Here is a 43,891-nt window from a genome sequence, read left to right as displayed (position 1 = left end):
CGGCTCACCGCCGTACGCCGGCACATCGAGCAGGGCCGGCCCGCGCAGGCCGAGGATCCGGCCGGCCAGCAGCCGGACCCGGGGCAGGTGCCAGGAATGGGTCACCAGACCCAGCGGGTGGACTCAGCGGTGCAGAAAGCCGGGGAGCCAGCGGTTCCGCGCCGAGCGCGCCTTCGCCGCTCGACGGCCGAGGAGCACCGCGGTTACGGCGCCGGCCACCGTCAGAACGCCCACCGCGGCCGGCACCGGCCGGTTGCGGACGGCCTGCTGGGCCTGCCGCGCCCGCTGCGGAGCCTGCACCCGGACGCGGGAGACGCCGGCGATGGTCCTCGCCCTCAGGTCCGACACGGCACCGCGCATTCGCGTACGCGGATCGACCTTGCCGGTGAGCGTCGTGATGGTGTCGCCGAGGTCCGCACGGGTCTGTTCGATGTCCGCCAGGATGTGCTCCGGAGCACCGGGAGCGCTCTGCGAACTCGCCATGCCACCGTTGCTGTAGCTGGTGGTCATGTCAGTCTCCTCACCGTCGAGCTGGGCCTGTTGTGGCAGTGGTTGCGTACTTGCCCACCCGGCGAACACCGCTAACGTGGGTCCGGCGTTCATCACACCGTCGTGTCGGCGTCGCGGTTCGGGCCAGTTCGAGGACCACCTTGATGTCGTCTCGCCGCACGTGCACCTCCAGCCCGCGCTGGACCCCCAGCAGGGCGGCGAGCAGCCCACGCCACCGCGCTCCGACGAAGCAGAACCACGCGGCCGAAACGGACAAAGAACCCGCGGCCATAGACGTTCTGGGGAAGGGCGCGCTCCGCACCCCGCCCGGTCACCCCTTCAGGCCACGGCCTGCGAGCGGCTCGCTCAGAACGAGTAGATCGTCCGGCTGTCGCCGCTGTAAACAGCGGCCACGGCTCCACCGCTGGTTTCGCTGATCAGGTCATCCGCGGCCCGAGATTGGCGTGAAATGCGTATCGTCTCCGGTCAGTCTGCCCATGACATTTATCCTGTCGTTCGCACGACAACAGGCCGATGAGGACTGAATTTCAGATGCGATCGTGAAAGGCGTGACTATGACGGCGGACGTGGTACGCCTACGGCCCCCGATGCATCGGGTCAGCCCCCGCGCCAGGTGGTACTGGACGGCCAAGGCCGCGGTGCTGTGGATCGTGCTGCTCGTGCCCCAGGTGATCTGGTGGTTCGCGGACGACGGCGGGGACCTCCCCCACGTGGTCGTGGGTGTGGCATGGCTGGTGTTGGCCGCCGTGCACCTGGCGGTGATGCCACAGTGGCGCTATCGGGTGCACCGCTGGGAAGCCACCGACACCGCGGTGTACACCCAGACCGGATGGCTCAGCCGGCAACGAAGGATCGCACCGATTTCTCGGGTACAGACTGTGGACAGCGAACGCGGGCCGATCGAGCAGCTGTTCAGGCTGGCGAACGTGACCGTGACCACCGCGTCGGCGGCCGGCCCCATCAAGATCGACGGCTTGGCCGCGAAGGACGCCGACCAACTGGTCGCCGACCTGACCACCCGGGTCGGCCACACCATCGGGGACGCGACGTGACCACTGCGGTCGGCGCAGGCGAGGAGACGGTGGTCGACGCCGGTGACGGCTGGCGACGGCTGAGCCCCCGGATGCTGGCCGTGCACCCGGTGATGGAGCTGCGGCGGCTTATCTTCCCGCTGGTCGCGGTGCTGATCGGGGTGCGCAGGGGCGACGGCGGGAACGGCGGCTGGTGGGCGCTGGGCATTGGCGGTATCGGTATCGCACTCGGTTTCCTGCGCTACTTCACCACCTCGTTCCGGATCACCCCGACCCACGTGCAGGTGCGCCGGGGCCTGTTCCGCCGACGGACGCTGACCGTGCCGCGGGATCGAATCCGCACCGTCGACGTCACGTCGCCCCTGCTGCACCGGATCTTCGGCCTGGCCCGGGTCACTGTCGGCACCGGCCAGACCGACAGAAAGAACAACGGCGTGATGCTGGACGGGCTGAGCGCCGCCAGCGCCGAGAACCTGCATCGCGAGCTGCTGCATCGCCCGACGGCCACGCCGATCCCCGGCGTCGATTCGGCGACACGGTCGCAGCCCGCCGACGCCGCGTCCGAGACCGTGCTGATGGCACTGCACCCCTCCTGGGTCAGGTACGGACCGTTCACGTTGTCCGGCCTGGTCGCGGTCGGTGTGCTGTTCGGTATCGGCTCCCGCCTGGTGAATGAGAGCCACGTCGACCTCGCGAAGATCGGCTTCGTCCACGACTCGATCAACTACCTGCGGGACAGACCGCTACCGGTGGCGATTCTCCTGGTGGCCGCCGTGGTGGTCGTATTCACCGCGATCGCGTCGACCGTCGGATACATTCTGTCGTTCTGGAACTTCCGGCTGAGTCGGCACAGCAGCGGCACCCTGCACGTACGACGCGGGCTGCTCACCACCCGCAGTACCACGATCGAGGAACGCCGACTGCGCGGTGTGGAGCTGAGTGAACCCTTGCTGCTGCGAGCGGTGCGCGGCGCCCGGGTCCTGGCCATCGCCACCGGCCTGCGGGTCGGCCGAGGCGCCGACCGTGGCGGCTCGGTCCTACTGCCACCCGCGCCCCGCGCCGTCGCGGTGGACCTGGCCGGCACGGTCATCGGCGACGCGGACCCGCTCACCGCGGCACTGACCCGGCACGGCCCACGAGCGGACCTGCGCCGGTTCACCCGCGCCGGCACGGTCAGCACGATCCTGATCCTCGGCGTTCTGGCGTTCGTGCTCCTCACCGGCGCACCCTGGTGGGCGTTCTGGACAGCGCTGTCGCTGCTGCCGCTCGGCGTGTTCCTGGCCTCGGACCGGGCCGCGAACCTGGGCCATGCTCTTACCGACGAGTGGCTGGTCAGCCGGTATGGCAGCCTGGTGCGACGCCGCTATGTGCTGCACACCGACGCGGTGATCGGCTGGAACATGACCAACTCCCTGTTCCAGCGCCGGGTAGGCCTGACCACATTGGTCGCCACCACGGCCGGCGGCCGGCAGCAGTACGCCATCCCCGACGTCCCCGACGCGGAAGCGATCAGGGTAGCCCGCACTGCCGTCCCTGGCCTGCTGGAACAGTTCCTCGCCGACTAACGCACCCGGGCTGGCGACAGCCCGTCTCCCGCACATGCGGCAGGGCGGGGTCCAGGCCTGACGGGCGGAGATTCGGCTGAACGGGTGTACCGCCTGCGGCCAGAACGTTCCCTATCCCGGGTTCGGCCATCATGCCGGCTTCATTGCCTGCACCGTCGTCATTGTCGGCCTCGCCGGCGGCATCTACGTCTACCTCCGCCGCAACAATTGGCTATAGCTGTCGGCACGCGCTGGTCCCCTTGCCCGCAGCGACACGTTCTTCGAACTCAAGCGCGGCCACCCCCGAAGTCCCGGGTTTGCCGGCGCGACATGGTTGGGTAACAGCGTCGCGCCATCACCGGGTACAACAGGGAGCACAAATGGTCGAGCCGCACATCACCCTGGACACCGCGTCCCTCAGCCCGGTCGAGGAAAAACTGCGCGGCCCGCTGGAGGAGCAGCTCACCTCGGCCCTCCAGGCCGCAACAGACAAGATCACCCACGAGTACGCGGACGAGCCGGTCGACACGGTCATCGTACGGCTGCTGGAGCAGACCCGAGCGGGGCTGCACCCCGACATCGCGGCAGGCTTCGAACCAGACCAGAGCGAACTACGCCGCGTCGCCGAAGCAATCGTGCGCACCGCCTGACCATTCAGCGCCCACCCCGGCGCAGCGCTTCCAGGATCCGATGGCGGTTCGAGGCCGCTGACATCCGGTAAATATCAGCCTGGCTCGAGAACGCGGGTGACACGCCCCGGCCGCACCGTGAACGTGAGTCGGTCTACGGCGGTTCCGGCGCCGTAGCGCTTGGTCAGCCCAGTCGCCTCGATCATGCCCTCAGCGTGCCAACCGGACCCCGTCCGTCGCGTCAGACCGTGGTGTGATTCCGACCCGGAGCAGCAGCCGCATCGGGGAACGGCCCGGCAGACCGGTACGGGCCGGGTATATCACCGCAAGCGGGCGGTGCGCGCCCGATTCGCCGAACCGATGCGGCTCCTGCACACTGGCGGCCGTGACAGGAACCCGCTCTGCCGTCGTCGTGAACCCCACCAAGGTCCCAGACCTCGACCTGCTGCGCCGAACCATCGTCGAGGGGCTGGCCTCCGCCGGCTGGCCCGAGCCGTCGTGGTTCGAGACCACCCCCGAGGACTCCGGCCGTGGCCAGGCCGCTGAGGCCGTCGGGGACGGCGCCGAGCTCGTCTTCGTCTGCGGCGGGGACGGCACCGTGATGGCCGTGGTGGACGCGCTGGCCGGCACCGACGTCGCGCTGGCCGTGCTGCCCGCCGGCACGGGCAACCTGCTGGCCACGAATCTCGGCCTCACCACCGACGCGGCCGTCGGAGTCGAGGTCGCGCTCGAGGGCGGGCGGCGCCGCATCGACGTCGGCACGGTCGGCGACCGCTGCTTCGCCGTGATGGCCGGGATGGGCTTCGACGCCGAGATGCTCGAGGGCACCAACGAGACCGCCAAGCGGCGTCTGGGCTGGTTGGCGTACGTCGGTGGCGCGGCCAAGGCGCTGCGCCGGCCGTCCATGGCGGTGCTCATCTCGATGGACGGCAAGCCGGCCCTGCGCCGGCGTCCGCGCACGGTCATCGTCGGCAACGTGGGCCGGTTGCAGGGCGGCGTCCGCCTGCTCAGCGAGGCCGACCCGGCCGACGGGAGGCTCGACGTGGCCATTCTCAGCCCGCGCACCCTGGCCAACTGGGCCGCGCTGGGCTGGGCCGTGGTGCGTCGCAAGGACCGGGTGCCACGGATGGAGACGTACACGGCGGAGCGCATCGAGATCCGCGCCGCCAGGCCGCAGCCGCGGCAGCTCGACGGCGACCTTATCGAGCCGGGTAGGAGCATGTCGATCGGAATCCGGGCGAAGGCGCTGCTGCTCTGCGTGCCGCAGCCCGAGGGCGACCCCGACCTGGCCTACGACAGCGGCGCCGCGGAGCAGGCCGCCGAGGACGTACGGGCCGCGGCGGAGGAGGCCGGGTGAACGGCGCGCTGACCGGCTAGCCTCGCGCCTTCAGTGAGGGTGGCTGGTGGCGAGGAGCCGGATCTGGCATTGCTCGGTGTCAAGATCCTGTCGGCAGGCGGTCTCGAAGAGCAGGCGCAGGATCAACAGGTCGAGTTCGGGGTCGTTGCCGGTTCGGAGGTGACCTTGACGATGTCTGCGATGGCTTGTTCGGGTAGTGCCTCGCGCAGGCTTGGCTGTCGGCGGGGTTGTCGCCGGCACCGAGGAGCCGGTCGTTGATCGCGTGCTGATAGATGCAGCGCAGAGCGGCGATGAGGTGTTCGGCGGCTGAGCCGCCGCCATGGGAGTTACGGCGGGTGACTGCGTTCTCGCGGGCTTGCCGGGCGAGTTCCTTGATCTCGGTGGGCGTGGGTTCGTTGAGGCGCCAGACCCGGGGCGTCCATCCACTGTCCCGTCGGAGATAACCAGATATTGATGTTCGGCGATAGATTTGCCCCTAGAGTGGCCCGCATGAACAGGTTTCTTCGCTGTGCCGCCTCGGTCGCGACCGCCACCGCGGTCGCGGTCGGCGCCCCCGCTACCGCGTACGCCACCACTACCGCCGCGCAGGACGGTTCCGGCCGCGCTGCCGCGAGCCTCGCGTTGCCGCCCTACCAGACCTGGCTCGACGACGTCGCTGCCGTGGCAGGCCCAGCGGAGTCCTATCTGGACGAACGACTGCCCGACTCGTCGGTGCGCGCCGCGATCGTGTTGGACATCGACAACACGTCGCTGCAGACGGGATACCGGCCCGGCCTCACGTCGCCCGCGACACCGGCGGTCCTGGAGGTAGCGCGGCAGGCCGCGGAGGCAGGCGCGGCGGTGTTCTTCGTGACGGCGCGGCCTCAGGTCCTGGGATGGCAGTCCGAGGCGAATTTGCGCTCGGCGGGATACCCCTTCACCGGCATCTACCTGCGCCCGTGGTTCGACACGCAGCCGGATCAGGCGCTGAAGACCGCCGCCCGCACGGCAATCGAGAGGCGCGGCTACACGATCGTGGCGAACATCGGTAATAGCGTGAGCGACCTGGCCAGCGGGCACGCGGAGCGCGCGTTCAAGCTCCCGGACTACGACGGCCAGCTCGCCTGACGCAAGAGCAATCCCGTATATCTCAGGCCCTGATAGAGGGTTCTGGTGATCTCCATACCGGTATATATCGATGAGGGTGTCGGCTGGTCCGGCGTTGCGGCGTGACATGAGGAAGCGCCTTCGAACAAGTCATGATCATCATCATGACCCGTCGCCTCGCCGACGCCAACACACCCGAAACCCTTATTTACCAAGGCCCAAGGGTAGTCAGAGGCCCCGGATGGCGTGGCTGGAGATATCCGATGAGTGACCACTACGATGTCGGTGAGCCGCCCGGCGCTCGCGTTGACCAGCTGCGGGACGGTGCGCCGTTGCAGCCTTTCTCGTAGCCCTCGGGGCTGACCGGCACCACATCCGGTACGGGCATACTGTCGCCGTGACGCATCCCGAACCGGACTCCTCGTCGAGCGCCGAACGCCTCGTCTTCTTCACCGACGCGATCGCCGCGATCGCGCTCACACTCCTGATCCTGCCCCTGCTGGAGCTCGTCACCGGCGCGAGTGACGAGCACCTCACGCTCGAGCAGTTGATTCGCGATCATCTCGGCGAGTTCGGCTCGTTCGTGCTCAGCTTCGCGGTGATCTTCCGGCTGTGGTGGGCCCATCACCGAATATTCCGACACGTCGAGACGCTCAAGCCGGCCCTCGTACGCGCAAACGTGATCTGGACGTTCGCCATCGTGATGCTGCCGATCTCGACCGCGGTGATCATCGCCTTCCCGCCGTCAGCGGGCAGCGTCGTGCTCTACGGCGGCACGCTGATTCTGGCCAGCGGGGCGATGACCGCGCTGTCACTGATCGTCTATCGGCGGCCGGGGCTCGACGGGGGCCGTCCGCCGGGCACCCGCGAGGAGGTGCTGGGCAGCGTGACCGTCTTCTGTGTGCAACTGCTGAGCACCGTGATCGGCGCGGTGTTCTACGACCGCGTCAATTACTGGGCGTTCCTCCTGATGTTCCTGACCGGCCCGGCCGAGAGGCTGATCAAGGCCCGCTGGGACAGGACGCCGGCCGCCTAGCGGGATCCGGATGCTGGGTCAGCGGGAGCTCGGGGCCGGCGACCGGCGTTCTTGTGAAAGTCGCAACACTCAAGCAGGCCAGCTCGCGCGGTTACGCAGACCATTGCCGGGGTTGACGTGCCTGGTCACTGAGTGCACTGGTGAGGCAGGCGATGCCGAACTCATATGCTTGATCGCTGTCGCCACTACGGGTAGCGGTCACGGATCCGATGGCCGCGGTGCGGCAGTTCCTGGCAGCGGCTTCCGAGGCCAGGGAGAAGCCGTGATGCCGTACCAGCGTCAGGGCGCAACGCCGGGGCCGCGCAGGCCGACGACGGTCCGGCGGGCGTCGGGCAGCCGGCGGGTGCTCCCGGTTCGGTCCAGGAGTTCCATCAGCGGGACGATGACCCGGCGGCTGGTGTCCAGGGCGCTTCTCGCCTCGCTCAGCGTGAACGGCTGCGGCAGCGCGGCCAGTACCCGGACCGCCACCTGTGGCGCGCCAGCGCGCAGGATCACGTTCTCCGCGAGCCGCACCACCAGGCCGGCGTGGACGGCGGCGCCGATCTGCCGGCCGCCCAGCCCCAGCTCGGCCAGCCGATATGCCTCCGGAGCCGCGAACGGCCGTGCGGACAGGTCCGCGAACGCCCGGTCGACCGAGGCCACCAGCTCGCCGGGCGGCGCGGTCGACCCGGTCGAGACACGTCCGCCGCGAACGACCAGCGGAGCCCCGGCCAGCGCCTCGACGAGCGCCCGCGCCGGCAGCCCCAGCCGGTGCCGCAGGGCGTCGACCGGGGCGCCGGGCTCCAGCGGGTGCTCCCGGGCGTGACGGGCGACCTCGTCGACGAGGCGGGCACGCAGAGCCGCCCAGTGCCCGGGGTCGGCAAGCCACTCCCCCGTCACCGGATTCGTGCCGGCGGCGACACCCATCCGGGCCAGCTCGTCGCGGCGGACCAACCCGCGCCGGCGCAGCTCGCCGGCCGGGTCTGGCCTGCCGTCCATGGTTGCCAGTTCGGCCGCGCGGGCCGCGGCCGCGCCGCGGCGGCTCAGCCCCGGCGGTGCGACGTCGAGCACCGTCACCCCACCGGCCACGTGATGGCGTCCCGGGTCGCGTAGCAGCGCCCGGTCACCGATCCGCAGCGGCAGCGGCGACCCCAGCCGCAGCCGGGCCGTGTCGGCGCCGAGCGGGCGCACCCGCACCGGCACCGCGGCCGATCCGGTGTGCAGGGTGAGCGAGGCCGGCAGACCGGCGACCGGATCACCGTTCACCCGCACGTCTATCAGGTCGGTGAGCAGGAACCGGCCCGGGCTCAGCAGTGCCCGGCCCCGGCCGGCCGCGGCCTTGGTGACCCCGCGGAGGTTGACCGCGACCCGGGACGTGCCGCCGACCTGATCGACGGGTGCGCCGAGGCTCTGCAGGCCGCGTACCCGCACCGGCCGGGCGGCGCCGGTCAGCTCCAGTTCGTCGCCCTGGCGCAGCCTGCCCGCGCCGAGGGTGCCGGTGACGACCGTTCCCGCGCCCCTGACCGTGAACGACCGGTCTATCCAGAGCCGGACCGCCTCCTCCGGGTCGGCCGGCGGCAGCGCCGCCACCAGTCTGTCCAGGGCGGCACGCAGCTCGTCGAGGCCGGCGCCGGTGACCGGGCTGACGCCGACCGCCGCCACCGCGCCCAGCGACGTCGCGGCGATCTCCCGCAGCGCGCGTTCCGTCGCCGGGGCCGGGTCGGCCAGGTCGGCCCGGGTGACGACGAGCAGTCCGTGCCGCACGCCCAGGGCGTCGAGGGCGGCGAGGTGCTCAGCCGACTGGGGCATCCAGCCCTCGTCGGCCGCCACGACGATCATCGCGGCCGGCACCGGGCCGATCCCGGCCAGCATGTTGGGCACGAAGCGCTCGTGGCCGGGCACGTCGACGAAGGCGACTGTTTCGCCGGACGGCAATCTGGTCCAGGCGAAGCCGAGGTCGATGGTCATGCCGCGGCGGCGTTCCTCCGCCCACCGGTCCGGTTCCATCCCGGTCAGCGCGCGCACCAGCGTGGACTTGCCGTGATCGACGTGTCCGGCGGTGGCCACGACGTGCATGTCAGGCGCTCGCCGCGGCGGTGACGGCGGCGGCCACCGCGGTATCGCTGTCGGCGGGTACGCAGCGCAGGTCGAGCAGCAGCCGCCCGCGCTCGATGCGCCCGACGACCGGGGTGTGCCCGGTGCGCAGCGGGGCGGCGTACGCCTGCGGCAGGGCGAGCGCCCACGATGGGAGCTCGAGTTCGGGGGCGCCCCCGCCGCCGACCACCGCGACCGAGGCGACCACCTCGGCGGCGACGCCGGCGGCCGCGAGTTCGGCCCGGAGTCGTTCGGTGCGCGACCGCAGCGCCTGCGGCGCGGCGCGCAGCGCCTGCGAGGTCGGCGTCGGCGGCCCGGTGACCGTCGCCCGCAGCGCGGCCAGGGTGAGCTTGTCGACCCGCAGCGCCCGGGCCAGCGGATGCCGGCGCAGGCACTCCACCAGGTCGTCGCGGCCGAACAGCAGCCCGGCCTGGGGGCCGCCGAGCAGCTTGTCCGCGCTCGCGATGACCAGATCGGCGCCGGCCCGCAGCGACGAGGCGGCGTCCGGCTCGCCGGGCAGCAGCGGGTCGGGGGCCAGCAGCCCGGAGCCGATGTCGGCGACCACCGGCGGCCCGAGAACGGCCAGCTCGGCCAGGCCGGCCGCGCTGGTGAAGCCGCGGACGACGAAGTTCGAGGGGTGGACCTTGAGGATGAGCCCGGTGTCCGGCCCGAGCGCGGCGGCGTAGTCGGCCGGCGAGGTGCGGTTGGTGGTGCCCACCTCGCGCAGCCGGGCCCCGGTCGAGGTGAGCAGGTCGGGCAGGCGGAAACCGTCGCCGATCTCGACCAGTTCGCCGCGGCTGACGATGATCTCCTTCCCGGCGGCCAGCGCGGTCGCGGTCAGCACCAGGGCCGCGGCGCCGTTGTTGACCACATGGACCGCCTCGGCGCCGGGCACGGCGTCGGCCAGCGCGGCCAGGGCGTCGCGGCCCCGCCGGGCCCGGCGGCCGGTGACCAGGTCGAGCTCGATGTCGCAGGGTCCGCCGGCGGCGGCCACGGCGGCCAGGGCGGCCGGGGACAGGGCGGCACGGCCCAGGTTGGTGTGCAGCACGACGCCTGTCGCGTTCAGGACCGGTCGCAGCCCGCCCGCGGTCGCGGGCAGCGCGGCAAGGGCCGCCGCGACGACCTGGCCGGGGTCGAGTTCACCGGCGCGGACGCGCTGCTGGGCCGCGACCACCGCGGCCTTGACGGTGCCCGGGCCGAGGCGGTCGGCGGCGGCTCGCAGCCGGGCATCGGCGAGGACCGCGTCGGTACGCGGGACCAGCCGCCGCGGGTCCGCCGTCGCGTGGCCCACGCGTCACCTCCTACGCCGCCGTGCACAGCCGACAGGTGCCCCGGCGGCACGCCGTCGGTCCACGTCAGAAGCGGAGGCGGACGGGAATCGAACCCGCCCGGCCCGGATGCCGGGCCACACCGGTTTTGAAGACCGGGAGGGGCACCAGCCACCTGAACGCCTCCGCCGATCACCTTAATGCCGGTCGGGCGTCCCCGCCGGTTTCGGACGGGCGCCGCGGCCCGGGGCGTGGGAGGGTTCGAGCATGGCGATGGCTATGGCGATGGCGGGCGGTCGGCGGCTTACCCAGTACGCGCATGGCGGCGGTTGCGCGTGCAAGATCCCGCCGGGTGAGCTGGAGTCCATGGTCGCCGCCCTGATCGGTGAGCAGGTTCCGCAGGGTCCGGGTGAGCTGTTGGTGGGGCTGGACGACGGAGACGACGCGGCGGTCGTGCGGATCGCCGCGGGGACCGCGGTCGTCGCCACCGCCGACTTCTTCACCCCGGTGGTGGACGACGCCTACGACTGGGGACGGATCGCCGCCGCCAACGCCCTGTCCGACGTGTACGCGATGGGCGGTGTCCCGGTGGTCGGTGTCAACCTGCTGGCCTGGCCGCGCGACCTGCTGCCGATGGAGCTGGCGGCCGAGGTGTTGCGCGGTGGCCTGGCGGTGGCCCGCGAGGCCGGTTGTCATCTGGCCGGCGGGCACAGCGTCGACGACCCGGAGCCGAAGTACGGGATGGCGGTGACCGGCGTCGCCGACCCGCGGCGGCTGATGCGCAACGACGCCGGGGTTGCCGGCCTGCCGCTGAGCCTGACCAAGCCGCTCGGCATCGGCGTCCTGAACAGCCGGCACAAGCACACCGGGGAGGTGTTCGCGCAGGCGGTTGCCGCGATGACCGGGCTCAACCGGGACGCGAGCGCGGCGGCGCTGGCCGCCGGGGCGGCCTGCGCGACCGACGTGACCGGGTTCGGCCTGCTGGGGCATCTGCACAAGCTGGCCCGGGCCAGCGGGGTGACCGCGCGGGTCGACGCCGCCGCGGTGCCGTATCTCGACGGGGCTCGCGACGCGCTGGCGGCCGGTTACGTCAGCGGCGGCACGCGCCGCAACCTCGACTGGGTGCGCCCGCACACCGACAGCGCGGGGGTGCACCAGGACGAGTTGCTGCTGCTCGCCGACGCGCAGACCTCGGGCGGTTTGCTGGTGGCGGGCGAGGTGCCCGGGTACCCGGTGGTGGGCGAGCTGGTGCCCGCCCGGGGCGACGGCATCACGCTGGTGGTCCGCTGACCGGGCCGGCCCGCATGCGGCGGGCCACCGGCTCACTCGGCGACCGAGGCGCCCGGGCCGTCGGCAGGCGGCGTGCGCGCGAGCCGCTCCCGTTGCGGGACGACGGTGTACTTCGGGTCCCGGGCGGAGGCGATGCCGCCGTCGAAGATGCCGAGCCGGGTGGCCAGCGAGCCGGCCAGCAGCGAAAGGCCGGACAGCGCGGACACCGTCCGGCTGCGGCGCCCGAGCAGCGCACCGGCGGCTCCCGCCGCGGTCAGCAGGCGGGCCGCCCGTAGCAGCCGGCCCGGCCGGCCTTCCCGGTACGGCTCGCTGAGCAGTCCCATCCCGCTCTCCACCCGATGTCCGCTGTAGAGCTCCAGCGTCGCACCGATGGCCGCCAGCCGGCGGGCCGGCCCGGCCTGACCGGCCGGGGCCGCGATGAGTCCCACGCCGGCCCCGCTGGCCAGTGCGCTGCCCGCGAAGACGAACGGCAGTTCCGGGTACGCCGCGTGCCAGCTCGGCGTCGCGGTGTCGGACAGCAGCACCGCCGTGTACGTCGCCAGGGCCGGTGCGGCGGCGGCGGCGCCCCACTGTCCGGCGGCGCCGACCGGGCCGAGGGCCCTGCGGGCGAGCCCGAGCACACCCGAGTCCGGCAGCAGCGGGGCCGCCTCGGCGACCGCCCCGGCGCCGGCGGCCACGCCGAAGCCGCTGAGGATCCAGGTGCCCATCGACATCGGCGACGTCGGCTTCGCGACCCGCAGCATGTTCAGCAGACGCTCGGGCCGACCCAGGTCGTTGACCAGGAAATATGTGCTCGCGACGACCGCGCCGAGCGCGGTGAGGCGGCCGGCGCGGCGCAACGCCGGCCGGCCGGTCGCGTCACCGCCCGCGGCGAGCAGCGCCGAGCCGGCCGCCAGGCCGCCGGTGAACAGGTACGCGGCGATGTCGTGGCGCCAGACCGCCGCCTTGACGATCGGGCGCCCGTAGTAGGAGCGGAACCGCGCCGGGGGCACCATCGACCGGTCGCCGCCGCGGCCACCGCGCCGGCCCCGCCCAGCCTCGCGGGGCCTCACGGGCGGCCACCGGCGAACGCGGCGACGACCGCGGCCGCCATGGCCAGCGCGGCCAGTCCCGCCCGCCGGTACATCGCCGGCAGGTCCCGCGTGGTCACCACCGGGTCCGGCGGCAGGCCGTACACCTCGGGCTCGTCGAGGAGCAGGAAGAAGGCGCCGTCACCGCCGACGCCGTCGCCGGGGTCGTTGCCGTAGAGCCGGGCCGCGGTCTCGCCCTGCTCGTGCAGCTTCTCCAGCCGGTGCTCGGCCCGGCCGCGCAACTCGTCGAGCTCGCCGTACTGGATGGACTCGGTCGGGCAGGCCTTGGCGCAGGCCGGGGTCATGCCCCCGCCGATCCGGTCGTAGCACAGCGTGCACTTCCACGCCCGGCCGTCGTGCTTTCGCTGGTCGATCACGCCGTACGGGCAGGCGGGAATGCAGTAGCCGCAGCCGTTGCAGATGTCCTCCTGCACCACGACGGTGCCGAATTCGGTGCGGAACAGCGATCCGGTCGGGCAGACGTCCAGGCACGCCGCGTGGGTGCAGTGCTTGCAGACGTCGGACATCATCAGCCACCGGAAGTCGGTGCGCGGCGCGTCCACGGTGCGGCCCGGCAGGTCGCTCATCGGCATGCCCAGAAACTGCGTGCCGGCCGGGGTGGCCGTAGCGGCGGCGGCCGGCGCGTCGACGGCGGGTTGCTCGATGAACGCGACGTGCCGCCACGAGTCGGCGGTCAGACCGCCGGTGTTGTCGTAGGAGGTGCCCAGCAGGTCGAATCCGTCATCCGGGACGAGATTCCACTCCTTGCAGGCGACCTCGCAGGCCTTGCAGCCGATGCACACGCTGGTGTCGGTGAAGAAACCCATCCGCGGGGGCGCGTCGACGTAGCCCGCGTCGGGCGCGGGGTCCAGCGGGCCGTAGAGGCTGTTCTTTCCGGCCATGTCAGGTCTCCCCCGGCTTGTCGTCGGCATCCGTGGTGTGGACAGCGGTGTGCGCATCCGGGGCGAGCCCGGCCCGTGCTCGGTACTCGGCGACGTACTCCGGCAGCCGCGGCCCGGTCGGCCGGCGGCCGGCCCGGACGTCGCAGGTGCCCGACTTGCTCTCCTGGATCAGCACGTTGGGATCCAGGACGATGCCGATCAGGTCGTTGGCCGGGTCGCCCGTGATCAGCCCTTCGCCACCCCAGTGGTACGGCAGCCAGAGCTGGTGGATGACCCGCCCGTCCACCCGCAGCGGGCGGAGCCGGTCGGTGATCAGCACCTTCGCCTCGATCGCCGAGCGGGCCGTCACGACGTGCGCCCATCCCAGGTGCGTCAGTCCCCGCTCACGGGCCAGTTCCGGCGACACCTCGACGAACATCTCCGGCTGCAGTTCACTGAGGTACGCGAGCTGGCGGCTCATGCCCCCGGCGGTGTGGTGCTCGGTGAGCCGGCTGGTGGTGAACACGTACGGGAAGACCTCGGCGTGCTCCTGCGGCGGGCTCGGGTTGGTCACGTTCTCGGCGCTGTCGTAGATCTTGCGGGTGGGGTTGGCCTGCTGGCCGTAGAGCGGGTTGCGTACCGGCGACTCGGGTGGCTCGTAGTGTGCGGGCAGCGGCCCGTCGATCAGCCCGACGGGTGCGTACAGCCAGCCCTTGCCGTCGCCCTGCATGATGAACGGATCGTCGCCGGCGATCGCGTCCGTGCCCGTGGCACCCTCGGGCGGCCGGTACGACGGCGGCTTGGTCTTCTCGAAGTCGGGCACGTCATAGCCGGTCCACTCGCCGTTCTCGCCGGCCCGCGGGTCCCACCACACGTACTTCTTGCGCTCCGACCAGGGCCGGCCCTCAGGGTCGGCGGACGCCCGGTTGTACAGGGTGCGCCGGTCCGACGGCCACGCCCAGCCCCACTCGCGGGCCACCCAGTCCTGGTCGGCGCCGGGCCGGCGGCGGGCGGCCTGGTTGACGCCGTCCTTGAACACGCCGGAGTAGATCCAGCAGCCACACGCCGTCGAGCCGTCGGCCTTGAGCGAGGTGAAGTTCGGCACCGGCTCACCGGTCGCCGAGTCATAGCCGTTGATCTCCTTGAGCACCTGCTCGGCGTCCGGCTCGTCGCCGCGTGCCCCGTGCAGCGCGTAGTCCCAGTTCAGGCTGAGGACGCCCTGATCGCGCTCCGCGCCGGAGCCGGCCAGCCGCCGGCGGATCAGGCGGCCGAGGTGGTAGAAGAACCACAGTTCGGAGCGGCAGTCGCCCGGCGGCTCCACGGCCTTCTCGCGCCACTGGAGCATGCGCTGGGTCTGGGTGAACGTGCCTTCCTTCTCGGCGTGCGAGGCCGCCGGCAGGAAGAACACCTCCGTGCGGCACTCGGTGGGCACGATCTCGCCGGTGGCGACCTCCGGGCCGTCCTTCCAGAAGGTGGCGCTCTCGATCATGTACAGGTCGCGGACCACGAGCCAGTCCAGGTTGGCCATGCCGAGTCGCTGCGCCCTGCCGTTGGCCGAGCCCACCGCCGGGTTCTGGCCGAGCAGGAAGTACCCCTTGATCTTCCCGTCGATCATGTCGAACACCTGCTGGTAGGTGCCGTGGTCACCGGTCAGCCGGGGCAGCCAGCCGTACCCCCAGTCGTTGGCCGCGGTGGCCGCGTCGCCCCAGTACGCCTTGAGCAGGCTGACCGCGTACGCCTCGGCGTCGGCCCAGAAGCCCTTCTGTTCCGGGTGCCGGATCTCGTCCACCCACTGACGGAACGTCTCGTGCCGGCTGTGGTGCGGCATCGGCAGGTAGCCGGGCAGCAGGTTGAACAGCGTCGGGATGTCCGTGGATCCCTGGATGCTGGCGTGCCCGCGCAGCGCCATCACGCCGCCGCCGGGCCGGCCGACGTTGCCCAGCAACAGCTGGATGATTGCTCCGGTGCGGATGTACTGTGCGCCGACGCTGTGCTGGGTCCAGCCGACCGAGTAGACCAGGGCGGTGGTCCGCTCCCGGCCCGAGTTGGCCGTCCACGCCTCGCACACCTCCCGGAACTTGTCCTGCGGTACCCCGCAGACCTGCTCGACGACCTCAGGCGTGTAGCGCGAGTAGTGGCGCTTGAGCACCTGGTAGACGCACCTCGGATGCCGCAGCGTCGGGTCGCGGGGGACGTCGGCGGGCACGGGCGCACCGTGCGATTCCTGTTCCAGACCGGACGCCGTCGCCCGGTCGGTGTGTGCCTGGCCGTGACTCTGGCCGTGTTCCTCCTGCCCGCCGTAAGCCCAGCTGGCCTGGTTGTACGTGTTCAGTTTCGGGTCGTACCCGGAAAAGAGCCCGTCCAGGTCCTCGGTGTCCTCAAAGTCCTCACTGACCAGCATCGACGCGTTGGTGTACGCCAGCACGTACTCCCGGAAATCCTTCTCGTTGCCGAGGATGTAGTTGACGATGCCGCCGAGGAAGGCGATGTCGGCCCCGGCCCGCACGGCGACGTGACTGTGCGCGAGGGCGCTGGTGCGGGTGAACCGGGGATCGATGTGAATGATCTTCGCGCCGCGCTTCTTCGCCTCCACCACGTACTGGAAGCCCACCGGATGCGCCTCGGCCATGTTGGAGCCCTGGATGATGATGCAGTCCGCGTTCGCCAGATCCTGCAGGAATCCGGTGGCCCCGCCACGGCCGAAGCTGGTTCCCAGACCGGGAACGGTGGCGGAGTGTCAAATGCGGGCCTGATTCTCGATCTGAATGGCGCCGATCGCGGTGAAGAGCTTCTTGATCAGGTAGTTCTCTTCGTTGTCGAGCGTGGCGCCGCCGAGACTCGCGATGCCGAGCGTGCGGTTGAGCGGGCGCCCGTCGGCGTCGGACTTCTCCCAGGTGGCCGCGCGGGCGGCGAGCACCCGGTCGGCGATCATGTCCATCGCGGTGTCGAGGTCCAGCTCTTCCCAGTCCGTGCCGTACGGCCGCCGGTAGAGCACCTTGCGCTGTCGACGGTCGCTGGTCACCAGGCTGAGGCTGGCGGATCCCTTGGGGCAGAGCCGGCCCTTCGAGACGGGGCTGTCCGGGTCACCCTCGATCTGGACGACCTTGCCGTCCTTGACGAAGATCCGCTGACCGCAGCCGACCGCGCAGTACGGGCACACCGAGCGGGCCACCGAATCGGCCGTCTCGGTGCGGGGGGTCAGCGACCGCGACCGTTCGGACCGTGCGGCGGCGCCCCGGCCCAGCGGATCGGTGCCGGTCAGCTGCCGGTAGACCGGCCATTCCCCTATCCAGGTGCGGACGCCCATGATGCCGACGATAAACCCGGTGAGTCCGCCCCGCACGTGGAGTCGAAGGCGGCGGGGACCGGCGGCCTTTCCGACTGAAGGGCTGCAGGGCGGCTCGCCCCGATCGGCACGTTCGTCACCCCACCGAGGGATACAAGGAAGCGTGTCGCCGATATACCTTGGGGGGTGCCAAAGCTCCATATCGGCATGCGCCGACCACGGCCGATCGACCCCGAATGGTGCGCCCCGGGCGCTACGGTGATTTGAGAGGCTGAGCTCGTGGCAGAGCCGTTTCATGCACAGCATGCCGACCTATGCACCATCCGACAGGACGGTCCGGTTCTGCGGTTGATCGGTGACATCGAGCAGGCGAACTGGCGGGAGGTCGCCGACCGCATCGCCGCCGAGGTCGGCGCCGGGGCGACCCGCCTGGACCTGACGCAGGTGAGGTTCTTCGGCGCGGCAGGCGTCCGGGCGCTGATGAAGGGCTGCGAAGCGCGGCCCAGCGGTGTGACTCTCCAGCTGAGCTGCGCGCCGGTGGTGTTCCGAGCATTACAGATCTGCGGGCTGCTCACCATGGGCGGGCTCGTCGTCGAGGCGCAGACGGACGAACAGGCGCCGCCGCCGGAGGCCGGGCGATGACGACTTGGCCGGATCCGCAGGACAAGGAGATCGTCGAACCACTCGACCATGCGTACGAACACGCCGCGTTGATCATCGACTCGGACGGTGCGGTGCGCGCCCGGCTCGTGCCGGTTCTGAACGACCTGGTCGCCCGGGGGGCAGGGATCCTCATGATCGTCAGCGCCAAGGTCGAACTCCTCGTGCGGACCGAGTTCGGCGCGCTGAGCGATCAGCTGGAATGGCGGGAGCCGAGCTCGTTCTACCAGCGGCTGGGCTTCGCGTACGAGGAGTTCCGGCGCTACACGGCCGAGCAGTACGCCCAGGGCCGGCGCGTGCACATCGTCGCCGAGCCGGATATCACCACCGACATCGACCCGAGCAGCCCGGTCGATCGCGCCGCCGAATACCTGTCCTACGAGGTGGTCTACAACGACATCATCGCCCCGTACGATTGCCCGCTCACCTGCATCTGGGACGCCCGGCGGCATTCGACTCTGATCATCGAAAACGTGCGCCAACTGCACAGCCACGAGATCATCGACGGGGGAAAGCTGGTGTCCGTCCAGCACGTCCCGGCCCTCGACTACCTCGCCCGCCGCAACGAGATCCCGTTGCCGCCGCTACCGGGCGACACCGACCTGGACCTGACAATGTCCGGCCTCGGTGGGGTCACCTCGGTGCGCACCGCCGTGTGGTCCTGGGCCCTGCGGCAATCGTTCTCTGACGCCGCGGCCATCGACATCGTCATCGCGGTCGCCGAGGTGGTGACCAACGGCATCGTCCACGGCGCCGTCCCCGTCCGCGTACGCGCCTGGCGGCACGCGAACACCCTCGTCGTGCAGGTCGACGACGCGGGCGGGCGTCCGCTGCCGCCCATCGCCGGATACCTCGCACCCGACCGGCACCCCGACACCGGGCGGGGCATGTGGCTGGCCCGGCAACTCTCGGACGTCGTCAAGGTCCACACCGGCGGCGGCATCACCTCGGTCCGGCTGCATTTCCCGTACGACGTGACACACCACATTCCCGTCTACTGACCGGTCGCACTCGGTGCGTCCCTGGCACCGCGGGAAGGAGACGCCATGGCCGGCACCGGAGAGCATGGACCGCTACCCCGGCTACTGATCGTGCTGACCGTCGTGAGGGGGCTGGTGGACGCGTTCGGCTACCTCGCCCTCGGGCATGTGTTCGTGGCGAACATGACCGGCAACGTGGTGTTCTTCGGCTTCGCACTGGCCGGCGTCGGCGGGGTGCCGGTCGTCGCGAGCCTGGTGGCGATCCTGGCATTCGCGGTCGGCGCCGGGCTCGGCGGCCGGCTGGCCCGCGAGCCCGCCCGCACCGCGGGTACCTGCTCGCCGCCGCGTGCCTCGCCCATGCGGTACCGGTCCTGGCCGCGGCGTTCCTGGTCACGGCCGCCGGAACCGGGCGGCTACCGGCCCGGCTGGTGTCGTGCCAACTCGTCGTCAGATCACGATGCATCGGCGAGGGGTATTCATGTGCGGAACCGGTGGGTTCGCCGGCTCGGCGCTGTGTGACTATGTCCCGGTGCACCAAGTTGATTCAGCGGGGGGCGTCCGCCAGCTGCGCCGGGCGGCTGCGTGAGCGGCGACGTAGCAGCGGCGGCACGGGTCGCGGCGCTGGGGCGAACCGGGCTGACCGCTGCCGCCGATCCGGCTTTCGAGCGTTTCGCGGTCCTGGTGCGGGATGTCTTGCGGGTTCCGGTTGGCTTGGTGGTCCTGGTGGAGTCGGACCGGCAGGTGTTTCCCGGAGCATGTGGGTTGGGCGAGCCCTGGCAACATCGGCGACAGGCCCCGCTGTCGCACTCGTTCTGTCAGCATTTGATGGACAGCGCCGCGCCGCTGGTGATCGAGGACGCGCGGACCGACCCGCGGGTCACCGGAAGCCTCGCCATAACCGAGCTGAACGTCGTGGGGTACGCGGGGATGCCGTTGACCGACGAGGCCGGGGTGGTGCTGGGGTCGCTGTGCGCGATCGACACCGTCCCCCGACGCTGGACCCGTGGCGAGCTGACACTGCTGGCAGATCTTGCTGCGGCATGCTCGGACAGCCTGCGGTTACGGATCGTCACCAGCGGGGCGCGGCAGTGTGAGGTTGAGTCACGAGCCCTGACGACGGTGTCCGACGCCGCGTTCGACCGGAGTCAGTTGTTGCTGCGGGCCAGCGTCGCGCTGGTGAACACGAGAACCGCCGATGACGTGGTGGCCGCGGTCCGGGATCTGGTCACCGGCACATTGAACCCCGCCTACGTCGGGGTGTCGTTGCTCGACCGGGGCGGAATGCTGCGCTTGCAGTCCAGCCTGGCGCTGCCCGCACACGTCGCCCGCCGATGGGAGCACTACGTCGGTGCGGCCACCACCCCATCGGCGCTGGCCGTGCGCGACGGCGCTACGGTCCTGCTACCTGACCTGACGTCCGTACGTACCTCGGCACCGGACGCGGTGGACACGTTCCTGGAGATGGGCTGGCAGTCAGCGGCCAGTGTGCCGCTACCCGGCCTCGGCGGACCGGTCGGCGCGCTGACGTTCGTGTGGAAGCGGCCTTACACCCTGGACGACGCCGAGCAGACGGTCCTGGCGGCGTTGGCCGGCTACGTCGCCCAGGCGTTGCAGCGCGCAGACCACCTGGTCTCCCAGGAGAACGCGGCCGCAGTGCTGCAACGGGCACTGCTCAGCGACCTGCCGGACGTGGCCCCGTTCGAGGTGGCCGCCCGCTACGAACCAGCCTCCCACAGCGAGCAGGTCGGTGGGGACTGGTACGACGCGGTCCGCCTGGACGCCGAACGCCTCGCGCTGATCATCGGAGACGTCACCGGTCACGACATTCGCGCCGCCGCGCTGATGGGACGACTGCGCAGCAAGCTACGCCTGCTGCTGGTCGACCGGCACGAGGCGCCCGCCGCGCTGCTGCGCCGCCTCGAGGCCGCCAACCGCGCCCTCGGCGACCAGATCACCGCGACCGCCGTACTGGCGTACCTGACCCCGAACTCCGACGGTCACGGGCATCAACTGCACTGGGCCAACGCCGGCCATCCCAGCCCGCTGCTGATCGACCGGGCAGGCACCACGGTGCTGACCGGCCGCGACCCATTATTAGGCGCGCCGCGCCACCTGCCTCGCGCGAGCCACACCCGGCACCTGCCGCCCGCCTCGACCGTGCTGCTCTACACCGACGGCCTCATCGAAACCCGCACGCAACCGTTCGACGAACGGGAGCGACAACTACATGCCGTAGCGGCCGACCTGCACGGCCTGCCCCTGCCCGACCTGCTCGACCAGCTCTACACCACCTTCGCCGGCGACGACCACGAAGACGATATCGCCCTACTCGCCGTGCGCACCCCACCATGACTCCGAGTACAACCAGCAGCTCGTCGCCGGCTCACCGTCAAGTCGCCCCCGGGACGCCGTGTCGGCGGTTCGCGGACCATTAGGCTGCAAAGGTGGCCGACGAGGACGTGGTTCGGGAACTGCTCGCTGCGATTCCCGCGGGCTGCACCTGGTTGCGGCCGGTCGCCGGTGACGACGGCACGGTCACCGATTTCCGGGTCGCCGCGACCAGCGACCAGATCCATGACATCTACGGCCGTGGCACGCAACGGCTCGGCGGCCGGCTCAGCGAGCTGTATCCGTCCATGGTGGGCGGCCCGCTCTGGGTGCTCTACCTGGAGGTGATGCGTACCGGCACGCCCGCGACGATGGACGAGTTCCAGTTCGAGCAGTCCCGTCCGGGCGTGGTCGCCGAGTCACGCTTCCAGGTCAGCGTGCGGCGGGTACTGGGCGGCCTGCTGGTCTGGTGGCAGCGGGTCGACGAGCATCGCCGCCGGCTGGAGAACACGGAGCTCCTGGGCAGTCTCGGCTGGGCGGAATACGACCTCGCCACCGGCCGCTCCGACTGGTCCCCGGGGATGTACCGGATCTTCCAGCGTGATCCCGCCGACGGGCCATTGCCCCGAACCGGCCAGGCCGCCGCGGTCCTGCCCGACGACCGCGGGATCGCCGAGGCCGCCTGGCAGACGCTGGACGTCGGGGCGGCCTCCGACGTCACCGTCCGGTTCCGGATCGGCGAAGCGGTCAAGCATCTGCGGATCCTCTCCGACCTGGCCCGGGACGCGGCCGGCCAGCCGGTGAAGATCTACGCAGTGGTGCAGGACGTGACCGCCCGGGTCGCCTCCCGCACCGAGATCGAGCGACTCAACGACCAGGTACGGACCCGCGAACTGACCGCGATTGCCGAGCATCGGCTTGCCCGGCAACTGCAGCAGATGATCCAACCGGTGCCCGCCGGCCCGTTCGAACTGGACGGCATGCAGGCGATGGTCAATTACCTGCCGGCGGAGAGCGCCGTTCGGGTGGGCGGCGACTGGTACCACGCACAGACCCTGCCGGACGGCCAGGTCGCCCTCGCGGTCGGCGACGTGGCCGGGCACGGCCTGGATGCCGCCAATGGCATGGCCCACATGCGATTCGCCCTGGTCGCGTGGCTGTCAGTGGGCATCCGGGATCCCGGCCTGCTGTTGCGCCACCTGAACCTGCTCTGCTTGCAGCTCGGCATCACCGGCACCGCGGTGATCGGCGTCTTCAGCCCCGAGGACCGACTGCTGTCCTGGGCCAGGGCCGGCCACATGGCCCCTCTGCTCGGCCGCGACGGGCGCAGCATCGACCTCACGCCGCCGCCTGGGCTGCTGCTGGGCGCCGAGACCGAGGCCGACTTCCCCGTCGCCACCACCCGGCTGCACCCCGGCGACCTGATCCTGCTCTACACCGACGGGCTGGTGGAACGCCGCGGCAACGTCGCTCGGCGGGCCGCCGAGGTGCGTGCCCACCTGAGCTCGGTCTCCGCCGAGCCGGGGGTGGCTCCGCTGCCCCGGATCCACCAGCTCCTGCACGCGCCGAGCCCGGATGACGACACCTGCACGCTGGCCGTACTCGTCAACAACTGAGCCGGTCAGAGGGTGAGACAGAGCCGGACCAGGGTGCCACCCGGCACCGCGACCGTCTGGACCGAATCGCAGATACGTTCCACGATGGGCAGGCCCCGCCCGCGCAACGCCTGCGCCGACGGCATCTCCCGGCCGAGCGGCCGCGGGTCACCACCGTCGACCACGTCACAGAACAGCCGGCCGTTGGCGCCCCAGAGCCGAATGTGACCACCACCGCCGGAATGCTGCAGCGTGTTGGTGGTCAGTTCACTGACCGCGACCGTGAGCAGATCGATCCGGGCGTCCGACAAACCCAGCGTTCGGGCCTGCTCGGCGACGAAGGCGCGGACCGAACGCAGGTCATCAGGCTCGGAGTACGTCATGCCAGCAGGGTCGACAGGCTGCTCAGCCATGGCGCCGCTCTTCGGCCGGTGCCCGCAGCAAGGCGTCCAGCCCGGTCAACTCAAGCACCGCGGCGACCGCGCCCCCCGCATTGACCACAAAGAGCTGACCCTTGCGCCTGCGCGCCGCGTGATGCGCGATCACCAGGGCCTGCACGCCGGTGGAGTCGAAGAAGCTCACACCTGCCACGTCAACGAACACCGACTCCTCGCGGCCCACCGCATCCAGCAACACGGCGGTCAGCTGGGCGCGGGCGGTGAGGTCACATTCACCGTGCAGGACCACCGTGACCCGGCCCTTCCCGGCGGCAGTCCTCGCCTCGAAGCTCGCCATGGGAGCGCGGCACCTTTCTTGCCGGGGTACAGCTTGCCAGCCCATCATGACACGCCGCCAGATGCGCCCTGGTCTGCACCGACGGCCTCAGCCCGCGTCCCGCACGCCGTGGCCGCCGTCGACGCCCGGCGCCCTCTCGAATCCCCGCGTCCGCGGACGGGAGGCCTTCGGTCCCGTCTCCGGTACCGGTTGGCGCGGCCGGCGGTGACGGCCTCATCCGCTGACGCTGCTGCAACGGTGCGCCGGTTCCGAACACCACGCTTTGCAGGGCGCCGGACACGCTCGTCTGATCCTGTCGCACAGAGTGCGAAGATCGAGCATGTGCGGCCCGCCACCGACCGCGCGCCCGCCCCCGCGGCCGACCTGCTCGACGCCCTGGTCCTGCTGCGCTGGGCGCAGACCGAGCTTGCCGGCCTTGAGCCGACCTATCGTGGGCTCGGCGTGTCCCGATCGGTGCCCGCGCGGAAGCCGATCATCTTATGAGTGCCGTCGCAGAACGGCTTGACGGCGGACTTGCCGCATCGGCACAACGCGACGATGGCGCGGCCGGGATCGATCCGCTCGCCCTCGGGCGTACGCAACTCGAAATCGCCACGCACGATCAGTGGTCCGTCCTGGTAAGGAATGATCATGGCTGACATACCCATCGGGATCCCCATGATCGAGGACCGTAAACATCGTTTATCTGGGGATATACCGGGAATTTACCGAACATGAAACTTCCACGCGCTCGCGGGCGGGTGTCGGAGGCGCTGATCGACACGATCGGCGGGAGGGGCGCCGCGCTGCCGGTCGCGCCGGTCTTCGACGATGACGACGATCTTCATCTGACCCTGTTCGTCTGTTATGAGCTGGCCTACCGCGGCTGGGACGGCGTGGACGACGCCTGGGAGTGGGATCCCGGCCTGCTGGGTCTGCGCGCGGCCGCCGAGTGGCGCTTCGAGCAAGAGTTGCACGCGCTCGTCGGGCCGCCGTCCCGGACCGACCCGCAGACCGTGCCGGCGCGGCTGGCCGCGATCGTCGCCGACGACGACGGGCCCGCGCTGTCCGGATATCTACGCGGACGGGCGACCCGTGCGCAGTTCCGCGAGTTCGTCACCCACCGCTCGGTCTATCAACTGCGCGAGGCCGATCCGCACACCTGGGCCATTCCTCGGCTGGCGGGCCGTCCGAAGGCGGCGCTCATCGAGATCCAGCTGGACGAGTACGGCGGCGGCGCCGTCACCAGAATGCATCAGGAGCTGTTCAAACAGACCATGTGCTGGTTCGACCTCGACCTGACATACGGAGCGTACGTGGATGCCGTGGGGGCGACCACGCTCGCCACGAACAACCTCATGTCCCTTTTCGGCCTGCACCGCCGCAACCGGGGTGCGCTGATCGGGCATCTCGCCGCCTACGAGATGACGTCGTCCGGGCCGAACCGGGCGTACGGCACCGGGCTGCGCCGGCTCGGCGGCGGCCCGGCGGCCACGGCCTTCTACGACGAACACGTCGAGGCGGACGCGGTACACGAGCAGATCGCCGCCAACGACCTCTGCGGCTCGTTCGCCCAGGCCGAGCCCGAACTGGCCGGCGACGTGCTGTTCGGGGCCCGCTGCGCCCTCGCCCTCGACGCACGGTGGGCGAACGCCGTGCTGGACTCGTGGCAAGCCGGACGATCCTCACTGCGCTCGGGCACATGATGATCACAGATGCCGCGGCGGTGGTCTCCGGGACGGCTTTCACTCGAGCCGACTCCATGCTCCTGCGTCTGGGCGTCCTGTTGCGCGACCGGGGCTACACCTTCACCACTGTCACACCGGCCACGCACGCACGGGTCAACCGCCGCCCGGAGAACGCCCGTGCCGAAGGGCTGCGCGACGTCCTGGGTTGGAGCCGCCCGTTCGGAAACGGCGTACTGCCCGAGCAGGTCACGGAGCTGATGGACGCCGCCGGAGTGCTGGTCCGCGACGGCGATGACTGGCGCAGCCTGGTCCGGTACTCCTCGTACGACTCGGAACTGTTCGTGCACTCGGCCTTCCCGACGACCGCGCCGGACGCGGTGTTCTTCGGACCCGACACCTACCGGATGGCGAACGCCGCCGTCGCACACGTCAAGACCCGCGATCGGCCGGTGCGCCGGGTGGTGGACATCGGGTGCGGCTCCGGGGCCGGGGCGATCGCCGTGGCGAAGCGGGTACCGGACGCCGAGGTCCTGGCCGTCGACATCAACGAGGCTGCGCTGAGGTTCACCCGGGTGAACAGCGCGCTGGCCGGCACCAGCGGCGTACGGGTCAGTCGCAGCGACCTGCTCGACGGGGTCGACGGCCGCTTCGATCTGATCATCTCCAACCCCCCGTTCATGATCGACCCCGCCGGACGCGCCTACCGGGACGGCGGCGGGGAGCACGGGCACGGGCTGTCGCTCGCGATCGTCGATGCGGCGGCTGCCCGGCTGGAACCGGGAGGCTCGCTGGTGCTGTTCAGCGGCACCGAGATCATCGGCGGGCGCGACCCGCTCCGGGAGGCGGCCGCGGACCATCTCGACGGCACCGGCCTGGCCTGGACGTATCTCGAGGTGGACCCGGACGTCTACGGCGAGGAACTCGACGGCCCCGCCTACCCGCATGCGGAGCGCATCGCCGTCGTACTGCTCGAGGCCACCCGTCCGGCGTGAGACCCACCGTCCGATCCGAATGGTGATCTGATGCCCGCAACCACCGGCGGCAGACCTCCCGCGATCGCCGCCGCCCAGTCCCTCGCTTCCACCGTGCCGTCGCTGGGTGTGGAGGAGGAGTTTCTCCTGCTCGACCCGGCGAACGGCGAGAACGTGCCGGCGGCGGTTGCGGTGCTGTCGGGGTTACCGGCCGGCATCCGCGAGCAGAGCCGGCCGGAGTTCCGGCACAGCATGATCGAGATGGTCACTCCGGTGTGCACGAGCCTCGCCGAGGCAGAACAGCAGCTGCGCCGGCTACGCCGGGCCGCCGCGGCGGCGGCCGCCGCGGCGGGCACGCGCCTGGTGGCGGTCGGGGCAACCCCGATCGCCGAACGCCGGCCGACCGTCACCGACAACCCCCGCTTCGAGGCGATCGCCCGGCACTACGGCCCGATCGTGGCGGACCCGGCAGTGTGCGGCTGCCACGTGCACGTCGGCGTCGCCGACCGGGAGCTGGCGATCCAGGTGAGCAACCAGCTCCGGACCCGGCTGCCGGTCATTCAGGCACTCGCCGCCAACTCCCCCTTCTACGTCGGCGCCGACTCCGGGCACGCCAGCTGGCGTTCGATGCAGCTGGAACGGTGGCCCAGCCTCGGACCGGCGCCCCTCTTCGAGTCCGCCGACGACTACGCCGACACCGTGCGGCTGATGGTCGACTCGGGGGCCATGCTGGACGCGACCATGGTCCTCTGGTACGCCCGGCCCTCGGCCACCTACCCCACCATCGAGGTCCGGGTCGCCGACGTCTGCCCCACCGTGGCCGACACCGTCCTGCTGACCGGCCTGATCCGGGCGCTGGTCGCCACCGCCATCGACGACATCGCCGCCGGGCTGACCGCACCCGAGGTCCCGGACGTCCTGCTCCGGGCCGCTCATTGGAACGCCGCTCACCGCGGACTCGGCGGAACCCTGCTCGACCTGCGCGAAGGTCGCGCCCGGCCGGCCTGGGACGTGGTCGACGACCTCGTCACCACGGTGCGGCCGGCGCTGCTGCGCCACGCCGACCTCCCCCTCGTCGAGACCGGGCTCGCCCGACTCCGCCAGGAGGGTACCGGCGCGGACCGCCAACGCCGGGTCTACGAGCGCACCAATGACCTGCGCACCGTGGTGTCCGAGCTCGCCACCTGGACCGTGCAGGGCTGAGTCCCCGCGACGCGACCGCTCACCCGTCGTGATGGTTGTCGCAGGTTCGCCGGGAACGGGCCGGGCCGCCGGCAGCGGCCCGGGCCCGTCGTGGTGGGTCAGCTGCAGGAGGTGCCGTTGAGGGTGAAGCCGGTGGGGGCGGCGGCGTTGCCGGTGTGGCTGGCCTGGTAGCCGATGCTGGCCGAGGCCCCCGGCGCAAGAGTGCCGTTGTAGCCGGCGTTGGTCGCGGTCACCCTGCCGCTGGCCGGGGAGAAGCTCGCGTTCCAACCGGAGACGATGCTCTGTCCGGCGGCCAGGGTGAAGGCCAGATTCCAGCCGTTGATGGCGGTCGTGCCGGTGTTGGTGATGGCGATGCTGGTCGTCAGGCCGGTGTTCCACGCGTTGACCGTGCTGCTGACCCGGCACGCGCCGGTGCCGCCCGGGCTGGTGGGCGGCGTTGAGGTGGGCGGCGTGGTCGTCGGCGGGGTGGTGGGCTGGCTGCCGCCGACGGCGCCCATGATGGCGTCGATGATGCCCTGCTGGGTCACCGTGAGGGAGCTGCGGTCGTACAGGCCGAGGCCGTGCTGCCCGTTCCAGCCGTTGTCCCAGTAGGCGGTGGCTGCGCCGTACTTCTTGGCCGTCGCCACCACGGCGCGTGCGTAGTCGGCGCGGTAGCGGTTGTTCGCGGAGTCGTACGTCGTCTTGTCGATCGAGCCGTACTCACCGACGAATACCGGATATCCGCGCGTGACGAACTTGTCGTACATCTTCTTCATCTGCCCGTCCAGGAAGTCTTCCTGTCCCCAGACTGACTTCTTCGCGGGATTCGTCGCGCCCGCGCCCCACTGCGTGATGGTGCCGTCCTCCTGTCCCGCGAAGTCCCACGGGTCGTAGTAGTGCACCGAGATCACGATCCGCTGCTCGTTGGCCGGGATGGACGACGAACGGTTCTGGTCGGTGGGAAGCACGAAACCGTTGCCCACGGTGTGGTCGATGTTGGTGTTCCAGCCGGGCACCAGCAGCCACCGGGAAGCATTGGTCCCGCCGGTGCGGCGGACGGTGTCCACGAAGATCTGGTTGTAGGCGTTGATGTTCGAATAGCAGGGCTCGGTCGGGTTGCCGTACTGCCCGTCGAAGTTCTCGTTCATGGACTCGAAGATCAGGTGGTCGTCGTAGCTCTGGAACCTGGTCGCCACCTGCTGCCAGACCTTCTGATACCTGTCCTTGATCGTGGTCTGGTCGGCCGCATCGCAGATCAGCCAGGACCCGGTGACGGACTTGTATCCGTCGCCGTGCATGTTGATCAGCACGTAAAGGCCCCGCCTGTGGGCGTAGTCGACGACCTCCTGGATGCGGTTCAGCCAGGCGGCGTTGACTGTGTAGTTCGGGCCGGCCCCGATGTTTCCCAGGTAGGAGACCGGGATTCGGATCGTCTTGAATCCCGACGCCCGCACCCGGTCGATGAGGGCCTGCGTCACGACCGGGTTTCCCCACGCCGTCTCGCTCGGGATGCCGTTGCTGTTGGCCTCAAGCGCGTTGCCCAGGTTCCAGCCGGCACCCATATCGGCGATCAGCTGTGAACCGTTCAGCTGGGCCACGACGCCGGCCGAGGCCGGCCTCGTCATGCCGTACACCGTGCCGGTGAAGGCCAGCATGGCGGCAGTGAGTGCGAGTCCGGCCTTTCGTGCCATCGAACTCATGGATGTCCCTCTCGTGCGGTCCGTAAGTGCTGATCCCCCGATGCCGTCGACGTCGACGCGGTGCAGCCGCCGCCCCAATGATTTGGACATCCCGTGAGCGGCGACCCGTCGCCGCGGCGTTCACGATGCCGCCGTCATGGTGATGATCAGTCGATAGGGCGAGTGCCAAAATGAACCTCAAGAAGCGTCTCAAGTGCAGCTTCTTTGTTGGCATACCAGCCAAAGTACAGTAGATATCGATGCTCGTCCATCGGGATGCGGATCGGCGTATGCCACGCCCCAAGCCGGCTCGCGGAGCCTCAACATTGGATGTGACCAGCGGCGTGGTCCGGAGAGACTCCGCGCCGGTCTCGTGCTCACCGAGGTCGGTCCGAGTTCCCCCGCTTTCACGGAGCGGTGGTTACCTGCTTCCGGCCGGGGCGAAAGCCGATCGGGTCGCCGACCAGCGACGACAGTCCAAGTGCGAGAACCACCCGAGCGATCGGGCCCGGGTGGCTCGCCTTTTGCCACAGCGCGGCGGCCACCTCATGGTTGATCGTCCGGCGGCGACCAGCTCTGCCACCCGGCGTTCGTTCTCGGTCAGGTCTGAGCCGGGGTGGTGCAGGCCGGACCTGGCCAGTTCCGGCTGAGCTCCTTCGACCCAGCGGGGAACTCCAGCCGATGAAATCTCCGACACCGTAGTCAAAATGTCGGCTGAGTTCCGCTTGTAGCCGGCGCGGCGGTAGACCTTGCCGAGCGCGAGACGTGAACGGGTTGCCTCGAACGGGATTCGATGCCGTCGAGGCCGATAGCCGGGAGTTTCGGCCGGGATCGGCCTGGCAACGGCGGTGGGCCTGCCGACCCCGCGGCTACCCGCTCAGATAGCGCCGGGCTGTTGAGGCGCGAGGCGGCGGGAGAGCCGGTCGGCGAGGTTTCCGGTCGCACCGACGGCACCTGCCAAACGTCTCGCAGGACTGTGTCCAGTGGCGTCGGCTTCACGCCGAGGATCGCCTCGGTCCGGCTGGAGTCGATCACGTGCGGGTTTTCGTTGCTGTACATCATTTCCATGAGTTCGCCGAACACCGGTTGCTGTCGGGCCAGCGTGGCCAGCTCGTCGCGGTCGATGCGGTGCAGCTTGGGTGTGGGTGCTGCGGCCAGTTCGGCGAGCCGCTCGCTCAGTGCCCGCACGGAAAGAGACGACGTGACCGGCACGTGCCAGGGCCGGCCCCACGCGGCGTCGTTGCGGCTCGCGGCCACGAGCGTGCGGGCGATGTCTTGCGTGTAGTTCCAGCTGTGCGCTACGTCGAGGTCTCCTGGGTAGGACGCTGTCTCGCCGGCCAGCAGGGGACCGAGCACGAAGGCGCCGTGACGAGGCCGACACGGTGATGGTGACTGGCGGGATGGGTCGCGACGACGTCCCGCCGGCGGTCCTGGAGGCGCTGCGTGCGGCGGCCTCGGCGAGCAGACGCCTGGCGTCGATCTGCACATGGTCCGCTCCGACCACGGGGCGGCCGCGGCCAACGCGGTGGCCCGGCTGGCCGTGGTGGCACCGGTTCGCCCGGGTGGTCAGGCGCAGTTCATCGAGACCCCGTTGCCCGCCGAGACCGGCGTCTCCCTCGCCGCAACCCGGGCCTGGGCGTTGCAGAACCTCGACGAGCCGCTCACGCTGACCGACCTGGCCCGGCACGCCAACAACAGCGTACGGACGTTGACGCGCCGATTCCGCACCGAGACCGGCCTGAGCCCGCTGCAATGGTTGCTGCATCAGCGCATCAACCGAGCGCGCGAACTTCTGGAGTCCACCAACCTGCCGATGAACCTCGTCGCCACCCGCAGCGGCCTGGGCAGTTCCGACTCGATGCGCCAGCACCTGACGCGGCGGGTCGGGCTGACACCGATAGCGTACCGGCGGACCTTCACCCGTCTGCCGGATCAAGACCAGAGGAACAGCCGGTCCACAGTGGCTCGTGGAGGGGCCGCCGTATAGCCTGCTGTACCCCAGGTGGGTAGCTGTCGGGATCGAGCGTGACCACTACGAAAAATAGCGTTGTCGCCATGACGACGAAGAAGAAATTCCGCAGCATGACGATCGGGCTCACCGTCAGCGGCGCCATTCTGGCTTCGGGTGTGGGAGTCGCCAACGCTGACGACACCGAAAGCGCGCTCATCGGCGGTGGCCAGACCCTCGTGGCCGCCACGGAGCCCGGCTGGGCAGGTGTCGTTCGCGAGCAGGTGCAGATCGACTTCGGCAAGGGCTGGGTCACCAAGGCCGAGCTCACCTATCCGAGCAGTGCGAAGGGCCGCCTGCCGCTGGTCATCTTCCTGCACGGCAGCGGGCACAACGACATGAATCAGACGCTGCCGGACGGCAAGGGTACGACCTTCGTTCCGCTCGCCCAGGCGGCCAGCAGGGAAGGCTTCGCGACCCTGCGCTTCAACAAGCGCGGAGTGACCGGCATCGGGCCGGTGGAGAGCACTGATCCGGCCCAGCTGATGCCGAAGAACCCGTACCACCAGATCCAGCAGGATGCCGCTTCGGTGGTTCGGTTCGCCGCCAAGTCGCCGAGGGTGGACCCGTCGAAGATATTTCTCCTCGGCCACAGCGAGGGCACCAATGTGGCCGCCAACCTCGCCGCCGACCCGAACAGGTTCGGCATCCCGAAGCCGGCCGGGGTGGTCGAGATGGGGGTCGTCGGCCTGCCCGTCGAGCAGTTGCTGACCTTCCAGATCTACGGTCGGCTGTTGGCGCAGATGCACGACGAGTTCGATGTCAACGGTGACGGTCAGCTGACGGCCGTCGAGGCGACCGACGGCCTGGTGGGGCAGCCGAAGGAGGTTGCCGACCAGTTCGGCTCCGTCCTGCTCGACGGCAAGAAGGTGCTGGCCGGCACCGACAAGAACCACGACGGTCAGATCGCGATCGACGCCGAGGCCGGCGCCGTGCTGCGCAAGGCCACCCATATCGACGACTACCCGAACCTGCCGGGCCTGGACCAGGGCACGATCAACTATATGAAGGACATCGCCCGCTTCCCCACCGTGTCGCAGTCGCTGCCCAAGTTCTCCGGCCCGACGCTGTTGCTCAACGGTGAGAACGACCTCCAGACTCCGGCTCGCGCCGCGATCGTCGCCGACGCCGCCGTCTCCGGCCACAAGGACCACAAGATCGTCATCTACCCGGGCATGGCGCACACCATGAACGTCACCCCGAAGTTCCGCCCGGAGTTCGGCGAGCCTGACAAACAGGTCATCACCGAGGTCCAAGGCTGGCTCAAGTCCCACCGCTGAGAAGCAACCGCGAAGCGGCCGCCGACGAGGCGGCCGCTTCGGTTACCGGTCAAAAGCTATGTGCGGGGCACTACCCGGCCCGGCGCTGAATGTCCTCCAGATAGCGCAGCACGGCGGTGACCCGGCGGTCCGCACGGTCGGTGGGTGCCAGGTCGAGCTTCGCGAAGATGCTGCGGATGTGCTTGTGCACAGCACCCTCGGTGACGAACAGCCGCTCGGCGATGGCGGTGTTCCCGTGGCCCTCGGCCATCAGGGCCAACACATCCCGCTCGCGGGCGCTGAGCCGGTCCAGCCCGCCGTCCGGCCGGGTCCGGGTCAACAACTGCCCGACGACCTCCGGATCGATGGCCGTGCCGCCGTCGGCGACCCGATGCAGGGCGCCGAGGAACTCATCGACCCGGCCCACCCGCTCCTTCAGGAGATAGCCCAGCTTGGCGGCGCCACCGGCCAGCAGATCGGTGGCGAAGGCCTGCTCCACATACGCCGAGAGCACCAGCACCGCCAGATCGGGGTGGCGCCGGCGGGCCTCGACCGCGGCCACGATTCCCTCGTCGGTGTGGGTCGGGGGCATCCGGACGTCGACGATGGCGACGTCCGGCCTATGGAAGTCGACCGCCTCCAGGAAGGGCTCCGGGCCGCCGGCCGTGGCGGCCACGTCGAGGCCCTCCGCACGCAGCAACAGCGCGAGCCCTTCACGCAGCAGGGCGTCGTCCTCGGCGATCACGATCCGCATGGCAGCTCCACCTGCATCGATGTCGGCCCACCGGGTGGGCTGATCAGGGTCAGGCACCCGTCGCACGCCTCGATCCGCCGCCGGATGCCGCCGAGCCCCGAACCGCGGCTCTCGTCGGCACCGCCTCGTCCGTCGTCGTCCACCCGCAGCAGCAGCCGGTCACCCTCGCGGCGGACCGTGACGGCGACGGCAGCGGCCCCGCTGTGTTTCACGACGTTGGTGAGGGCCTCGGCTACGACAAAGTACGCGGTCGCCTCCACCGATACTGCGCAGCGTCCCGGCATGTCCACGTCCACTGTGCAGGGCACGGCGCAACTGCCGGCCAGGCCGGTGAGCGCGCCGGCGAGACCGCGGTCGGCCAGCACCGGGGGGAGGATGCCGCGGACGACGGTACGCAATTCGGCCAGGGCCTGTTCGGCGGCGTCCTGCGCACGCTCGAGGATCTCCCCGGCGGTGTCCGGATTTCTCGTCAGCGCCCGCCTGGCGGCGCCGAGCAGCACGTTCACGGCAACGAGCCGGTTCTGGGTGCCGTCGTGCAGCGAACGCTCGATTCGCCGCAACTCGGCGGCGTGCGCATCGAGGGCGGCGGCGCGGGTGGCGGTCAGCTGGGCCACCCGCAGCGACAGGTCGGCGTCGGGATCAGCGGCGAGCAGACCCCACCCGGGCGCGGCCTGGAGGCGGGCCAGCAGTGGGCTGAGACCGATGACCAGGGCCGCCATGCCGACGCCGGTCAGCCCGACCACGAGGGCGCCGAGCTCGGTGCGCACCGGGAAGCTGATGAACCCGGGACCGCCCTGCTCGGCGTCCAGCCACCGCCACCACACCGGGAACGTGAGGTACTGCACCGCGTACAGGGGAAGGGAAAGACCGACGGTTCCCATGATGAAACCGAACGTCGCGTGAGTGGCCACCCACCCGGCCTCGCGCCGGACCGTGCTGTCCCGCAGCGCGGGCAGCACGCGGTCCGGCAGCGGCTCCGGGTCGATGATCTCCGGACGCCAACGCGACAATCGGGCCCGCTCCCGGTTCGCGACGGACCGGTTTGCCTGCAGCGTGCCGGGCACCAGCAACAGCCCGACGCCGGTCAGGGACAGCAGCGCCACAATGATCAGCCACAACAGCGCCCCCAGCGCGAGCAGCGCGGTGCCCAGACCGCCGAGGAGATGCTCCAGGGCATCGATCGAGACGCGGACGCGAGCAGGCAGATAACGCCGGGACATCCCCGTGACCTTAGGGCACAGCCGGGGCGGGCACAGTGCAGCAGGCTGTACTTCGGGGCGAGGCGGACCGTGCCGCTCCGGCCTTCCGGCGAGTCCTTGACGTCGATGGGCGCGTCCCGGAGCACCAGCGCCTGTCAACACCTGTTCGGTCACGAATCTCGGCACTCTCATGGGCAAACGGCAATTCAACCTCCTTTGTAGAGTGACAGCGTGCGTCACGGAATGTGACGTATTCATCACGGGGGAGGTTGTAAGTTGCTGTCTGCACGAAGGTTAGGCGCGCTTGCCCTTGTGGGGGCGCTTTCCACCGGTGCCCTCCAAGCGGTCACCCCGGCCCCGGCGCTCGCCGCCGGCCCCGCCGATCACGTCAACTACTGGAATGAGGTACTGACCCAGACGTTCCGCGAGACGTCCGACATCGGTCCCGGCCCGCTCGCACGCTCCGCGGCCATCATGTACGTCTCGATGTACGACGCGGCCAACTCGGTACTCTGCGCGCAGCGGGCGGCAGACTGCCTCGGCCAGCCGTACGCGCTGCAGGTCGGCGGCGGCGGCGACTTCAACTCCGCCGTCGACTACGCCGCGCACGACGCTCTCACCGGCGTCTTCGGCGGCCTCGGCTTCAATTTCGACGACGAACTCGCCACCGCACAGTCCGACATCGCGGACTCAGCCGCGAAGACCGCCGGCAGGTCGGTCGGCCAGCAGACCGCGGCGGCCGTGCTCCAGCGCCGCGCGAGCGACCACTCCAGCGACCCGGTGGCGGCGTACACGCCGGACGATGTGCCAGGAGCGTGGCGGCCCGCCTCGCCCAACGGCCCGGTCGTCAACCCGAACTGGGGCAATGTCACCCCGTTCGTGATGACCAGCGGGGCACAGTTCCGCCCGCCGCTTCCCGGCGGCGCCACCAGCTACGCGGAGCTGCTGGCCAGCCCGGAGTACGCCGAGCAGTTCAACGAGGTGAAGACGTACGGTTCCGTCAACTCGACCGTGCGGACGGCCGACCAGAGGCAGGCCGCCTTCTTCTGGGCCAACGACGTCAACGGGACGTACAAGCCGCCGGGCCAGCTGCTGCAGCACACCGAGATCGTCGCGAACGCCCAGGGCGTGCCGGTGACCTCCAAGGTGAAGTTGTTCGCCCAGGTGGCGGTCGGGCTCGCGGACGCCGCGATCCTGGCCTGGGACCGCAAGTTCCTCGGCTCCGTCGACCTGTGGCGGCCGGACATGGCCATCCACCAGGCGGCCGGCGACGGCAACGCGGACACCGAGGCGGATCCGTCGTGGCAGCCGCTGTCGGTCGACCGGCAGGGCAACCATTTCTCCCCGCCGTTCCCGGCCTTCGTCTCGGGGCACGCCACATTCGCGTACACCTGGGCGCATGTCATGGCGCATTGGTTCGGCCGCGACGACATCACCTACACCGGCACGACCGACGACCCGAACGCCGCCGGCGTGCAGCGCACGTTCACCAGTTTCTCCGCCGCCGCCGATGAGGACGCGCACAGCCGGCTCTGGCTCGGCGTGCACTGGCACTTCGACGCCGACAGCTCGCTGAACCCGGGCAACGAGCTCGGCGAGTTCGCGGTGGACAACACGATGTACTACAACCATTCTGACGATGAGCTGCTGTACCTGCACAAGACCGGGGTGACCAACCGTAACGAGTGCAACAACACGGGGCGGCAGCTGTCCAACGAGCACCGGTGGGAGTTCTGGCGCTGCGCGTACAGCAACAACCGCACCACGTACGACCTGTACGTCCACTAGTGCCTCGTCCTGCGGCCGATGGCGGTGTCTGCTCGGAGTGGGTGCCGTTGAGGGTGAAGTAGCGCAGGGCGACGAACTCGGCCTCGATCCAGCTCAGCCATGAGCCGCAAGTCGGTAGGAATACCAGCTCGGCCCGGTGGGCCTGGCACCACCCGCTACTTGCCATCCGCCCACGCAACGGCCCTGGGTACCCGCCCGAGCGGGTACCCAGGGCCTCAGAGCCCGCGCAGGGTCGTCAGTGCGCGCAAGCGGGCCTTGCGGCCGGGGTCGACCCCTCTCATCGGCTACAAGCCCGCGTCGACTTGGGTCCAACATCGCAATCGATGTCTACGCAGGGTGACAAGGCGGCCCTGTGTTAAATCTCGGCCGCTTACTCCGATGGTCAACAAGTGGCGCTCGCTCTGACGAACATTCGCGGGGACCGGGAGCGCGAGTGGCGCCGAATAGCCCGGCACGCCCGCGCTGCGGCTACGGATGTGAGTACATCGTCAGCTCACAGCTAGCGGCGACCAGCGTCCTGGACGGCGGCGGGTGGAGGCCGTAGGGCGGGAACGTCATCCAGATGTGAGCGGAACCAGGAAAGGCACCAGTCGCAGTAAGTCGTCAGGGAGCGTCGCCGCCCACTGCGCGAGATCGCCGGTGACTCGCAGAAGCTCCACCTCGACGCGGGCCTGCCCGTGTTCGTCGATGGCCTCGCCGACGGACTCCAAGGTCCAGTCCTGCCAATGCTGCATCAGATGGGCTCGTACGTCGTCGAGTTGGCCCCGGGTCCACCTGCTGGCCACGACGCAGAACTGATCGGGCAACTGCGGCCGGAGCATCTTCTCGACAGCATCGATGTCGGCGGCGGCCACGACGAGAACAGCCTGGTACGGGCTCGGACGAAAGGTCACGGCGGTGACCGCAGCTCCGCTGTCCTCCAAGGCAAGGCGGTCGAAGTCGAGGTTCTCGTCCCGCCCGGTGCGCGGCCAGACACCGGTCGGCGGTGGACAAGGCGGTGTCGTCCACTCCGGGTCGACCGAGCCAGTGACACGGTCCCCGGCATCGAATACCAGCTTGCGGACGTCCATCCTTCCCACGATAGGCGACGTCACCCGGCACCCACGCCGCCATTGCGCATCACATGCAACCGCACACCGTCGCCGGTGAGACGACCCCCACCAAGATCGGACATCCCCTCCTCGGCAGATCCGCGCCCTCGAGTCCCGGATGGCTTCATTGCTACGCCGTTCGAATCCTCGTGGCGAGGTAGCCCATGGCGAGGACCGCGAGGCCTAATCCGGCCGCCATCAGGTAGCCGATCGTGTCGAACATCGAGATGTCGGCGGAAAAGTCCGTTGCCGGGGCGGTCGTCGTGTCGAAGCCGCCGGCCAGACTGACGAGGGGGGCACCGAGCAGGACGCCGAGGCCGCCGCCAAGGTAGACGACGATCGGACCGGTCACCACCGTCAGGGCCAGCGTCCGCAGGGTCCGGCCGTGGGCCAGGCCCAGCACGCCACCGAGGGCGGTCAGCGCCGCGGTTTGTCCGGCCATGAAGCTGATGCTGTTGAAATGCAGCAGTTGCAGCATCTCGTACGTGTCGTTGGCGAGCACGGTGTAACGGGTGCCCACGACGCGGAACGGGACGGCGACGATGAGCGAAAGGGTCAGCCCGGCACCGACGGCGTAGCAGAGTTTGGTGAGCACCCATCGGCGGCGGGCAACGGACTGCGTGAGGATGTACGCGATCGTGTCGTCCTCACGTTCGGGGGCGAACAGGGCCACGCCGAGGATGAGACCCAACGTGGCCGGAAGGAACGCGGCGATCAGTTCGATGCCGAGGACCGCGTCCATCGCCGCCCCGTGCGGGTAGCAGACGTTCGGGTCGAGACAGTTCGGTGTGCCGGCGCCGTCGAGCTGGTCTTGAACGGTGCTGGTGGCGTACCAGAGGTAGGCGGTGGCCGCCGCGGTCAGCGCCGCGGCGGTGATCAGGTACGGGCGAAGCAGGCGAAGCGCGAGCCAGCTCATGCGACGCGGACCTCCTCTACGGGCTGCGGCTTCGCGGTGCGCAGGTAACCGAGCAGGACTTCTTCCAGGGTCGGGCTGTGCCAGGCGACGGAGCCGGCATCCCGTGTCCGCGTGCCGTGGACCAGGGCGGTGAAATCGTTGCCGTCGCGCCGGAGCTCCACGACGGGCAGGCCGTCGAGGGCGGCCAGGTCCCTGACGGCGCCGACCGCGATCCGGTGCTCGGCCACGGCCGCGTCCGTTTCGGCGTCCAGTCGGATCCCGCCGGCCGCGAGCACCACGACGCGGTCACAGATGTGCTGGATGTCGGCCACGACGTGGGCGGACAGCACGATGGTGACGCCCCGGTCGGCGACCTCGGCCATCAACGTTCCGATGACCTCGGTCCGGGCGATCGGGTCGAGGGCCGCCAGGGGCTCATCGAGGATCAGCAGGTCCGGTCGTTTGCCAAGGGCCATGGCGAGGGCCAACCGGGTGCGTTGCCCGGCCGAGAGGGAACCGACCCGGGCGGTGGTGGGCAGTGTCGCGGTGTGCACCAGATGCTCGGCGTAGTCCGTGGCCCAGCGCGGGTTGAGGCGCGCTCCCAGGCGCAGCGTTTGCTGCACGGTCAGGTTCCGGTAGAGCGGTGCCTGCTGGGCGACGTATCCGATGCGCGGCAGGATACTGGGATTCAGTGGTTGACCGAGGACGGTCAGCCGTCCTCGGTCGGGACGCAGCAGTCCGACGATCGCGCGCAGCAGGGTGGATTTCCCGGCGCCGTTGCGGCCCAACACGGCGACGACCGCACCAGCCGGGATCGTCAAAGTGCAGTCGCGCAGGGCGTCGGTGGTGCCGAACCGACGGCTGACGCCTTCGACGGTGACGGCGGCCGGAATGTCATCTGACATGGGCGGTTGGTTCCTCGTGGTCGGTGGCGGGGGCGGAGTCGGCAAGTTCCTCGGCGATGACATCGACGAGGGTGTGGATGTCGGACCGGTTCAGGCCGGCCTCCAGGGCCTTGCCGAGCCAGGCGGTAAGGGCCTGGCGGAGCGCGGGGTCGTCGACCGGTTGCGGGGGAAGGTCCTCACGGACGAAGGTGCCGGATCCCTGGCGGGGTTCGACGAGTCCGGCGACCTCGAGGTCGCGGTAGGCGCGCAGCACCGTGTTGGGGTTGATATGCGTGCGTTCGGCGACTTCACGAGCGGTGGGCAGACGGTCCCCCGGTGCGAGACGACCCATCCGGATCGCCTGACGGACCTGGTGCACAAGTTGGGCATAGACGGCCGTACCAGAGCGGCGGTCGATCCGAAAGGTGACCATCACATCCAATCCACTAGTTCATTAGCGGATTGAGTATCGAGCGTGGGGACAAGCCGTGTCAATGACTGACGGCCGGTACGGTGCAGGCGGTGACCTCAGCCCGCCAGGTACGCCAAGCTCGCGCCATCACCGACATCGCCGCCGCTTCGGAGCCACCCGGCGCAGGTCGCGCAGGTGCAGGACCGGCTCACCGGCTCTCACTTGGCCTGCGTAGTCCCGGGCATCGTTACAGGGCAGGGAGCGGAAATGCTTGTCTTCCTGGGATTGGGTTCAGGCATCGCTCGGCGGGCAGCTACCGCCCGGTCAGGAGGCGGTCAGGCCGTAGTTCGACGATCACCCGGTCCGGCGTCCACTGCGGATCGGCCGACCGTTCCGGCATGTATTTCTCGATCAACGGCTGGGCCAGCGCGTCGTGGTTGTCTTCGATGAGCCGTGCCCGGCCGTACGCAACGACGTAGAACTTCTTCTCGAAGTCATCGATGAGCAGCGAGATGGCCGGGTCGCGCCTGAGGTTCAGGTACTTCGCCCGCGAGCGGGTGGTGCTGAACCGGAAGCTCTGGCCGTCCCAGATGAACCACACGACGGACAGCTGCGGCGGCCCGCTGGCGCGGTTGACGCCGACCACGGCATGCCGAGCGCCGGCCAGCAGTTCCCGCACGTCCTCTTCCGACTCCGACATGGGGTGGTGCCTCCTTAGAACGTCAGGATGACCTTGCCGACCAGGCCGCCGGCCTCGAACACCCGGTGCGCCCGGTGCACGTCGTCGACGCGGTGACAGGCGCCGACGCGCACGCGCAGCTCGCCGGCGGCCGGGACAGGGACCGGCACCTCGCGCAGCGTAAGCACGTCGATATCGCCATGGCGGTCAATCTGTACGGCTCGCATGAGAGGTACGGTAAAGTCTCACATCGATGTGAAGGTCAACCTTCTGCGACGGAGGCCACATGCGCATCGGCGAGCTGTCCCGGCGTACCGGGGTCACCGAGCGGCTGTTGCGGTACTACGAGGAGCAGGGCCTGCTGCAGCCGAGCCGCCTGCCCAGCGGCTACCGGAGCTACGCCGGCTCCGACGTGGAGACGGTGCGCCGCATCCGGTCGCTGCTGACCGCGGGGCTATCCACCAGTGTCATCGCGGGCGTGTTGCCATGCGTCTCCAGCGATGGCGGTTTCCTGGCGCCAACCTGCCCACAGCTGCGCGCCGACCTCGCCGGCGAGCATCGGCGAATCAGTGCCGCGATCGAGGACCTGCAAACGTCCCGCGGACTACTGGAGGCCATCATCAACGGCAAGCCCCGCGCAGGTCACCGAAGTGCGGGCCGGCGGCTTCCTCGGCGCGGGCCCGGTCGGCCCGTACGGCGCCTTCGCAGGGCTGGCAGACCCACCGCCGTTGCCAGGCCGATCCCGGCCGAAATTCCCGGCTAGCCGGCCACGAAGGGCCGGTTATCGCATCCACGAGATCCTTGACCGGGGGCAACGTGTACCTGATCAAGCAGGCTGGCACGGCCATATCAGTCATTCGTTCAGCTGACTTGCGGCGTTGAGGTAGGCGAGGACGGCGAGGACTCGGCGGTGGCCGCTGTCGATGACGGCCAGGCCCAGTTTGGCGAAGATGTTGCCGATGTGCTTGTGGACGGCGTTGTCGGTGATGACGAGTTGCTGCGCGATGGCGTTGTTGTCGTGTCCCTGCGCCATCAGTGCCAGGACCTCGCGTTCGCGCGGGGTAAGGGCGTCGATCGGGTCGCCGACGCGTTGGACGAGTTGCGCGATGACCTCCGGGTCCATCGCGGTGCCACCGGCGGCGACCCTGCGCAGCGCGTCGACGAATCCGTCTACCCGGCTGACCCGATCCTTCAGAAGGTAGCCGACCCCGCCGCCGGTGGTGGCGAGCAGTTCGGCGGCATACTGCTGCTCGACGTATTGCGAAAGCACCAGGACCGGCAGGCCGGGGTGTTCTTGGCGGGCCCGCAGGGCGGCCCGGATTCCTTCGTCGCGGAACGAGGGCGGCAGGCGGACATCGACGATGGTGACATCCGGGCGGTGTTCACGTACGGCGGTGAGGAAACCCGCCGCGTCGTCGGCGACGGCCACGACCTGAAAGCCTGCCCGGCCCAGCATCAGCTCCAGTCCGGTGGACAGCAGGACATTGTCCTCGGCGATCACCACCCGCACGGGAGCTCCACGGTGACGGTCGTCGGGCCGCCTGCGGGGCTGTCGAGGTCGACGGTGCGGAGACGTCACCCTGCCCAACGACCTCATCGTCGCTCACACCACCTCGCTGGTCGACACCGCGGTGCTGATCAGATCCGCGAGCGGGACCGACGCGAAGGCGCTTACCGGTGCGCTGCGCGCGGCCGTCAAGTCCTACCCGACGGTCCAGGTCGGCGACCGGGAGGCGTTCCTGGCCGCGCCGGGAGCCGGCGGTGAGGGCGACTGGGTCCTCAACGTGCTGTTTCAGACCGTTCTGCTGGGCTACATCGCGATCGCCGTCGTAAACACCCTGGTGATGGCGACGGCGGCGCGCGGACGCGAGTTCGCGATGCTGCAACTCATCGGTGCCCGTCGCGACCAGGTCCACTCGATGATGAACGGCGAGTCCCGGATCGTGGTGTTCTCCGCGCTGCTGTTCGGTCTGCTGGCGACGATCCCGCCGCTTGTCGGCTTCAGCCTCGGCGAGACGAGGTCGGCCACCCCAGGCATCTCCATCATCGGCCTGATCGCGATCGTGACGCTCACCGTCGCACTTTCCCGGGGTGCGATCACCACAGCTACCCGACTCGCAATGCGATCGGCGCCGATCAAAGCCGTCGGCGGGCGCGAATAGAAGATCGACACATTACCGAGGCACACGCATGTTCCTCGGAGTGTCCGGTGAAACATCGGCCGCAAACCACGGCGGGCAGATATCCGAACAAACAGGTCTCCTGACCTTTATCCGTCCGATAGGTGGTCGCGCACCGTGTTGTCATCGTGACATGGTGTCGGCGTGTCGAAAGCCGGGTCCTCTGCCATCCGCGTCGCGATCGTGCGGGAGGCCCCGCTCTACCGCGGTGCGCTGGCCGCCGCGCTGCGCGCCGAAGCCGATCTGGAGGTCGTCGCTGAGGTGGCCGCGTGGCGCGACGCCACGGCGCTGCCCGTACCGCCCGATCTGACCGTGCTCGACTCCGAAGGGGACGACGATCCCCTGGTCGCCGCCGCGGCCATCTGCATCGCCGTACCGGAGAGCCGGGTGTTGGTCCTGATCGAGGCGGATCGGCATGACGTGCTGGCCCGGGTCACGCCCGAGGACCTGCGACGAGTGGGTCTCGTAACGAGGCGCGCCTCGCTGGGCCACCTGCTGTCCGCGATACGCAGTCTCGCGCACGGCAGCGCGGTGATCGACCCGGAGTTGGTCGTCTCCGTGCTGGTGCAGCCGGAGAATCCGCTGAGCGACCGCGAACGAGAGGTGCTGGCGCTGGTTGCCCAGGGTGTCCCGACGGCCGAGATCGCCCGGAAGCTGGCGCTCTCACCGGGCACCGTCCGCAACAACCTGAGCCGGATCACCACCAAGATCAGCGCGCGGAGCCTCGCCGACGCCGTCGACCGGGCCCGCCGCGCCCGGTGGCTGTGAGCCCGACGCCCAGTATCCCGCCATCTCCCGGTACCGCGGGCTGGCCGCCTGCAGGCTCCGGTGGTCGCCGAGCAGCGGACCGTCCGGGTCGAACAGCAGCACCCGGGAGGCGCGTACCGCCGAGCTGATCCGGTGCGCGATCACCACGAGCGGGCCGCGTTCCGCGAAGGCACGCTCCACGCGTTCCTCGGTGGCGGGATCGAGGTGGCAGGTGGCCTCGTCCAGCACCGCCACCGGCGCGGGGGCCAGGTAGGCGCGGACCAGCGTCAGCAGCTGCCGCTCGCCGGCGGACAGGTCGCCGGGACACAGGTGCGCCGGCAGGCCCCCCAACCGGTCCAGCAGCGGGGCAGCTCCGAGCCGTGCGGCCACGGCAAGCAGTGCCCGGTCGCCGGCCGAGGGGTTCAGGTAACGCAGGTTGTCCGCGATGCTGCCCGGGAAGAGGTACGCCTCCTGCGGGATCAGCACCCGGCACCGGGCCCGGGTGACCGGGTCGAGGTCCTCGACCGGGATTCCGTCGTAGCGGACCGTACCCCGCTGCGGGCGCAGCGTGCCGCACAGCAGACCGGCCAGTGTGGACTTGCCGACGCCGCTGGGCCCCACCACGGCAAGGTGCTCGCCGGGTCCCACCGCGAGGTCGACGTCGTCCAGGACCGGACGCGCGGCGGCGCCGTATCGGAACGTGACCCCGCACAGCTCCAGGCGGGCCGGGTGACGCGGCGAGGCGGCGATCGGCCGTTCGCCGGCGGGCTCCGGCGCAGCCCGGCGCAGCAGGCGGTCCAGCGTCACGACAAACCGCAGGCCCGCGTTGCCGACTGTGGTGACGAACAGGTCCAGGGCCGGCACGAGTACTTGCGCGAGGTAGGTGAGTACGCCGATCAGCGCGCCGGTGCTGATGCCGTGGCCGGTGAGCCGCCCGCTGCCGGCCAGCACCGCCACCAGCGGGAGCCAGCCACCGACCACGACGGTGAGTGACCGCACCGCGGCGAGTCGGGCAAGCGCCCGTTCTGCCCGGGCCTGTGCCGCGACGGCCTCGTCGACGTACTCGGCGGCGCGCTCGGCCGCCCGGCAGGCCGCCACGTCCCGGGCCGCGCCGGCCGCCGCGGTGGCCCGGTCCGC

At 70.2% G+C, this 43,891-nt stretch carries 42 protein-coding genes, 1 tRNA gene and 1 pseudogene; 21 read left to right on the top strand and 23 right to left on the bottom strand.

The genetic code is table 11. The features are described from left to right. Positions 1-123 precede the first annotated feature (123 nt). Entirely contained in the window at positions 124-510 is a 387-nt protein-coding gene (locus AB0F10_RS19210; RefSeq protein WP_360626307.1) for a DUF3618 domain-containing protein, read from the bottom strand. A 554-nt stretch (positions 511-1,064) separates the two neighbouring features. Here AB0F10_RS19210 and AB0F10_RS19205 point away from each other — a divergent pair. From AB0F10_RS19205 to AB0F10_RS19195, 3 genes are all read left to right on the top strand, one after another. Next, positions 1,065-1,562 (top strand): PH domain-containing protein, encoded by a 498-nt coding sequence (locus tag AB0F10_RS19205; RefSeq protein ID WP_360626319.1) that lies wholly within the window; start codon positions 1,065-1,067, stop codon positions 1,560-1,562. Next, positions 1,559-3,106: a PH domain-containing protein gene (locus AB0F10_RS19200; protein WP_360626304.1), complete on the top strand. Its 1,548-nt coding sequence runs from the start codon at positions 1,559-1,561 to the stop codon at positions 3,104-3,106. The genes AB0F10_RS19205 and AB0F10_RS19200 overlap by 4 nt, the downstream gene beginning before the upstream one ends. 359 nt (positions 3,107-3,465) lie before the next feature. Beyond that, positions 3,466-3,735, top strand: coding sequence for a hypothetical protein (locus tag AB0F10_RS19195; protein ID WP_360626301.1), 270 nt, complete (start codon positions 3,466-3,468; stop codon positions 3,733-3,735). 95 nt (positions 3,736-3,830) lie between these two features. Here the strand turns inward: AB0F10_RS19195 and AB0F10_RS19190 are convergent. Continuing rightward, positions 3,831-3,920 (bottom strand): annotated as a pseudogene (locus AB0F10_RS19190) (ABC transporter ATP-binding protein); the annotation flags it as partial. Between the two features lie 179 nt (positions 3,921-4,099). On the opposite strand from AB0F10_RS19190, the gene AB0F10_RS19185 reads away from it, so the two are divergent. The 3 genes from AB0F10_RS19185 to AB0F10_RS19175 all read left to right on the top strand — a co-directional run bounded on the left by AB0F10_RS19185 (position 4,100) and on the right by AB0F10_RS19175 (position 7,193). Then, a complete protein-coding gene (locus AB0F10_RS19185) occupies positions 4,100-5,071 on the top strand; it encodes a diacylglycerol kinase family protein (RefSeq protein ID WP_360626298.1) in 972 nt (323 codons plus the stop codon). 489 nt (positions 5,072-5,560) lie between these two features. Continuing rightward, positions 5,561-6,178: an HAD family acid phosphatase gene (locus AB0F10_RS19180; protein ID WP_360626295.1), complete on the top strand. Its 618-nt coding sequence runs from the start codon at positions 5,561-5,563 to the stop codon at positions 6,176-6,178. Between the two features lie 376 nt (positions 6,179-6,554). Beyond that, a complete protein-coding gene (locus AB0F10_RS19175; protein WP_360626291.1) occupies positions 6,555-7,193 on the top strand; it encodes a TMEM175 family protein in 639 nt (212 codons plus the stop codon). Between the two features lie 279 nt (positions 7,194-7,472). Here the strand turns inward: AB0F10_RS19175 and selB are convergent, their stop codons facing one another. The 3 genes from selB to AB0F10_RS19160 all read right to left on the bottom strand — a co-directional run bounded on the left by selB (position 7,473) and on the right by AB0F10_RS19160 (position 10,721). Then, a complete protein-coding gene (gene selB / locus AB0F10_RS19170; protein ID WP_360626288.1) occupies positions 7,473-9,248 on the bottom strand; it encodes a selenocysteine-specific translation elongation factor in 1,776 nt (591 codons plus the stop codon). A 1-nt stretch (position 9,249) separates the two neighbouring features. Beyond that, entirely contained in the window at positions 9,250-10,557 is a 1,308-nt protein-coding gene (selA, locus tag AB0F10_RS19165; RefSeq protein WP_360626285.1) for an L-seryl-tRNA(Sec) selenium transferase, read from the bottom strand. A gap of 70 nt (positions 10,558-10,627) precedes the next feature. Continuing rightward, positions 10,628-10,721: transfer RNA gene (locus tag AB0F10_RS19160), tRNA-Sec, on the bottom strand. An 86-nt stretch (positions 10,722-10,807) separates the two neighbouring features. Here AB0F10_RS19160 and selD point away from each other — a divergent pair. After that, positions 10,808-11,824, top strand: a complete 1,017-nt coding sequence (gene selD, locus AB0F10_RS19155; protein ID WP_360626316.1) for a selenide, water dikinase SelD — start codon at positions 10,808-10,810, stop codon at positions 11,822-11,824. A 32-nt stretch (positions 11,825-11,856) separates the two neighbouring features. On the opposite strand, the gene nrfD is transcribed toward selD, so the two are convergent. From nrfD to fdh, 3 genes are read right to left on the bottom strand one after another with little or no spacing between them, the layout of a single operon-like run. After that, positions 11,857-12,819 (bottom strand): NrfD/PsrC family molybdoenzyme membrane anchor subunit, encoded by a 963-nt coding sequence (gene nrfD / locus AB0F10_RS19150; protein ID WP_360626313.1) that lies wholly within the window; start codon positions 12,817-12,819, stop codon positions 11,857-11,859. Positions 12,820-12,872: 53 nt separating this feature from the next. Continuing rightward, a complete protein-coding gene (locus AB0F10_RS19145; RefSeq protein ID WP_360626282.1) occupies positions 12,873-13,796 on the bottom strand; it encodes a 4Fe-4S dicluster domain-containing protein in 924 nt (307 codons plus the stop codon). A gap of 1 nt (position 13,797) precedes the next feature. After that, positions 13,798-17,082 carry a formate dehydrogenase gene (fdh, locus tag AB0F10_RS19140; RefSeq protein WP_360626279.1) on the bottom strand — a complete coding sequence of 1,095 codons (3,285 nt, stop codon included), beginning with the start codon at positions 17,080-17,082 and terminating at the stop codon, positions 13,798-13,800. A gap of 258 nt (positions 17,083-17,340) precedes the next feature. On the opposite strand from fdh, the gene AB0F10_RS19135 reads away from it, so the two are divergent. The 5 genes from AB0F10_RS19135 (at position 17,341) to AB0F10_RS19115 (ending at position 22,645) form a co-directional block, all read left to right on the top strand. Next, positions 17,341-17,703 carry an STAS domain-containing protein gene (locus AB0F10_RS19135; protein WP_360626276.1) on the top strand — a complete coding sequence of 121 codons (363 nt, stop codon included), beginning with the start codon at positions 17,341-17,343 and terminating at the stop codon, positions 17,701-17,703. Beyond that, a complete protein-coding gene (locus tag AB0F10_RS19130; protein WP_360626273.1) occupies positions 17,700-18,722 on the top strand; it encodes an ATP-binding protein in 1,023 nt (340 codons plus the stop codon). Before AB0F10_RS19135 ends, AB0F10_RS19130 begins: the two co-directional genes overlap by 4 nt. 45 nt (positions 18,723-18,767) lie before the next feature. Then, positions 18,768-19,220 carry a YoaK family protein gene (locus AB0F10_RS19125; protein WP_360626270.1) on the top strand — a complete coding sequence of 151 codons (453 nt, stop codon included), beginning with the start codon at positions 18,768-18,770 and terminating at the stop codon, positions 19,218-19,220. 63 nt (positions 19,221-19,283) lie between these two features. Then, the gene (locus AB0F10_RS19120; RefSeq protein ID WP_360626267.1) at positions 19,284-21,053 is read left to right on the top strand and encodes a SpoIIE family protein phosphatase; all 1,770 of its coding nucleotides are present in this window, start codon (positions 19,284-19,286) and stop codon (positions 21,051-21,053) included. A gap of 92 nt (positions 21,054-21,145) precedes the next feature. Then, a complete protein-coding gene (locus tag AB0F10_RS19115; RefSeq protein ID WP_360626264.1) occupies positions 21,146-22,645 on the top strand; it encodes a SpoIIE family protein phosphatase in 1,500 nt (499 codons plus the stop codon). Between the two features lie 5 nt (positions 22,646-22,650). Here the strand turns inward: AB0F10_RS19115 and AB0F10_RS19110 are convergent, their stop codons facing one another. From AB0F10_RS19110 to AB0F10_RS19100, 3 genes are all read right to left on the bottom strand, one after another. Then, positions 22,651-23,007, bottom strand: a complete 357-nt coding sequence (locus AB0F10_RS19110; protein WP_360626261.1) for an ATP-binding protein — start codon at positions 23,005-23,007, stop codon at positions 22,651-22,653. 22 nt (positions 23,008-23,029) lie between these two features. Continuing rightward, on the bottom strand, positions 23,030-23,359 hold the full coding sequence (locus AB0F10_RS19105; protein ID WP_360626258.1) for an STAS domain-containing protein: 330 nt from the start codon (positions 23,357-23,359) through the stop codon (positions 23,030-23,032). Positions 23,360-23,784: 425 nt separating this feature from the next. Beyond that, positions 23,785-24,018, bottom strand: a complete 234-nt coding sequence (locus AB0F10_RS19100) for a CDGSH iron-sulfur domain-containing protein (protein WP_360626255.1) — start codon at positions 24,016-24,018, stop codon at positions 23,785-23,787. 54 nt (positions 24,019-24,072) lie between these two features. Here AB0F10_RS19100 and AB0F10_RS19095 point away from each other — a divergent pair, with 54 nt between their 5' ends. Genes AB0F10_RS19095 through AB0F10_RS19085 form a run of 3 tightly spaced genes read left to right on the top strand, consistent with a single transcriptional unit; the run spans position 24,073 to position 27,200 of the window. After that, positions 24,073-25,044, top strand: a complete 972-nt coding sequence (locus AB0F10_RS19095) for an iron-containing redox enzyme family protein (protein WP_360626252.1) — start codon at positions 24,073-24,075, stop codon at positions 25,042-25,044. A gap of 56 nt (positions 25,045-25,100) precedes the next feature. Continuing rightward, positions 25,101-26,018 (top strand): class I SAM-dependent methyltransferase, encoded by a 918-nt coding sequence (locus AB0F10_RS19090; RefSeq protein ID WP_360626248.1) that lies wholly within the window; start codon positions 25,101-25,103, stop codon positions 26,016-26,018. A gap of 30 nt (positions 26,019-26,048) precedes the next feature. Continuing rightward, positions 26,049-27,200, top strand: coding sequence for a glutamate--cysteine ligase (locus AB0F10_RS19085; RefSeq protein ID WP_360626245.1), 1,152 nt, complete (start codon positions 26,049-26,051; stop codon positions 27,198-27,200). Between the two features lie 98 nt (positions 27,201-27,298). On the opposite strand, the gene AB0F10_RS19080 is transcribed toward AB0F10_RS19085, so the two are convergent. Together AB0F10_RS19080 and AB0F10_RS19075 are read right to left on the bottom strand one after the other, a co-directional pair. Beyond that, entirely contained in the window at positions 27,299-28,879 is a 1,581-nt protein-coding gene (locus AB0F10_RS19080; protein ID WP_360626242.1) for a cellulase family glycosylhydrolase, read from the bottom strand. A 681-nt stretch (positions 28,880-29,560) separates the two neighbouring features. Beyond that, a complete protein-coding gene (locus AB0F10_RS19075; RefSeq protein ID WP_360626239.1) occupies positions 29,561-30,214 on the bottom strand; it encodes a hypothetical protein in 654 nt (217 codons plus the stop codon). Positions 30,215-30,383: 169 nt separating this feature from the next. On the opposite strand from AB0F10_RS19075, the gene AB0F10_RS19070 reads away from it, so the two are divergent. Further along, positions 30,384-30,845, top strand: coding sequence for a helix-turn-helix domain-containing protein (locus AB0F10_RS19070; RefSeq protein WP_360626236.1), 462 nt, complete (start codon positions 30,384-30,386; stop codon positions 30,843-30,845). Positions 30,846-30,913: 68 nt separating this feature from the next. Further along, positions 30,914-32,146, top strand: a complete 1,233-nt coding sequence (locus AB0F10_RS19065) for an alpha/beta fold hydrolase (RefSeq protein ID WP_360626234.1) — start codon at positions 30,914-30,916, stop codon at positions 32,144-32,146. 70 nt (positions 32,147-32,216) lie between these two features. On the opposite strand, the gene AB0F10_RS19060 is transcribed toward AB0F10_RS19065, so the two are convergent. Together AB0F10_RS19060 and AB0F10_RS19055 are read right to left on the bottom strand one after the other, a co-directional pair. After that, a complete protein-coding gene (locus tag AB0F10_RS19060) occupies positions 32,217-32,879 on the bottom strand; it encodes a response regulator transcription factor (RefSeq protein WP_360626231.1) in 663 nt (220 codons plus the stop codon). Continuing rightward, positions 32,867-34,099, bottom strand: coding sequence for a sensor domain-containing protein (locus AB0F10_RS19055; protein WP_360626229.1), 1,233 nt, complete (start codon positions 34,097-34,099; stop codon positions 32,867-32,869). Before AB0F10_RS19055 ends, AB0F10_RS19060 begins: the two co-directional genes overlap by 13 nt. A 291-nt stretch (positions 34,100-34,390) precedes the next feature. Here AB0F10_RS19055 and AB0F10_RS19050 point away from each other — a divergent pair, with 291 nt between their 5' ends. Further along, entirely contained in the window at positions 34,391-35,866 is a 1,476-nt protein-coding gene (locus AB0F10_RS19050) for a vanadium-dependent haloperoxidase (RefSeq protein ID WP_360626226.1), read from the top strand. A 554-nt stretch (positions 35,867-36,420) separates the two neighbouring features. On the opposite strand, the gene AB0F10_RS19045 is transcribed toward AB0F10_RS19050, so the two are convergent. The 6 genes from AB0F10_RS19045 to AB0F10_RS19020 form a co-directional block, all read right to left on the bottom strand. Then, positions 36,421-36,936, bottom strand: coding sequence for a hypothetical protein (locus tag AB0F10_RS19045; RefSeq protein WP_360626223.1), 516 nt, complete (start codon positions 36,934-36,936; stop codon positions 36,421-36,423). A gap of 151 nt (positions 36,937-37,087) precedes the next feature. Continuing rightward, positions 37,088-37,873 carry an ABC transporter permease gene (locus AB0F10_RS19040; protein WP_360626220.1) on the bottom strand — a complete coding sequence of 262 codons (786 nt, stop codon included), beginning with the start codon at positions 37,871-37,873 and terminating at the stop codon, positions 37,088-37,090. Further along, a complete protein-coding gene (locus tag AB0F10_RS19035; protein ID WP_360626217.1) occupies positions 37,870-38,757 on the bottom strand; it encodes an ABC transporter ATP-binding protein in 888 nt (295 codons plus the stop codon). The genes AB0F10_RS19040 and AB0F10_RS19035 overlap by 4 nt, the downstream gene beginning before the upstream one ends. Further along, entirely contained in the window at positions 38,747-39,169 is a 423-nt protein-coding gene (locus AB0F10_RS19030) for a GntR family transcriptional regulator (protein ID WP_360626310.1), read from the bottom strand. Before AB0F10_RS19030 ends, AB0F10_RS19035 begins: the two co-directional genes overlap by 11 nt. Before the next feature lie 292 nt (positions 39,170-39,461). Next, positions 39,462-39,848, bottom strand: a complete 387-nt coding sequence (locus tag AB0F10_RS19025) for a PPOX class F420-dependent oxidoreductase (protein ID WP_360626214.1) — start codon at positions 39,846-39,848, stop codon at positions 39,462-39,464. Positions 39,849-39,862: 14 nt separating this feature from the next. Continuing rightward, positions 39,863-40,054 (bottom strand): hypothetical protein, encoded by a 192-nt coding sequence (locus AB0F10_RS19020; RefSeq protein ID WP_360626211.1) that lies wholly within the window; start codon positions 40,052-40,054, stop codon positions 39,863-39,865. 59 nt (positions 40,055-40,113) lie between these two features. On the opposite strand from AB0F10_RS19020, the gene AB0F10_RS19015 reads away from it, so the two are divergent. Further along, positions 40,114-40,590, top strand: coding sequence for a MerR family transcriptional regulator (locus AB0F10_RS19015; RefSeq protein ID WP_360626208.1), 477 nt, complete (start codon positions 40,114-40,116; stop codon positions 40,588-40,590). A 90-nt stretch (positions 40,591-40,680) separates the two neighbouring features. Here the strand turns inward: AB0F10_RS19015 and AB0F10_RS19010 are convergent, their stop codons facing one another. Continuing rightward, complete coding sequence (locus AB0F10_RS19010) at positions 40,681-41,337, bottom strand: response regulator transcription factor (protein ID WP_360626205.1); 657 nt, start codon at positions 41,335-41,337, stop codon at positions 40,681-40,683. A 121-nt stretch (positions 41,338-41,458) separates the two neighbouring features. On the opposite strand from AB0F10_RS19010, the gene AB0F10_RS19005 reads away from it, so the two are divergent. After that, complete coding sequence (locus AB0F10_RS19005) at positions 41,459-41,989, top strand: FtsX-like permease family protein (protein WP_360626202.1); 531 nt, start codon at positions 41,459-41,461, stop codon at positions 41,987-41,989. 162 nt (positions 41,990-42,151) lie between these two features. Beyond that, the gene (locus tag AB0F10_RS19000; RefSeq protein ID WP_360626199.1) at positions 42,152-42,775 is read left to right on the top strand and encodes a response regulator transcription factor; all 624 of its coding nucleotides are present in this window, start codon (positions 42,152-42,154) and stop codon (positions 42,773-42,775) included. On the opposite strand, the gene AB0F10_RS18995 is transcribed toward AB0F10_RS19000, so the two are convergent. After that, the coding region (locus AB0F10_RS18995) for an ABC transporter ATP-binding protein (RefSeq protein WP_360626196.1) at positions 42,671-43,891 on the bottom strand (1,221 nt) is incomplete at its 5' end. The genes AB0F10_RS19000 and AB0F10_RS18995 overlap by 105 nt on opposite strands.

It is taken from the genome of Actinoplanes sp. NPDC026623 (assembly GCF_040638275.1).
Classification (GTDB): Bacteria; Actinomycetota; Actinomycetes; order Mycobacteriales; family Micromonosporaceae; genus Actinoplanes.
The sequence above is the reverse complement of the archived record's forward strand: the minus strand, read 5'-3'. Positions and strand labels throughout refer to the sequence as shown.

Bases quoted from the DNA above. Each gene is read 5' to 3' on its own strand.
- AB0F10_RS19030 (WP_360626310.1), bottom strand. From the start codon at position 39,169: ATGGTCACCTTTCGGATCGACCGCCGCTCTGGTACGGCCGTCTATGCC.
- AB0F10_RS19060 (WP_360626231.1), bottom strand. From the start codon at position 32,879: ATGCGGATCGTGATCGCCGAGGACGACGCCCTGCTGCGTGAAGGGCTC.
- AB0F10_RS19210 (WP_360626307.1), bottom strand. From the start codon at position 510: ATGACCACCAGCTACAGCAACGGTGGCATGGCGAGTTCGCAGAGCGCT.
- AB0F10_RS19055 (WP_360626229.1), bottom strand. From the start codon at position 34,099: ATGTCCCGGCGTTATCTGCCTGCTCGCGTCCGCGTCTCGATCGATGCC.
- AB0F10_RS19095 (WP_360626252.1), top strand. From the start codon at position 24,073: ATGAAACTTCCACGCGCTCGCGGGCGGGTGTCGGAGGCGCTGATCGAC.
- AB0F10_RS19205 (WP_360626319.1), top strand. From the start codon at position 1,065: ATGACGGCGGACGTGGTACGCCTACGGCCCCCGATGCATCGGGTCAGC.
- AB0F10_RS19035 (WP_360626217.1), bottom strand. From the start codon at position 38,757: ATGTCAGATGACATTCCGGCCGCCGTCACCGTCGAAGGCGTCAGCCGT.
- AB0F10_RS19025 (WP_360626214.1), bottom strand. From the start codon at position 39,848: ATGTCGGAGTCGGAAGAGGACGTGCGGGAACTGCTGGCCGGCGCTCGG.
- AB0F10_RS19020 (WP_360626211.1), bottom strand. From the start codon at position 40,054: ATGCGAGCCGTACAGATTGACCGCCATGGCGATATCGACGTGCTTACG.
- AB0F10_RS19105 (WP_360626258.1), bottom strand. From the start codon at position 23,359: ATGGCGAGCTTCGAGGCGAGGACTGCCGCCGGGAAGGGCCGGGTCACG.
- AB0F10_RS19180 (WP_360626295.1), top strand. From the start codon at position 5,561: ATGAACAGGTTTCTTCGCTGTGCCGCCTCGGTCGCGACCGCCACCGCG.
- AB0F10_RS19065 (WP_360626234.1), top strand. From the start codon at position 30,914: ATGACGACGAAGAAGAAATTCCGCAGCATGACGATCGGGCTCACCGTC.
- AB0F10_RS19090 (WP_360626248.1), top strand. From the start codon at position 25,101: ATGCTCCTGCGTCTGGGCGTCCTGTTGCGCGACCGGGGCTACACCTTC.
- AB0F10_RS19085 (WP_360626245.1), top strand. From the start codon at position 26,049: ATGCCCGCAACCACCGGCGGCAGACCTCCCGCGATCGCCGCCGCCCAG.
- AB0F10_RS19040 (WP_360626220.1), bottom strand. From the start codon at position 37,873: ATGAGCTGGCTCGCGCTTCGCCTGCTTCGCCCGTACCTGATCACCGCC.
- AB0F10_RS19100 (WP_360626255.1), bottom strand. From the start codon at position 24,018: ATGGGGATCCCGATGGGTATGTCAGCCATGATCATTCCTTACCAGGAC.
- selD (WP_360626316.1), top strand. From the start codon at position 10,808: ATGGCTATGGCGATGGCGGGCGGTCGGCGGCTTACCCAGTACGCGCAT.
- nrfD (WP_360626313.1), bottom strand. From the start codon at position 12,819: ATGGTGCCCCCGGCGCGGTTCCGCTCCTACTACGGGCGCCCGATCGTC.
- AB0F10_RS19145 (WP_360626282.1), bottom strand. From the start codon at position 13,796: ATGGCCGGAAAGAACAGCCTCTACGGCCCGCTGGACCCCGCGCCCGAC.
- AB0F10_RS19195 (WP_360626301.1), top strand. From the start codon at position 3,466: ATGGTCGAGCCGCACATCACCCTGGACACCGCGTCCCTCAGCCCGGTC.
- AB0F10_RS19125 (WP_360626270.1), top strand. From the start codon at position 18,768: ATGGCCGGCACCGGAGAGCATGGACCGCTACCCCGGCTACTGATCGTG.
- AB0F10_RS19110 (WP_360626261.1), bottom strand. From the start codon at position 23,007: ATGACGTACTCCGAGCCTGATGACCTGCGTTCGGTCCGCGCCTTCGTC.
- AB0F10_RS19015 (WP_360626208.1), top strand. From the start codon at position 40,114: ATGCGCATCGGCGAGCTGTCCCGGCGTACCGGGGTCACCGAGCGGCTG.
- AB0F10_RS19045 (WP_360626223.1), bottom strand. From the start codon at position 36,936: ATGGACGTCCGCAAGCTGGTATTCGATGCCGGGGACCGTGTCACTGGC.
- AB0F10_RS19130 (WP_360626273.1), top strand. From the start codon at position 17,700: ATGACGACTTGGCCGGATCCGCAGGACAAGGAGATCGTCGAACCACTC.
- AB0F10_RS19080 (WP_360626242.1), bottom strand. From the start codon at position 28,879: ATGAGTTCGATGGCACGAAAGGCCGGACTCGCACTCACTGCCGCCATG.
- selB (WP_360626288.1), bottom strand. From the start codon at position 9,248: ATGCACGTCGTGGCCACCGCCGGACACGTCGATCACGGCAAGTCCACG.